Origin of the sequence: Mesorhizobium sp. M0898 (assembly GCF_040319695.1) — a bacterium.
GTDB lineage: Bacteria > Pseudomonadota > Alphaproteobacteria > Rhizobiales > Rhizobiaceae > Mesorhizobium.
This window is the reverse complement of sequence record NZ_JAMYOE010000025.1, coordinates 57417-98592: the sequence shown is the minus strand read 5'-3', so window position 1 is coordinate 98592 and position 41176 is coordinate 57417. Positions and strand designations below refer to the sequence as shown.

Below are 41176 nucleotides of genomic sequence, written 5' to 3'. Positions count from 1 at the left end.
CCGACACGATCTCTCGTGGTCGTTCGCCAACTCAGCTTGCCGCTCGACTCGCAGAAGCTGAACGGGCTGAGTTCAGCGCAACGGACCATAGTGATCGTCCGGCTCGCCAACGTATTGATGGCCGCCGCCGGCGTGGCAACGGAGGAGGAGAGCTGCGATGACGAGCGGTAATCTGATTCCGACTGCCGTCCTCAAGCGCAAGGCTGTCGTCTATGTGCGTCAGTCCACTCAGGCGCAGGTCCAGCTCAACCTTGAGAGCCAACGTCGGCAATATGAGCTTGTCGACGTCGCGCGGCGCTGGGGATTCCGCAAAGTAGAGGTGATCGACGAGGATCTGGGACGAACCGCAAGCGGGGCTGTGGAGCGTCCCGGTTTCGAGCGCCTGGTCGACGATCTGTGCACCGGCCATGTGGGCGCCGTGCTTTGCCTGGAGGCGTCCCGCCTGTCGCGCAACGGGCCGGACTGGCATAGGCTGCTCGAGTTGTGCGGCGAAGTTGATGCACGCGTGATCGATCTGGACGGAGTCTACGATCCGGGATTGCCGAACGACCGCCTGCTGCTCGGTATGAAGGGCAGCATCAGCGAGTTCGAGCTCGGCGTGCTGCGTGCCCGCATGTACGAGGCCGCCCGCGCCAAGGCACAGCGCGGGGAACTGCGCATCTCCGTGCCTTTCGGCTATGTCTGGCACCGCGATTACGGTCTCGGGTTCGATCCCGACATGCGCCTGCAGGAGACCATTCGCCTGATATTCACGCGCTTCCGCGAACTCGGCAGTGCGCGCCAGGTCCTGATCTCGATGATCGACGATGACGTGCATTTCCCCAGACCCTCCGATGGCAAGAAGATGGTCTCCTTCGACTGGGTTCCGATCCGCTACCGCAACGTGATCTCGATCCTGAAGAACCCATTCTACGCCGGCGCCTATGTCTATGGTAAGAGCGAGAAGCGCACTGAGATCGTCGATGGCCGCGTTCGCAAGAGCTATGGCCATTACAAGCCGGCTAGCGAGTGGGCGGTGGTGCTCAAGGACCATCACGAAGGCTACATCGGATGGAGCGAGTACGAACGGAACCAGGAACTGCTCGCGGCCAACGCTTATGGCAAAGCCGGCGGCGTCAAGTCGGGCCGCGGCGGTCGCGCGATGCTCCCGGGTCTCATCTCCTGTGATCGATGCGGGCGAAGACTGGTTGTCATGTATGCCGGACGCGGCCAAGGTTATCCGGTATATCGCTGCGAGCGCGGCAACCTCATGATGGCCCAGGCGCGATGCATATCGTTCAACGGCTTTCGCACCGACGCGGCGGTGACCCGCGAAGCGCTGGAGGCGGTTGCGCCGATGGCGATCGAAGCGGCGTTGGAGGCTGAACGCATGCAGCTGGAGAGCGAAGCCAAGCGGCGGCAGATGATCGAGATGGACCTGCAGCAGGCGCGCTATGAGGCATCGCTCGCCGAGCGCCGCTATGCCGCTTGCGACCCGGAGAACCGGCTTATTGCGGCCCAGCTCGAGAGGAGTTGGGAAGCCACGCTCAGGCGCGTGGAGACCTGCGAGGCCCGGCTGAGCGAAGTCCAGCGTGTGGAGCCCGTCGACGCGGTTCCGGACTTCACCGGCCTCGCCCAGAATCTCGAGGCCACCTGGAATGCGCCGGGTGTCGACATGCGCTGTCGTCAGCAACTGCTGCGCGCGCTCATCAAGGACATCGTGGCGGATGTCGATGACGATGCGCGCGACGTGATCTTGACCATCCACTGGCATGGAGGCCAGCACTCGCAGGTACGGGTTCGCAAGCCCAAATCCGGAGAGCATGGCCAGCGTACGCCTGAGGAGGCTCTGGCGATCATGCGATCCATGGCAACCCGGTGGTCGGATGCCGAAATCGCTGCCACACTCAACCGCATGGGCATGCAGACCGGTCAGGGAAAGACCTGGACCGCGCGTCGCGTCCAATCGCTGCGCACGGTGCACAAGATCAGCGGCTATCGCTCTTCCGACAAGAATGGCGAGTGGCTCACCATGTCGGATGCGGCCGCGAAGCTCGGCGTGTCGCACGTCAAAATCCGCCGGTTCATCAGGGATGGCCTCTTGCCCGCCGAGCAGGTCATGCGCGGCGCGCCCTACCAGATCCGCGCCAGCGACCTCGAAGACGAACGGATCAAGGCCGATTTGGCGCGCAATACTCCGCATCGCATCCACGACGACAACCAGGAATCGCTGTTTTCCGCCATTTGAAAAGGAGGTGCATAATGAATCGGTCTTCGCTCTCGGAAGAAAGTCCTGGCTGTTCTGCGGTTCCGATCGCGGCGGACAGCGCGCGGCCGTTCTCTACAGCCTGATCGTCAGCGCCAAGATGAACGATGTCGACCCGCAGGCCTGGCTCGCCGACGTCCTCGCCCGACTGCCCGCCTATCCGGCCCATCGGATCGATGATTTGCTGCCGTGGAATTGGAGATCCGCAAAATTGCGGACCCAACCAGCGGCGGCCTGATCATGCAGCGCAATAAGGTGCATCACGTCTACACCGTCGATCGTGTCGCCAGGGACCTCGGCGTCAGCGAAGCGCTCATCCAGGACCTGACCCTCGGTCTCGAGCCCGAGGACGGCGTCATCTGGGTCTACGGCGCCAACGATGACGACGGGATCTTGGCCTTCACCGATGAAGGGATCGAGGAGGTCAAACTCCTCCTCGAAGAATATCATCGCGTCTCCCCAAAGAAAGCTTGACCCCAGCACTCCGGTGCTCAGGTTCTCCTGGCCGCCGGATGCGCACGTCTGCGGTTTTCACCGGATGCGTACAATGAACCCGGCCACCTTCGCGTTGGGCGCAGTTAACAGCCGGTCCCCGGTTTGCCGGGCAGGCCCCCGAACGAACTTGGAGCGCATCGCTGGCACGGCACGGGAGGGCAATCGCAATCTGTCGAGCGTCAGCCATTGCGAAAGGTGTAGCCATACCCGTTGATGGCCGGCGCGCCGCCGAGATGCGCGTAAAGCACCCTCGATCCCTCTGGAAAGAAGCCTTTCTGGACGAGGTCGATCATCCCTTGCATGGATTTGCCCTCGTAGACGGGATCGGTAATTATACCCTCGAGCCGCGCACACAGGCGGATGGCCTGGTTCGTTGCCTCGGACGGAAGGCCGTAACCGGGAGCCGCGAACCCCTCGAGCAGCACCACGTCATCGTCCACGATTTCCATGCCAAGCTTGACGAGCTTCGCAGTATACCGGGCAATGTTTAGCACCTGCGCCTTGGTTTGGGCGGGGGTGGCGGAGGCATCGATACCGAGCACGTTGCGCTGTCGACCGTCCTTGGCGAACCCGACGAGCATGCCGGCATGCGTCGAGCCCGTGACAGTGCAAACGACGATGTAGTCGAAGCCAAACTCAAGCTGTTTCTCTTGGGCGCGCACCTCCTCCGCGAACCCGACGTACCCAAGCCCGCCATATTTGTGAACTGAGGCCCCGGCCGGTATCGCGTAGGGCCTGCCGCCCCTTGACTTGACTTCATCGAGCGCCTGTTCCCAACTGCGGCGGATGCCGATTTCGAAGCCCTTGTCGACAAGGCGCACTTCTGCTCCCATGATCCGGCTCAAGAGAATGTTGCCAAACCCGGTCATAGATGGCGTCCTCATGTAGTACCCAGCTCTCCTGAACCAGGAGACATTTCATGCCGATCTTGGCGGCGACCGCAGCGACCATGCGCGTATGGTTGGATTGCACACCCCCGATGGTGACGAGCGTATCAGCGTTTGACGCGATCGCGTCGGGGATGATGTATTCGAGCTTGCGGAGCTTGTTTCCGCCGAACGCGAGACCGGAGTTGCAGTCCTCGCGTTTGGCGTAGATTTCCACCTTGCCCCCCAGATGCTTGGAGAGGCGGTCGAGCTTTCTCGATGGGCGTGGGTCCAAATGTGAGCGGATAGCGTTCGAACTTTTCCAGCATTTTCTCTCCGGAAACACGCGATGGAGCTGAATTAGCCATTCACAATTCATTCGAGAGGCGTCTTTGATTTGACGTCATCTGCATTATCCGGCGCCAGAAGAGTCCCATTACCTATTTCCAGCGCCTCGTTCGTCATTGAGAGTTGTAACTGCACGCCGGCGTGCGAGAGATTACCCCAATGCGTACGGCATTCAAGAACTGCATCTCCTGGATTATCTAGAATGACCGGATTGCTGTCACCATGGACCTCTCAAGCGCAGTATTCCTTCTAATATCTGCTCAATGTTGATGGTTGGTCCAAAGTGGCGCTATCTTGGGCACTGACCTTGTCACGGCGCCTCAAGGCAGCAGCAGCGATATGGCCAGCATTTGATCGCGCTGGAGCAAATCTGCGGATTCATTCGTCACCTCATCAAGGTCTGGCGGCTCGCATCCAACTTCCTTGCAACTGCCGAAATGCTCAGCCCTTTGGCCAGCTCGGCTAACGTAGCCAGACCGCCAGATCAGAAAGAGCACGCTTGCGAAATACGCCAGCTGAAGGAGCAGCGAACAAGCCAACGTGGTGACGACTACTGTGCCGATGGAATGAGAAGCGAAGTAGACAGTCAGTGCGGTGCTGCACAGCACCAGCCCCAGGACGCGACAAAAGATTCTAAAGAGCAACGCCGTTCTCCTGGTCTTGTCTCCTCAGATCATGCTGCGACCTGGTCGGCCGCAACATGGGTCTGGCAGTTCTTCGGGCAGACGCGGCCGCAGGCTCCGCAGCCAATGCAGCGGCCGGCATGGTCGACGACCATGATCATGCGATTGAGCTCGCCGTCGAAATCGTCGTCTTCACCGTCGCAGGCGCCGAGGATTTCACCCGCGTCATCGACACCGTAAAGATGCATGACCTCGCGAGAGCAGACTTTGAAACAGCGGCCGCAGCCGATGCAGGTCGTGCCGTCTATAGCGGTGAGATATTCCGGCACCCATCCGGAGCCGTCGCGGGTGATAAATGTGCTCGTCATCGTAACTTCTTCATTGCAGCGAGCGCTCTCTTGGCACCATCCAACTCGGCAAAAACCGCCGACGTTTCTTGGGCTACTTCCTCTATCTCCGTCCATTTTCCCGGGAGATTCTCTGCAAGGTCGCGCAATTTCATCTTGGCAACTGCCGCGCGCAGCTGAAGCTTTCGGACTTTCTTCCCCATTTCATCTAGCTTTGACATAAATCCTTCCTCGAAATCGGTTTCTTCACGCCCGTGCCACGTCGGGATAGGCTTCGATGGCTGCAGTCGCATCGTCGGCCAGTTTCGTACCGGCCTCCGCGAGCTTCCTGAACGTGTCGAAGCCGAACCGGTGGATGTCTCGACAGAGCGACCAACCGCCCGGCCGTGAAAAGCAATCGTCCGAAGCCCCCATGGGTTTCATCTTCATCATTGGCGATGTCATCAGGCCGGAGCGCTCCTCGATCCTAAGCCCGACGGCCGTGTAGAAATATTGAGTCTCCACAGCACGTCCGGATCGGGATCGCCGATGATGGGGATCGCACGGCGCTGTTTTCTGGTGATGATGAAGTCGCCCAGCAGTTCGGCGTCCGATTTGCCTTCCCACGAGGCGTAGGAGTCTTGAGCACCGATCAGCCGCACGAGCCATCTGACAAACTGCGTGGCAAGGGGCGCCTCGTCCTCGTTGACAGCCGGGCTGACCGCGGCATCAGACATTTCGCCTTCTCCTCATTTCAGTCCTCTTCCTCGAAGCACGATGTCTGTTTTCTGGGACGCCTACTTCGGGCACACTTGCGCAGCCGACGCCCGGGTCGGCGCGGCTGATTCCACGCAATCGATGTCCCTCTGGCCGACCTTGAACACGTCCTCGACTGCGAAGTCTTCCACGCGAATTCGCGTCGAACATCACTTCCGCCGCAATGCGGCCGGAGGCCATGAAGATTCGAGCCTCGATCCTGCTGCAAACGATCGACCAAGTGCTGCATGGACCCTCCTTGCTGCGGTCACGCCAGGGAAATGGACGAATTGGCCAGTAAGCCATTTTGACCAATCACCCCTTTTTGTTTTTCTCCTCGGCCGACCGCGCTTTGGCACCTTCGGGAAATTGTTTTGCGGAGCCGCAAAGAGAGCGCCGCAACAAACCTTCCCACCCCTGTACTTGGCGAGGGCCTGCAGCAAATCCGGCAGATGCTGCTCTTTCAATTCGGCCGGGATAGGCTCCGGACCGTCCAGCGACGTCAGTGCCAGTTCGACCAACTCGATCGCGCGATCATTGTTGCCGTTCTCGTGATAGTACCGGGCGACCGCGGGATAGGACCGGAACTTAGGGCTGTCGCCTTGCGGGGGATTCAGGACCAGGATGTGTTCGGACAGCTCCTTGCCCATCGCGAAGCGCTCAGCAGGGGGAAGGCGCGAATGGTCATTGGCCGGATGGAAAAGTTGGTCTAGCGCCGAAACCATCCAGTCCTCGGAGTTTTTGTCGATCGCTTCGCGACCAATTGGCGCATCACGGGCAAGCCGGTCCACATGTCTTGAATTTTGTGAAGCAACAGATGCGCATGAGCCAAGCGGAAATTGATGTCGTCCGGCATCAAGGCGATGCCCTCTTCGATCGCCCAGAGCGCCGTCTTCCAATCTTCTAACTTCACCGCCCCCCAGAATCTGTCATCGATCGGCTTCTTCAACGCTTGTTCACGCGCCATGGACTCGCTTCTGGCGATCCGCTCCGTATCGGCGGCTTTCGCTTTATCGCTGGTGCGCCAGCTGCCGTTGAGCACTTTCGGCAAAATCTCATAGAGTTGGCTGGGATGACCGATAAAGGCGATGTGGCCGTCTCGGTCGACCACGAACGAAGTCGGAATCCCGGCGGAAAAGCTGGGTTTCATCCAAAGCTTGTTCATTTCACCTGTGTAGTCGAACGCGATCCGATAGTTCAGATGCGAGCACTTTTCGGTCAACCACGCGTCCAACTTGGTTCGAGCCTCAATGGCCGTTGGAGCGTCTTCATCAGCCGCGACGCCGACGACCTCAAGTCCGCCGTCCTTGTATTTTTCCTGGAGCCGCATCAGATCGAGCATCTCCGCCACACACAGTTCGCACCAAGTTGCCCAAAATTCGACGATATACACTTTGCCGGGTTGGAAGTTCGTCAGGGGCTCGCCACGCAGCCAGGTGTCCACTTTGATCGAAGGAGCCGGTGACTTCATCTGCAATACCATTTTGCTCTCCAAAGCTGTTGCCAAAGATTGCGTGACCTTATGCGCAAGCTTGTTCCCCCTTTGAGACGGGGAACGAGGGTTCAAGGAAGGGAGAGCATCGCTCGTCTTGCGCATCTGCGTGCAGTCAGCCTTCACTCAGTGTTGCTGAATCTCAATTCGCAAAGGCCGTGCCAATGCGCTCAGCGCGCAGTAAATGCTTGATTCCACTTTAAAAAACCTCCGGGTGCCCAAGATAGCCGGTTGTATTGGACGCGACATGTTTTCTGCCACTGTCAGGTCTTGGACACGCATCACGCGCTTCGCGTCGCCAGAGAAGCGTGGCCACGGACGACTCGACATATATTCGGGCTGAGGGACGAGCAGATGGACATCATGACTGCGTTGGCTACCGCCAGGCTCGTCATCATCGTCCGCCTCAAGCCTTGCTTGAGCTTCTTGCCGTTTTCGGTCGCTCAGGTGGTGGCGGAACGCCATTGCGATTGCAGGGGCCGCTCCGTCCGAGCATCGCCTCTGCCCTACCTCTTCCGCTTTGCGATTGAATTCCTGGCTGGTGACGCAGGAGTTTTTCACGACGAAGCCGGTCATGTCCGGCTGCGGGTCGCGAGTACCGTCATCGCCAGATTGACGATGATGATCGTGGCGAAGAGGGCTAGGATGAGTGCCGGCATGTGCCGGCCCGGTGAACTCTCCCGGATTCCTGCTTTTGTCGTTCTGTGTCCCTGTGCACAGGCCCTACAGGGACCGCCTGGTGCGAATGTGAGCGTTGTCGGGATTGACCGGCCAAAGACCACTCGGTCGCCACGCGGGTTGGGCCGAACCGACTGAAAACGCTGAAGATGCGGCCGTCCTCACCCCTAACCCGCCTGCCACGCAGACCATGGCAACGTGATTTATGCGATCGATTCCCACCGACCGCGGCAGGAGCCCAGCCGTTCCGACTCGAAGTTGGGGGCGTCGGCCACGGCACGGTCGTTGCGTTGTTAAGCTCCCGGCCAGTAATGAGGAGATCGTGGTAGCGCGCATACGATGCCGCTACGGGTCCGAACTCGCCCTGCCGCGCTGAACGACTCTCTTTGACCTGACGCCGACCTGCGCCGTGATCGTGGCTGCATTGAGGACTGCCCATACCTCTCCCCGGGCGTTGGTCTCAGCATCACGCACCAACTCGGGGGAGCAGAACCACCCCCGAGCGCGCGTTAGAGACCTCCGGGATGTCTCGGCGACGGCGCTTGCAGATCGGCTCGAGGAGCTTCGGGAACCTGCGCGTTTGCCGCGACCTTTCTGCGACTTGGCGTCAGGATCGATGACGCAGGGGAGTAGAGCTTCGAACGGCATTGATGCACCTTCGGAACCCGTCAGCGAGCCAAAAACAGCGGCAGTGGCGGCTTGCGAACTATCCATCTCGTCACGCCGCCGAAGAGCCGCTCGCGCAGCCGGCGGCTGCCGTAAGCGCCCATGACTATCATGTTGGCAGACGTGTCGATTGCGTGCTGCGCGAGCACCGTGGCCACCGGTTTGCCGGCACTTGGCAGCAGGTCAACCGACACCCGAGCACCGTGCCGAGTGAGATAGGCAGCGATGTCGGCTCCCGGCTCGGCGCCGCTTCCGGTGCAGGTCGCCTCAGGATCGACGAGGGCGACACGAACTTCCTCAGCAGTGGATAGCAGATCCAGCGCTTCCCGAACCGCACGGGACGCCTCGGCTCGCGAATCCCATCCGACCAGCACGCGCCGTGGCGACAGAGTCGCCTCAGCGCCCTTCGGCACGACAAGCACCGGCCTGCCCGTATCGAACAAGCTGCCGTTGATAACAAGCGGTCCGAGGTTAATGTCGTTGAGAAGTGCGGGTCCGACGATTGTCAGGTCGTTGCAGAGCGCCCGCTGTCGCACCGCGTCACCGACGCCAGCCTTGTCGCAGTGTTCGGTATCGACATCATAGCACCGCCACGTGGCTCTCAGCAGTTTGTGAATTTCCCTGGATGTTTTTTCCAGACTGGCCGTGTCCTGTGAAAATCTTTCGATCTGCCTAAACCGTTTGTCCAGTCTGGCGATGGCCTGTGCGCGTTGTCCAGGCCATTCGGGGATGGCATCGCCCAGCGGCGGAGGCGACATAACGAGCCGCGGAGGCGACATAATCAGTACGGACAAATATGCGCCGACCTCGGCGCACAAGCTCGCAGCTGTTCTGACGTCCTGGTCGGAGTGGTCAGCTCCCGCTACACTGAGCAGGCTTTTGAAGGCCATCTGACTGCTTCTTTCTAAGTATGTCGCGCCCGTAGCGCGTTTCGAAGCCGCAAGACCTGCCCGGACCACGACGACAGATGGGGCGTGGCACCACCCCTGCCCAATCTACTCGTCCGGCTTCTCGAGCGAGTAGCCGGCCGACCTGACGGTACGAATGACGCTGCCTGGCGAGGCCGCCTTCAGAGCCTTTCTAATCCGGCTGATATGGACGTCGACAGTGCGTGCACCGATATGGATATTGTCCGGCCAGGCCGCGCCTATCAGCTCGTCTCGGCTGAAGACCTTGCCGGGAGCCTCAAGCAACTGCCGCAGCAGGTTGAACTCGAGAGGTCCGAGATGGATGTCATGGCCATTACCGCGAACCCGGTGGGCATCGAGCTTCATCTCAAGGCTGCCGCAGCAGAGCCAGCTGCTGTTTTCGATGCCGTTTGAACCCGGTTTCGGCAGCGCCAGCTTCGTGCGTAGACAGTCAAGCAGCTTGGCTGGCGCGAAGGGCCGCACGAAGCTTTCATCAACGCCTGCCTTCAACAGATCGAGGTGCTGGTTCTCGGCGCCGGGCGCGATCAGGGCAATTACGGGCAGGCCGCCGGTCCGGGGCTCCCCCTTGAGCCGGGCGCAGATTGTGGAGCCTGTCGCGTTTGCCGCCCCGCAGTCCAGCACGACCGCCTGGAGCTCACGTTCGTCGGCCAATGCAAGTGCTTCCTTCACGCCGCCTGCCGGCTCACTCGTGAAGCCGTCCACCCCCAGAATGTGGCTGAGGAACAGATACAACTCCGTATCTTGCGAACAGATCAGGACCAGTGGCTTCATCAGCGCTACCCCAAGAACCAAATCGGCCTCGAACGCCTCGGTTGAGAGGGCTGGCCATCGCATGTCCTCAAAGCCTGACATGATCCCCTTGATCGAAAATCGGTTCCATCACGCCCGCGCCACCTCGGGATGAGCCTCAATGGCTGTGATCGCATCGCCGGCCAGTTGCGTGCCCGCCGCGGCGAGTTTCCAGAACGTCTCGAAGCCGAACCGGTGGACGTCGCGCAGGGTCTTGGACAGAACGACCAGTCGCCCGGCCGTGAAGAGCACGCGCCCGAAGCCCTCATGGCTCATCTCCATCATCGGCGATGCCATCAGGCCGGAGCGCTCCTCGATCGCAAGCCCGACGGCGGTGTAGAACTTATCGAGCCTCCACAGCACGTCCGGATCGGGATCGCCGATGATCGGAATTGCACGGCGCTGTTCCCTGGTGATGATGAAGTCTCCCAGTAGCTCGGCAACCGGTTTGCCTTCCCATGACCCGTGGGAATCATTAGCACGGATCAGCCGCACGAGGCATTTGACGAACGGGGTGGCAAGGGCCGCCTCGTCCTCGGTGACGGCAGGGCTAACAGCGGCTTCAAACATTTCGCCTTCTCCTCATTTCAGTCCTCGTCCTCGAAGGACAGTTTCTGTTCGGCGACACCTGCCTGCGCCAGCACCTTGCGCAGCCAAGGGGGAGGACACGTCCTGAGCATCATCTGCGTGCGCAACAGCACCTCTTGGATGGTTTGGGGGTGCGGCACTTTGATCGGATGAATTTTTGCCGAAACAAGTTTGGCTGCTGAAGGTCCGCCGATCGCCAGACAAAACAGGAGATGACAGCCCTTCAGCGCCTCGACCTTCGGGGTGATGCGGTCGCCGCCCTCAGTTCGATGCTTCCCGCTCTCGTCGGAAACGTCATCGAAGGCCACGGCTTCCACGAGATTCCACTCCTCGCGCGTCACGTCGTAGACAGCAAAGCGCCTGGCCGAACCGAAATGGGCATTGAGGTTCTTCATGTCGTGCGTGGCGATCGCCACGCGCAATGCGCCGGCTTGGCGTTCCGGCCTCGGTGCGTGAACCTCGTCAGTGACGAGCGAGAGGCGACGAACGGAGCTCATCTGGCATTTCTCGCTTGCGGAGTGGATCAAGCGCCTCAGGCGTCGGCGCGTGCCGGTTGGCTTCAAAAATGTTGGCAACCTCGAAGATCAGATCGCGGGTCCCCTGGTAGAGGATTGTGAGCTTGTGTTGGCTGCCGAGCCGGTCGAAGATCGGGAAGCCGACCCGCATGAGCGGAATGCCGAGGCGCTGCGCCGCCTGGCGGCCGTGGGAATGAGTGACGAGAAGATCAGCGCCGGCGCCAAGAGCTTCCAAATCGCGGAGATCGCCGATCTGAACCGACTGCGCCGGTACTTCCTCCAAAATTTTCGACATGTCGGTCGTGGTGACCGCCGCCGCGATTTCGGAGCCCATGCCGATGAAGAAGCTCGCGAATTGGTAGAGTTGGTCTGGTTCAGCAGCGATCGCAATTTTCTTGCCTCCAAAATGGAAATGTCCGTCGAGCAACGCGTCCTGCAACTGCGCCCGGCGACGGCGCACCCGAGCCGGCGCCGCCGCGCCCGAAACCGTGGACAGCAGCGAGACGAACCGATCGGCGTCCTCCAATCCAGTCAGCGACCGGAACAGCACGTAAGGCACGCCCGTCAACCTCTGCAGCAGCTCGGCCGGGCGGCGCATATGCTCACCGATGACGATGCATTGCTCCGCCGTGCCAAGCTCACGGATATCCTCGACACTGGTGCCGCCATAGGTGGTCGTGACCCAGCGGTCGGGCACCGTACCGTCGAGCGAGCCGGAGACGTCCGGCAGAATCACGGGCTTCAGTCCAAAGCTTTCAACCATCTCACGCAAATGCTGGATATCAGCCACAGTGAGGTTCCAGCCAGGCAGGATCACGATCTTCTTCGACTGCCGCGCCTGCTCGCCGGGCCGTGTAATCCTTTCGATCATCGCGGTGACAGCCTTGGCCCAGCCCTCTTCGATCGCGCCGTCGAAATCCGGTGTGTTGGCTAGCACCACCTTCGTACCCGCGAGTTCTTCCGTGCGCTTCAGCCTGATATTGGCGATATCTCCTGCGCAGTCTTCGCCCCGGGTTTCCACCAGCGCCGTCGTGCAGACCCCGATCAGCGTTGGCTTTGTGCGGGCCTTGAGGTTGAGGATCGCCTCTTCGAGATGGTCTGCCCCGCCGAGGATCGTCGCCACCTCGTCCATCGCCGTTGTCTGCAGGGGGATGGCTTCCTTGAAATGCCGCACGAAGAGCACGAGCGCGAAGCTGGTGCACCCCTGGCTGCCGTGGAACAACGGCATCGCGCCGTCGACGCCAAGAAAGGCCAAGGCGGCACCCAGCGGCTGCGATGACTTCAGCGGATTGACCGCCGCCGCTTTGGTCTGGGGAAGGATGCGGACCATCGCTTCCTCAACACTCGCCGAGATCGTCGGCCGTCGTGCCGGCGAATTCCTGGACAGCATGCAAGGTCGCGATCTCGCTTTTCGTGCGCGGCAGTTCCTCCCTCACCGCAGGCTGGCAATCCCATGGTGCCGGCTCCCGCACCTGGCGCCAGATCGGGTTATGAATGGCGAGGTCGATCTGGCGTACGAGTTCCACCATGCCGTCATAGCCGGCGTAAGGATGTTGGCGCTCCTGGTTGATATCGAGCCAGGGTGTCTTGGCCTTCAGTGCGATGAACTGCGTGCGCCCGCCCGACAGCATGATATCGGCCTTGTGTTCTGAGAGCATGGCGTAAAGCTCGCGCGGCGCCATCTGCTCGAACATGTGGTTGTCGTCCTTTAGGATCTGCTTGATGCGCTCCTTGTCTTCGACGGTCGACTTCTTGACAGAGGTGCCGACGATCTCGATGCCGATCTCCATCAGCGCATGGACGACCGACCAGGACTTCACACCGCCGGTGTTGAGCAGCACGCGCTTGCCTTCGAGCCTCGGCCGGTAGGCCGCGAGCTTCTTCCACGCAATCGCCTCCTCCTCTGCAATCAATGCCTCGGTGCGGCCGAGGATCTCCGGATCGGCACCCTTCTTCACGAGCAGCTGAGTGATCTGTCGGAGCGCTTCCGAGGTGTCGGTGATGCCGTAGAAGGAGCCCTCGAAAAACGGGATGTCCCAGCGCTGCTCCATCTTGCGGGCGAGATTGATGAGCGCGGTCGAGCACACCATCATAGCCGCCCGGGCGCGGTGCGCACAGGCAATGTCGAGGTAGCGCGCGTCGCCTGGAATGCAGGCGCGCACCCGGATGCCCAGCCGATCCAGGAGCGGCTTCACCAGCCAGAATTCACCCGAGAGGTTGAATTCGCCAAGGATGTTGATGTCGTAAGGGCCGGCATCGTCGGGCTCGACCGTGCCGATGACATGCTCGAGCAACGCCTCGCCGGCAAGCTTGTTGCCGAGATTCTTGGAGCCGACGAAGCCCGGCGAATTGACCGGCACCACCGGCAGGCCGAACTTTTCCGCCGCACGCCTGCAGACGGCCTCGATGTCGTCGCCGATCAGCGCCGTCACGCAGGTCGGATAGACGAAGATCGCCGGCGGCCCATACGCTTCCTTGATCTCGCGGATCGCTTTGAAAAGCTTCCGCTCGCCCTGCCCCATCACAACATCGAGTTCGGTGAGGTCGGTCGTGAAGCTCGTGCGCCACAGCGTTGGCCCGGACGAAGCCGCACCGCGGTTGTCCCAGGAATTGCCCTCGCAGGCGAGCGGCGCATGGATCAGGTGCGCGACGTCGGTGATCGGCTGCAGCACGATCTTGGCGCCATCGAAGGCACAGCCGCCGGCCGCCGCCCCGGGGGTCAATGGCTTCGAACAGCCCTCCTTGCGCGCCTTGGCATCCTTGCCGCGGTTCTGCTCGCAGGCGGGCTCGTTGAAGACATCCTGGATTTTGGCTCTGAGCGAGGACATTGCGTCGGTCTCCAAAGTCCCTCGGGAAGACGACCGGCCTCACCGAAGAGCCGGCCGCCACGCTTAGCGGGTGAGGTCATACGAACAGTCCGTCACGCCCGTCTCGCTTGTCTCGCGATCGAGCTTGTCGAAGATCTTGTCGAGGATCGTCGTCAGGACGCGCAACCCGCCTTGGTAGCCCATAAGCGCAAACCGATGGTGATGGTGGCGGTCGAAGATCGGAAACGTCAGCCGGATCAGCGGCGTCCCGGTGTCGCGCTCCAGATACTTGCCATAGGAGCTGCCGATCAGCAGGTCCACCGGCTCGGTGAAGAGCAGCGAGCGCATCGCCCAGAGGTCCTTGCCCGCCCAGACTTGAGCATCCTTGCCGAAGGGTGATGATGCAAGCAGTTCCTTCAAGTCCGCTTCCCATGCCGAGGTGCCGTTGGTGGCGAGGCAATGGGTCGGCTCGCCGCCCGTCTCCATGATGAAGCGGGCCATGCCGTAGACAAAGTCCGGATCCCCGTAGATGGCGTATTTCTTACCGTGCAGCCAGGATTGGCTGTCCGCCATGGCGTCAACAAGTCGGCCGCGCTCCAGGCGGATTGCCTCGGGGATTTGCTTGCCGGAAATCGCGGAGACCTCCATCAGGAAGTCGTCGGTCGCCTGGACTCCGAGCGGGTAATGAAACGAGGCAGTCGCCTGCCCTACCCCCTCGCAATACTCCAGTGTTTTTCGGGTGTTGTAATGCTGTAGCGAAAGTGTCGCCTCGGCGTTGAGTGCCTTCCTCACCTCTTCGATCTTCGTGCCGCCGTCGTACATGCGGTATTCGCCGTCCGAGGGCGTGTCGAACTGGTCAGAGGCGTCTTGGATGAAGGTATAGGACACGCCCAGCAGATCGAGCAGGCGCTTGAGTTCCCGGTTGTTGCCAACACAGAAGCCGTCGAAACCCGGAATGACGTTGATGGTTCCCTCGGCTTCGGTGCGCTCCTCGCCTTTCCAGAAATGCTCCAAAATGCCCTTGACCGTAACGTCATAGCCGTCGACATGGCTGCCGACGAAGGCCGGCGTGTGGGCAAAGGGCACGTCGAAGTCGCGCGGGACCGAGCCTTCGTCCTTGGCGTTCTCGATGAAGCTGTGCAGGTCGTCGCCAATGACCTCCGCCATACAAGTGGTCGAGACGGCGATCATCTTCGGGTCGTAAAGTTGGTATGTGTTGGCGAGCCCGTCGACCATGTTCTTCAGGCCGCCGAACACCGCCGCGTCCTCGGTCATCGAGGAGGAAACCGCCGAAGCAGGCTCCTTGAAATGGCGCGACAGGTGCGAGCGGTAATAGGCCACGCAGCCCTGGCTGCCGTGGACGAAGGACATGGTTCGCTCGAAGCCCGCGGCCGCGAACACCGCACCGAGCGGCTGGCAGGCCTTGGCGGGGTTCACGACAAGCGCTTCGCGAGCGAGGTTCTTTTCGCGGTATTCCCACGTCTTGGTGAATTCGCGTTGGTCGGTAACGACCTGGTCCGGGTGCGGACATTCGAAATTCAGCCTCTTCTCGGCGAGCATCTGCCTGTATTCCGGCTCGCGGAACAGGGGCGCGTGGTCGAGAACTTTTTCAGCCGACTGCGGCATGGGTGGTTACCTCTTCTCCATCTGGCCCGCCATACGGCGGCACAGGGACGTCGAAACGTTTCATGTCTCCCGCGGACAAAGGGCCACAGGCGTTTAACGGCCTCCCGGCTTACGGGAGGCCAGGTTTTCATTCGGCTGCGATCGCCGCCGACGGCTCGGCTTTTTTCTTCCAGGGGGCGTCGTAGAGGTTCCAGACCGGGTTGTTGATGGCCAGATCCATGTCGCGGGCGAAGATGGCGAAGCCGTCGTAGCCGTGATACGGGCCGGAATAATCCCAGGAATGCATTTGACGGAACGGTATGCCCATCTTCTGGACCGGGTACTTCTCTTTGATGCCGGAGCCCACGAGATCAGGACGGATCCCCTCGATGAACTTCTCCAGCTCGTAACCAGTCACGTCGTCATAGATCAGCGTGCCCTTCTTCACGTAGTGGCCGGTGCGCTGATAATCGTCGTTATGGCCAAATTCGTAGCCAGTGCCGACAATAACCATGCCCAGGTCCTCATATGCCGTGACAACGTGACGGGGGCGCAGCCCGCCGACATAGAGCATCACCGTCCTGCCTTCGAGGCGCGGCCGGTACTTGGCTATGACCGCATCGACCAGGGGCCGGTATTTGGCGATGACCGCTTCGGCCTTGGCCTCGATTTCCGGCCCGAAATGCTTGGCTATCTTGCGCAGAGAGGCTTCAGTCTGGGAGGGTCCGAAGAAATTGTACTCCATCCAGTCGATGCCATACTTTTCCTCCATGTGCCGGCAGATGTAGTTCATCGACCTGTAGCAATGGATGAGATTGAGCTTGGCCTTCGGCGCGCGCTCTATTTCGGCCAGCGTAGCGTCGCCCGACCAGTTGCCCACCACGCGCAGGCCCATCTCCTCGAGCAGGATGCGCGAAGCCCAGGCGTCGCCGCCGATATTGTAGTCGCCGATCACATTGACATCGTACGGGCCGGCCTCGAACTCGACGTCCTTCTTCTCGAACACCCAGTCGCGGATCGCGTCGTTGGCGATGTGGTGGCCGAGTGATTGCGAGACGCCGCGGAAGCCCTCGCAGCGCACCGGCACGATCGTCTTTTCGTGCTCCTTGGCCTTGTTGCGGGACACCGCTTCGGTGTCGTCGCCAATCAGGCCGATCGGGCATTCGGATTGCACAGTCATGCCCTTGTTCAGCGGAAACAGTTCCTCGATCTCGTCGATGATCCGTTCCAGCTTCTTGTCGCCCCCGAAAACAATGTCCTTCTCCTGGAAATCGGAGGTGAACTGCATCGTGACGAACGTGTCGATGCCGGTCGTGCCGACGTAGTAGTTGCGGCGTTGAGACCAGGAATATTGCCCGCAGCCGACCGGGCCGTGCGAGATATGGACCATATCTTTGACTGGACCCCACACCACGCCTTTCGAGCCGGCATAGGCGCAGCCGCGAATCGTCATCACGCCGGGGATGGACTTGATGTTCGATTTGACCTCGCATTCGGAAAGGACCTGGCTTTCCTCGCCAGCCTCGTCGCCGCTCTTTGCGACGCTGAGGTGCTTTTTGCGGCGCTTCGCCGACTTGTCAGGATATTGCGACAGCACCTCCTCGATAAGCTTCGCATGGAGGGCACCGTCATTCTCGTATTCCAGGCTCATGGGACCCCTTTCAAGGTTCAGGGTGACGCCCCACCAACGAGGCGCCGTTCTTTGAAAGGCGCGCCAGGTCAGGCCGCGCCCCCAGTCAGTAGCGGTGGTTACTGTGCGGCCGCCTTCGCCGCTTCCTTGACCTGAAGCTCGGCAAGCATCTGCTCATCCGTCTTCATGATGCCGAAGTCGAGCAGCATGTCCTCGAGCTCCTCCATGGTGATCGGGGTGGGGATGGTGCCCTGGCCCGAATTGGCATGGATCTTCTCGGCCAGCGCCCGGTATTCCCCGGCCTGCTTGGAGTCCGGCGCATACTGGATGACAGACATCTTCCTGAGCTCGGCGTGCTGGACGATGTTGTCGCGCGGCACGAAGTGGATAAGCTTGGAATTGAGCCTGGAAGCCAGCGCTTCGGCGAGGTCGAGCTCGCGATCGGTTTGGCGCTCGTTGCAGATCAGGCCGCCGAGCCGCACGCCGCCCGAATGGGCGTATTTCAGGATGCCCTTGGCGATGTTGTTGGCGGCATAGAGCGCCATCATCTCGCCGGACATGACGATATAGATTTCCTGGGCCTTGTTCTCGCGGATCGGCATCGCGAAACCGCCGCACACCACGTCCCCGAGCACGTCGTAGGAGACATAGTCGACATCGTCGTAGGCACCGTTCTCCTCGAGGAAGTTGATCGAGGTGATCACGCCGCGGCCGGCGCAGCCGACACCCGGCTCAGGGCCGCCCGACTCCACGCATTTGATGCCTTTGTAGCCGACCTTGAGCACGTCCGCGAGTTCCAGGTCTTCCACCGAACCTTCCTCTGCCGCGAGGTGCAGGACCGTATCCTGCGCCTTCGCGTTCAGGATCAGGCGGGTGGAGTCGGCTTTGGGGTCGCAGCCGACGATGAGGATTCTCTGCCCGAGGTCGACAAGGGCGGCGAGCGTATTTTGGGAGGTGGTGGACTTGCCGATGCCGCCCTTGCCGTAAAAGGCGATCTGACGCAAACCTGACATGTAGCTTTCCTTCCTTCGTTCCATTCATCGCGGCTGCCGCGACATGAATGCCGGTCGGGCAGCTGTCGCCGCCTCGAACCCAAGGATCTCAAGACTCGTGCCAATTTGGCTGATCGAACCGAAGAATAATTTCATGGTTGCTTTTCAGGGATTTAGCTTGAGGCCAAAGAAAGGATCGTCGGAACAAGCCGTGTAGCGGACCCGACAATGGCGACACAAAGCGTCGGATCGCGATCCTCAGTCACCGCATTCGTTCGAACCGCATCGTTGTGTTGAGGTGGGCGAACAGCATCTCGACCCTCTAGCGTCAATTGCGGGATGCTGCGAACGCTTCTGTTCCGGCGAGCTGACGTGCTTGGTCTCGCGTGTTCTCATCGACACTGCGCGGAATCTTGCGCGCCACGCTGGCATACCATCGATCCACGGCCGTCCATCCGGGGCCACGGGCGGATAATTCCGCCATATCACCAACCCAAGGGGACTCGGCTCACTTATCGGCGCAGGAGTTCAGTATCGGCGTCATCGCCTTCACATGTTCGTCGATCCGCTCGAGCACTTTCGCTGCGACAACGTCGCGCTCAGGCAGATGCCACCAGTGCTCGTTGACGAGTTCGACGGTCTCGACCACTGCCTTCAGGACTGCCGGCTCCGGAAGCCTTGCACGGTTCGCAAATGCTTTCCATCGCGGTGCTGCTAGCGCCTTGAACGAGCGCTCCCCTCCAAGCGAAAGCGCCATGGCGTCGGCGGGAATATATGGCACGGTCGACAGAACGTCGTAAATTGGTGCAAGCGCCGGCTTGTCGCCGTTTCCGGGATAGATCAACGACCAGTTCTTCAGGTGCATGTCGCCATTGCCGGTGATGACGGTCAGTGCCAGGCGGCGGACGAATTCGAGAGCCGCCGTAGGCGAGACGGCCGCGCCAAGGGCCGAGGCTATGTCGTGATAAGCGGCGCCCTCATATTTGCGCGAGGGATAGACGCCGAAGACCTGAGCGAAATCCTCGATGTGAATCCTCTCGCCCTCAGCGCCGCGATCGAAGCGTTTGACGAGAAGGACCTTGCCCTCTGACAGCGTGTTGAATTCCTCGGGAATATCCTCGAAATCGGACTTCTCGACAAGTTCGCGTTCAGGCACCTCCATGCCGATCGCTGCGGCCAGCGCGAGGTTGGAGAATTCATTTTCGGAAACGCCTGGAAATGCCGTCGAAGGGAACTTGGCGATGTATCGGCCTTGCTCGTCGTCCATCGGCAAGGTCAGGCCGCCGCCTTTTCCAGTGTTCTTCATGACCGACAGCTTCAACTGCACGCCGGCAAGTGAGAACCGTGCCTTGGGCTTATCCTTTGAAGCATCCTGCGAAACCGCTATCGCGCCGTCACTGGGCAACGCCCGTACGGCTCCCGGTAGATCGGCGCCCAGCGCCGCTAAAAGATCGAAATCATTGCCTGGCCGCACATTACCTTCGTGGTGCTTTTCCATCGCCTCGCGCAATTTCTCCTCCGGCAGGAGGTTCGCGAAGAAAGCGGGCAAGGCGCCCGCCAGAGGCTTCGGATCTTTCCGCAATCCTCCCGTCGCTGCCCGGAACGACAGGCTGAAAACCGGAAAGCCGCCCGTCGCGCGGTAGGCCTCATCGAAGTTGAACGCATTGAAATCGCCCGGCGTCCTGACGAGTGTGCCGACCTTCAGGGTGTCCAGGAGCACGTCCAGCGACGGGATCGTCTTAGGTGCGCGAAAGACTGGAGCCATGATCGTCATCGTCAGGTTGAGAAACAAAGGCCGGTCGATCGTCATCATCATGCGGACGCAATAGAGCCTGGACAGCCGGCACCATGACTTGCGGAACCAGCATCATTTCCAGACCGAGCGCGCGAGCGATATTCATGAGCGTCGTCGCACGCGCCGCTGCGGCTCCCTTTTCGATGTCGCGATAGCGGGGACGGGATATACCCGCCAAATCAGCGACCTGCTCCTGCGTCATGGCAGCGGCCAGCCTCGCCTGCCTGAACAGCCCGCCGATTTCGCGCAGAATTTCCGATTCAGAGTCCGTCATGATACGCAAACGACTCATTCCAATTCTAAATGATACGCAAAGGTATCATATCCAGCGAGCAAGTCAAAGCTTTTATGATCTGTTCGCGTATCATATATCGAGATAATGATATGCAAAGAGATCAATCATTCTTCGAGGATCTCCCAGGCTTAGCGCCGCACAGCGAACGGCGTTCTTTCGAGAACAGCTGCTATGGCCACCGCCCACCGGCGTTTCTACCGAATAGGCCCGGTGCGTACGTCGCTGGGAAAGCCAGTGAAAGAACATGCAGCGAACGGCTATTTTGATCTCGGCGCCGAATGCGCTCGACGATGGCCCTGTGAACGCGAAAGAGACGAGCGATTTCAGCTGCCGGACGGCCTTCATTTAACATGTCGATGGTTTCGGAGCGCTGATCGGGCGTTAGTTTCGGACGGCGTCCACCCTTTCGCCCGCGTTCGCGGGCTGCCTCACCTTCGGTGGCGCCTGCTCTAATCGGTATAGCTTCGCCTTCCCGACCTTGGGCGGGTGTCGATAGGTCCAGGGTAAGCGGGTAGCTGATGCCGTTCAGCGATGGTAGTTCCAAGGCATGAGCGCCTCGATAGCGCTGTTTGGCCAGCGGTTTCCGGAAAACCTCCCAAGGCACCACCGCGTTCAGCTTCTCCAGTGGATCGCCGGCCGCGCTCAGCCGGACATAACGCTCGTCAATGTCCCAGAATCTAGCCTGGCCTCGCATCCAACGCTCCGTGCAAATCACCAGGCGAAGTGAATCAAAATGCGGTCTCGATTGCCAGGTTTTTCGAGGTGTCCACCTGCTGGCGATGGACCCGTAACGTCTCGACTGCGGCCGCCCGCGCGCGAACAAGATCCCGTATGGACTCGTGCTCTTCATCGGGAACCCACACCGCGGTCAGCTCGCCAGCGCGATGGTCAGGGCCAGCGTGTCGATCTGGATGACATCGCCGGGCTTCTCGAAGCAAACGTCCTTCGGCTTGCGGATGGCGTGTGGCCTGGTCTTTGGGGGCGATTTGCGGCCGGCCTTGCGGATGAGTTCGGGCACCGGCGTCACCCGGCCACGCTCGACCGGCTTCTTCAGGATGCGGCCGACAGTGGCGTTGGAGACGGCAAAGCCGGCCTTACGCAACACAGGACCGAGCTTGTCCTTGGCCCAGAAAGGAAAATCCAGCCTGAGCCGCTCGACCTCGGCGCGAAGGGTCGGGCTCCAGCCGTTGGCGCGAACCCGGTGCGGACGCCGGCTCTTCGGCTCGGGTGCGCTTTCCCAGCGATAGAGGGTCGAACGCGGCACTCCGACGGCCCGCGCTGCCTGCCCGGCATCCAGTCCGTCCCGCATCGCGCGCCGCCATCGCGCCACCGCGTCGCGTCTTCTCCCTGCTTCGATAGTTGGGGTCTTCGCGCCGAGAAGCCGCGACGCCCGGCCGGCGTTGCGTATAATATGACCGGGCAGGCCAAAAACCTGCATGGGGTTCTCCTATGATTCGAGCTTCGCAACCCAAGTTACGGAGAACCCCTCCTCAACTGCAAGAATCTCATATCTGTCTGAGCGCAGTCAGACATCAGGGTGTTGCTGCGCGACATGGCCCGCTTCTGATCAGCAACCGCAAACGGTGCCGTCGGCCAGGACGAACGCGCCGCTGATGACGTTGTCGACCGGCTTCACGGTTTGTTCCCTTTCATCTTATCTTGGGGCCGGCCCCGACTAATCTAAGCCAAATTCACGGAGAAAGTCTGCCTCCGTTCCCTTGTAGATGTTTGAGTCGACCGGTCGATCAAAGCCCTCGCGAAGGTAAGCTCTATCGGTGAATTGCCAGAGATGCCAATCCGCATTCGCTGGTACCTTTGGTAGCTCGACAGCAGCGGACGAACGAGAATAATCTGCAATCCAAAGGTGATAATGTTCGAAGGCACTGATCTTTGCTTCTGGCCCAATAGCTTCCCGCCACCATGCACGTGCAGTGTAGACCATCGGTGTCTTCCCGGTCTCACTTTCTACTTTTTGCAGCCATATCAGTGCGTTCTGTATAATTTGATCGGGGTCCGCAGAATACCTATCACTCTGCCATCGGTCAGCTCCACCACGCACACCAATGTCCCACTCAAGGTCGAGCACCGGGGGTAGATCGTCGGCGCGAAGCGGACCGTGTTTGGCGAGCAATCTAAGGTAGTTGTCAGCTTGCTTTCCTGGGTCTCCGTCTGCTGAAAGGAAATGATAGGCACCGCGTAAGACCTTATTCTGTCCTGAGAGAGTCTCCAAGGAGCGCCAATTTGATGCGAAGAGGGGGTCTTTGAACCGGATGCCCTGTGACGCTTTGACGTACACACAGCGGATGCGTTGGTCGCGAAACAAATCAAATCTAATATCTCTGCCCTGATGATGACTGACATCAACACAAAAGATTGATTTCTCACGAGGCAGTCCCGTGCTTCTATCGATGTCTGCATCCTCAGGATAAGTAAAAGGACCCCGAAGATCGAACTCTCCCACCTGTTGGGTAGTTAGCGGTCCATTCTCTTTTACGTCAGCAGCGATCACCAATTCAAATAGATCGGATCGAGAAGGCTCGTCTATGAGATCCGCTAGTTCGCTGTCGATATCACCCGCACGGACGTACGGTGGCGCCACAAATGACAGTCCCAAGATCGAGACTGCGACTGCAAATGCGAGCAGAAGGCTTTTAGACATGACCATCATCACTCCTTCAAGACAACTCAGCCGCTCATAGATGCGGCTGCAGCCCAATAGAAAATTCGATGACAATAAACTCTCAAGGAGATTTACTCAGGAACGTCGCATGTAACCTCTTCAATAGAATATCCTCCACATCTTGCGCCACCATATTTTTGCAGTGTTTGAACGTTAAAAGTATCGCACACTTCCGCAGCCCATCGCGATACATCTGTATAGCACCCGAAATAGACGTCATGCTCCAGGCACGCCCTCTCATACTCTCCTGTGCATACATGATATGTCACAGTTTTTTTAGGAACGGGAGGTGCTGCCTGCAAGTTGAACATATCAACTAAATTCCGTGCCAGTCGCAATGGAACAAAGAAGGTGAGGCCGGGAGCGAGTTGTTCTGTCCCCGGTATGATCGATCCACCCTTGACCACCCCGCGAACCCGGCCCTGCTGGTCGAGCACTGGGCCGCCGCTCATGCCGAAGATGAAATTGGCGTTCGCCCGGAAGATCAGAACTTCCTTCAGCGTTACCTGCCCAGCAATCGGTTGAAGGTCCTGTTCGATCGGGAAGCCCCATCCTGTGATCGCATCCTGGACAGCGAGATCATTGGTGTCGTACGGAAGGAAGTCCCACTCGTCCTTCACACCGGTCGGAAACTGTAGGAGCGCAATGTCCGCCTCCCCTAATCCATAGCCGACCAAATCGAGCGGGTAACGCTCAACCCCGTCCTTCGACCGCAACCGACCATAAACTCTAAGTCCCGACCCCTGCTTGAGCGCCTCTTCCACAACATGGCGAGCTGTCAGCATGAAGCCCTTGCGATCGATGACCGCGCCGCTCCCCGTGCTGATCACCTTTGCGCTGCCGTCAGGGCGCCGCTGCTCAACTTCGATCCGCACCAACGCGTCATTGTCGACTGCTAGGGCTGCAGACAGGCCCAACAGGAGCAGAAATCCGAGAAGGATAACGCGAGTCATGGCTCGCCTTTCCAACGATAAACCTCGATGTGGGCCTGCTTAGTTATTCTCTCAACATGTTAGATAAAAGTCTTGGGTCACATTCCACCAATTGGTGCCTAACTGGCATTACTTAGGACCGGTGCAGATGACATTGTCAATCGAATACCCACACTTGTTGCCGCCGTAAGTTTGTAGACGCTGTGCAACAAAAGACTCACACCTATCTTCCGCCCATTTCGATATATTTGTGTAGCAGTAAAAATAGATGTCATGAGCCGGACACGCCTTCTCATGCTCCCCTGAGCATACCCGATATGTCACAGTTATTTGAGGAACGAGAGGTTCTGCCTGCGAGGCGAACACGTCAATTAAACTCCGTGCCAGTCGGAGTGGAACGATGAAGGTGAGGCCGGGAGCGAGTAGTTCTGTCCCCGGTATGACCCCACCATTCTGATTTCGTTCTCCGCTGCCTGGGATGATCGATCCACCCTTGATAACCCCGCGCACTCGGCCTTGCTGGTCGAGCACTGGGCCGCCGCTCATCCCGAAGATGAAGTTGGCGTTGACCCTAACGATCAGAGCGTCCTGGAGCGTTACTTGGCCACCAATCGGTTGCAGGTCCTGATCGATTGGGAAGCCCCATCCCGTGATCCTCTCTTGGACGGCGAGATCATTGGTATCGAGGGGAAGAAAGCCCCACTCGTCCTTCACGCCGGTCGGAAACTGTAGGAGCGCAATGTCCGCCTCCCCTAATCCGTAACCGACCAAATCGAGCGGGTAACGCTCAACCCCGTCCTTGGACCGCAACCGACCATAAACTTTAAGTCCCGACCCCTGCTTGAGCGCCTCTTCCACAACATGGCGAGCCGTCATCACAAAGCCCTTGCGGTCGATGACGGCGCCGCTGCCCGCGCTGATAACGATCGCGCTGCCATCCGGCCTAATGTCCTCAACCTCTATGCGTACCATGGCGTTGGGGTTGAATGTTTGGCCGAGAGTTGCGAATGCGCTAGTAAGCAAGAGCATCCCCGCAACAATAACCATGCGAACGATGAAGCAAGCCCTTAACATGGTTCCCTCCTTCCAGCCGGCGGCATGAAGATACCCAGCCATCCGCATCGTTCGCCGTATCTGTCAGCGCACTTCAACAAAGCCATTTGCTACGCGCGCTTGAGAACTCGCACCGCTCGCACTCACTCGCGCTTGCGCACGCACGATCAGCTCGTATCGCTTTCCGCTCTGCAACTGGAGTGTCTTAGAGCCCTCGGCAGGAAGGCTGCTCAAGCTCCTTACCAAGCTTCCATCTTCGTCGACAAAGCCGTCCAGCCGGAGCGACGCCCCTTCCATGTCGCGCCACCGTATCTCAGTAGGCTTGCTGCCGGCGATGAATGAGATCGCCCCCTCCAACTCCGCTTCCGCGCGACCGTTGGTGTCACGGCCGCTCTTGCCAACTGGTACGCCAAGAAAGCAGCTCTGAACCGGCGAGACGGCATAGTGCCCGCCCGCTGCCTCCGTCTGGTATACGAAGCTTAAACCACTTTTGTCCGTATCTCTGACCTCAGATTTCGAGAGAGCAGTGGATATGGTCCGCTCGAAATCATCGTCGCAGTCACTGCGTTCATCTCCTCGCGCAGAGACGGATATAGGCTTGTTGACCTCGTCCGTATTTGACGGCGACGAGTTGAACAACGATCCCGACTCTCCAAAGACTTGGACGCGCGCACGGCCAGTCTTTCCTAGTATGCGTATTTCCTGTGGCGATCGTGAGGGGGGCTGCGAGCTGTCGAGATCTTTCGCAGTGTCTATGTCGCCACTGGTAGCAGGTTCAGTACCAGACTGCTGCGCGATAATTACCGAAAGCGCAGGCGTTGCGAGTCGCAATGGAACAAAGAAGGTGAGGCCGGGAGCGAGTTGTTCTGTCCCCGGTATGATCGATCCACCCTTGACCACCCCGCGAACCCGGCCCTGCTGGTCGAGCACTGGGCCGCCGCTCATGCCGAAGATGAAATTGGCGTTCGCCCGGAAGATCAGAACTTCCTTCAGCGTTACCTGCCCAGCAATCGGTTGAAGGTCCTGTTCGATCGGGAAGCCCCATCCTGTGATCGCATCCTGGACAGCGAGATCATTGGTGTCGTACGGAAGGAAGTCCCACTCGTCCTTCACACCGGTCGGAAACTGTAGGAGCGCAATGTCCGCCTCCCCTAATCCATAGCCGACCAAATCGAGCGGGTAACGCTCAACCCCGTCCTTCGACCGCAACCGACCATAAACTCTAAGTCCCGACCCCTGCTTGAGCGCCTCTTCCACAACATGGCGAGCTGTCAGCATGAAGCCCTTGCGGTCGATGACCGCGCCGCTCCCCGTGCTGATCACCTTTGCGCTGCCGTCAGGGCGCCGCTGCTCTATTTCGATCCGCACCAACGCGTCGCGGTCGGCGGCTTGAGCAAGAGCAGCAGACAGCCACAACAACAGAAGAAACCCTGCCAGCATTACGCGAGGCATATGGCTTGACTCCTCAATAGGCGGAACGGGCGCAAGCAAGATCCCCCGGCACCAGGACCGAGTTCGTTCCGCTCGAGAAGGTGCCCTTGGTCCAGCGGGCCGGTATAGGATACAGCATGATCGACGAGGGATCGAAATTCGGGGCTCCGCGACACATATAGTTGACCCCGAGCCCGTCAAGAATGTTGCGCTTAGTCATCGCACGTGACCAGCCACGCGCGGCCATGTCGGCATGGACCACTTCCTCCGCCCATGTAATCCCACTTGAGGGGTGCTGATGCTCGTGCCGAAGACCAAGCGCATGCCCGAACTCATGGAGGATAACACGTCGTGCACGTGTCTCCGACGCTCCGGCGTCGACGTCCTCGAGCGACATGGTCGGTTCCCATGGCTTCGCGTTTCGGGCCTGGCGTCCAATGAGTGACCAGTTCCCGTTTTCGTCGAACGTGATGCGGATCTGACCCTCCGATCCTTCCGCAAAGATGAACTCAACAGGCGCGCCATTGGCAGCAGTCCATTGAGGAACATATTTCCTGACGAGGGCCCTCTGTGCTTCCGAGCCATCGAGAAAAGCGACCGCGAGGCGGATGCGCTCTGCACTCGAGCCCGAAAGGCCATCTCCCGGCGTCCACGCGTCACTCCCAAGCAGCAACTGGAAATCCTTTTGAGTGACCACGGTTTCCGATGAGATTCGCTCTTTTCTCAGAGTAAGTTCGCGATCGCTGTTATACAAGAAAAGCGTAGTGCCACCTTGGCCGAAGTTGACGCCGTCTGACGGAACAATCCGGTCGAACTCCGAGAACTGGGGGGTAGAGCAAATATATTCTTCAGCACCATTATTGTCAGAGTTGGAGCTCGGAGCATCCTGCGCAGCCACCATGTGGATGGTCGACAGCAAAAAAGCGGCGATAACGATGGTCTGAATGCTCGGCCTATGTAACATTGAGGGTACTCCGGTCATCAACAACGAAGTGCACAGACACTGCTTGGCAGTAGCCAGTTGCCCAAAGAGACAAAAGTCACAGAACACCTTTTGCGCTCTTATATTCGAGGCGTGCCGTTGGCGCGGGCAGAGCCTCTGCCGATGCAGTGCGCTCGATTAGGAGAGGAAGGGCATCTGCGGGTGATCCGAACCATCTGATTCAGCGCTCTAACGGAATATCGAACTCCTGGCCGCCGGCTACTGGTTTGCCTTTCTTGAAATGAACGGCAGCAATTTCGATCTTCATATTTTGAATATCAGACCGAGTCGCACTGGCGGACGCCGATACTTTCACGGGTACGATAGCGACGTCCAGCCCGCCGCCGCCAGTGTCCTTGACTATAAAGTCACTCTCGTAGGTATACTTTGAAATCGATGCGGTCGGCGCGCCCCCCACGGCGGCGTTTATGCCGCCGACCACCTTCGAAAGCCACAGGGAAAACCCCGCATCACGGCTTGCTGGCCCAGCAACAAGACATATCGCGCTGGTGCGGGAATTGAGGTTAACAATGAAATCTAGCTTGCTGTTTCTCGTCAGCGTACTCTCGTGGCCAAAGCCGAGCTTCGGCGTAACGATACCCGTGGAAACAGGGATGCCCGCCGTGATCTCTCCGGTCGCGGTGCGGCCTTGAACTATATTCACCGACAGCATAACGACAGCTTTGCTCCCAAACAGTCCCGATCTGTTCAATTTGTCCTGTTCGACGGCACTCGCAAGTCCACACTTCAACGAATTGACGACTAGATCAATTGGGACGACGGGCACCGATTCCAGCACTTCCTCGAAGTCTTTTCCAGCACAACTGCTAACTAATAATAGCAAAATTACGATTCTGGGCCGAAATGAGCTCGACGGCCGCCTCGTCATAGCTTATGTACCCCTCTGCCATGTTGTTCTTTACGCTATTCCTCGAAATGAAATGTTGTAAAGATTGCCCTTGAGCGTCTGGCGGTCAGGCACAGCCACGTAGTCAAGAAGTCCCTTAACTGATCTGAAAGCGAACTCCGGCCTTCTTTTTAGCCAGGTTTCGCCAAGGAATGCAGGGCCGTATTATTGTTCCGGCCCTGCCAAGGATGATCGCCAACTTGCATACATCTCATCTTGGGAAGCAAGTCAGTCTTCACAAAGACAACGTCGAGCTGAGCGTCCACTCGGGTGTCTGTCGAATCCTTACAGGGAACAACCATGTACATGGACAACATATCAAAATTGGCGTCGTTCGGCGTCCTTGATATTAGTAGAGTCGAAGGTGGTGTCGTCATGCGTTTAGATGGTGTATTGGCCAGACCCCACGCCGACGTTAGTTGCGCGACAAATTGTGGAGCCCACAGGCGATTGAATCCGTGGCTGGGTATCCTGCTCAGTTTGGGATGGCGTCGACCACTGCTATAGCTGTCGATGGGTCTCCACCGAGCACAACGACAACGGTCTCAGTATTGCCTTGCCCTCCGGGGTCTTCAATTCCTTGGTGGTATTGTCGAGAAAGCTGATCTTTTCGCACTTTTTGCTCACGCGCTCTCTAGCAACAAGAACGTCTTCATTAGCGTCTCGGACGAGAGTCCAGGCTTCTTTGCCGTATTGGATAAGGTCCTACTTCTGTGGCGGAATCGGTCCAACTCGTCTGTCGCGCCTGCTCGTTATCCATTGATTTAGAAGGCTAAGTCCAAGCTTGTTTGTCGTCCAACAGCGACGCCGGCATCAACCGGCGGGCAGATGCGCGGAGGGCAACAAGCGCGCCTGACGCAACGCCGCCAGATCAGCCGAGCCGGTGCAGAAGCAGGCGACGGCCAACTGGCGGATGACGATCTCGAAATGCGCGACAACCGCCTCGGTGGATACCGTAGCCGCGCGCAGCACGCCGGCCGCCTGCCCGGCGATGTCCGCGCCCAGGCGGATGGCCTTGGCCACGTCGACGCCGTCGCGGATCCCGCCCGACGCGATCAGCTTCACCGTTGGCAGCCCCCGACGTACCGCCTGCACGCTGGCCGCGGTCGGAATCCCCCAATCGGCGAACGCCATCGCCACTGCACGGTCGGCGGCATCGCGGGCGCGCTCGCCCTCCACCGCGGCCCAACTGGTGCCGCCGGCACCGGCGACATCGATCACCGCCACGCCCGCCTCGACGAGCGCACAGGCCACCGAGGCGGACAGGCCCGACCCCACTTCCTTGGCCACGACCGGCACGCCCACGCTGCGCGCGGCGCGAGCGATCTGCGCCAGGACGCCGCGCCAGTCGCGGTCGCCCTCCGGCTGTACCGCTTCCTGCAGCGGATTGAGATGGACGATGAGTCCATCGGCCTCCAGCGCATCCACCGCCCGGCGCGCCAGGTCCAGGCCGTCGGCCTCGCGCAGTTGCGCGGCGCCGATATTGGCCAGCAAGGGAATGTCTGGGGCCAGGCCGCGCAACGCGCGCGTCAGCCCCTGGGAGTTGCGGGATTGCAGGCTCACGCGCTGCGAACCGAGGCACATGGCGATCCCCAGGGCTTGCGCTGCCTCGCTCAGATGCCGGTTGATGGCCTCGGCGCGTGGCATGCCGCCGGTCATGGAGCTGATCAGCAGCGGCGCGCGCATGGTCTTGCCCAGCAGCGAGGCGCGCAGGTCGATCTGCGTCAGGTCCAACTCGGGCAATGCGCAGTGTTCGAAACGGATGTACTCCCAGCCGGCGGCGGCCTTGGCCGGCGCCGTTCGCCGATCCAGCACGATGTCCAGGTGGTCGTCCTTGCGCCGGCTCAGGTTGGTGTCGCTCATGCTCGCTCCATCCGTCGCATCGGGCGACGGCATTGCGTCGGATCGGACCGACGGCAGCGCGCGCACGCCGCCGCCTCCCGTGCGTTCAGGCCGGCGCACGCTGGCCTCCCCCCGCAGCGTCGCTGCGGTAGCGGCTGGTCGAGGTCTGGTAGTACTGCGCGCGGATGGCTGCCATGGCCTCGATCAACGGTCCCCACGGCGCGGGAAAGCGTTCTTCCGCCATCACCCGGTGCAGCATGCGCGTATGGCCGGCCAGCTCGTCGCTGAGGAACTCCACCACAGGCATAGCCGGATAGCGCTGCAGCAGGAGGATCGCCGCGTTGTCGGCCTCGCCGGCCGACCTATCCTTTTCGCGTCCATGCAGATCGTTCTGCAGGCGCCCTATCGCGGAGATGAGCCGCAGGACCTGGCGAAACGCCGGACCCGCGCGCAAGTTCGCCATGTCCAGTCCCCACAGCAACGACAGGCAACAGAACACGTTCGTGTAGGCGATCGAATCGATGCCGTTGTGCAGGTACTCGGCGTAGGACCAGCGTTCCGCCCCTGCCGCCTGCGCGTGTCCGGCGCGCAGCGCCGCGCAGTAGCACCGGGTATCGTCGAGAAGCTGAGCATAGTCGCGACGATCGTAGGCGAGCGCGGCCAGCGAAGCGCGCAGCACAGCGCAGCCCTCGAATCCGGGGAGCGCGCACGGCACGCCCTGCCCCAGCGCCTGTTCCACCGCGGCGAGCTGCTCCGGCGCGATCAGGCCAAGGTCGTTGCAATCGTCGAGCCAGAACAGCAGCGCCAATTCGCGATAGAACGCCACGATCAGCGTTTCGTCCTGCGGATCGCGGCCGGTGCGGGCGCTGGTGTTGCGCAGGCTCGGGTGGATGCGCTGCAGGATGTACTGGCCGCCCCTGACCGCTTCCACGGCATGCTCGTCGGCGAACCCGGTCAGGGAACGCCCCCACTCCAGCACCTGCTGCAGCGCGCGTTCGGTCTGGATCATGGCGCCGCTCCTGCTCCCTCGGCCAGGACGCGCCGCCCCCAACGAAGCGCCAGCCACAACCCGGCGAGTTCGGCCACGCGCACCACCCGGGTGGGGCAATACAGTTCCTTGCCGATCCACAGCGGCGTCTGCGGCAATGCATGCGCCGCATGGCGGGCGAGCATCCACTCCAGCGCACGCGCCACCGCCTGCGCGATGCGCCGGCGCCCTGTCGGCTCTTCGTTCCTGTCCATCACGTGCAACGCGAACAGCGCATAGGCGGTTTCCTCGAATGTGGACGCGCGACCGGCGCCCCAGCCGCCGTCGTCGCGCTGCGCCTGCAGCAGCGCCGCCAGCGCGCGCTCGTCGCGCCACTGGGGCTTGCCTTGCGCCAGCGCAGCGACCGCATGGGCGGTGGGATACAGCCACGAAACGTGCCATTTTTCGTTGTCCCATAGACCGTCCGGGTTGCGATTGGCCTCGACGTAGGCGCTGGTGCCGGCCGCGGGCTTTCCCAACATCCGCAACGCATGCAGGGCATGGATGTTGGTCGACACCGAGGCATTGCGCTCGCCGGGGAAGGTGACGAACAGCTCGCCGATTTCGAAATGGCGCAATGCATCGACCGCCGGGTCGCGGCCTGCAAGGCGAAGGACGCACAACGCAACGGCGGTGTCGTCCGCATCGGCCGCGAAGTGCAAGGCCGGGCCCAGACCGCGCACGCCGAGGCGGGCGTCGAGCTGCGCGACGATCACTTGCACCGCCTCGGCGAGCGCGGGATGCGCGAACAGACCCGCCAGATGCAGGGTGTACAGCGACCAGCATGGCTCGAACACATTGATCGGCCAGACATTGGGAACGACACCTTCAATGCCGGTGCGCGTCGCCCGCGATGCCGCCTGCAGATACCCGTCGGTGCGCCCGACCTGCGGCGTTCTTCCCTGTGTCACGGCGCGCGCACGCCACGCGGCGGTGGCCGCCGGACTGATGCCGATGCTGCCGTCGTCGTCCGGGCATGCGGTGGCCGGCGACGTCCCCCAGGCTTCCCAGGAGTGCAGCAACGGATGGCCTCTCGGCAACCTCGCCACAGCCCCCAGCTTGACCAGGTGTGCTTGCCGCAACGGCAACAGCGCCGGGTGGCGCGGAAACGCTAAGCCGCCCAGCAAGGATGCGGCCTCGTCGCACAACTGCGGCAGGATCAGCTCCGCGCCGATGGGCGCGTCTTCTGGCACCGCATGCGCGTAGGGATCGGGCTGGCGCTCGATGAACCGGGTTGCAGCCTCGACTGCGTCGGCAGCGCCGGGAAGAGGATCGGCACGCTGCAATGCAAGCAACGCCGCCCACGTGGGCGCATGGCGGAACAGCGGGAAGTCCGCACTTCCCCATCCGCCATCGGCCTGTTGCTGCGCGATGAGCCACCCGTATGCGTCCTGCCGACCGGTGCCGTTGCCGTGGAAATGCAGAGCTCGCGCCGTGTCGTAGACGGACGGACCGACGCTGCCGCCGTCGCTCATCTCGCTCAGCAGGTGGCGCAATTCGGAAAGGATCTGTTCGGACAGCGCGTTCACGCGGGATGTTCCTTCTGCAGAGGATTAACGAGAACCAGGATCCGGCAGACGCCGCGCACGTCCCCGCCGACTCGGACACAGTGCAGCATGCACCGCCCGCCGGCCGACCGCACGGCCACAGGGGCGAGTCCATGCGGACGGGCGCGCTCATGCGTATGGCGCGGACAGATACACGTTGGCCCGCTGCAGCATCTGCGCCAACCGTTCCGCACGCGGCCCCAGCGGGACGATGGCCTCCCCGGCGTCGCGCAACAAATCCAGCGCGAACTGGCGCGCTGCCTGCAGCCCCATGATCGACGCGCAGGTCGGCTTCTGCGCCGCCGCGTCCTTGCCGGGGGTCTTGCCCAGCGTCGCGGTATCCGCTGTCGCGTCGAGAATGTCGTCGACCACCTGCAACGCCAGGCCGAAACAGGCGGTGTAGCGATCGAGCGCACAGTACAGCGCAGCGTGCGCGGCATCCTCCGCGATGGAGCATAGCGCGCCCATGCGAACGGACGCGCGCACTAACGCTCCGCTCTTCATCCGGTGCATCGCCAGGATCCTGTCCAGCTCGGCGTGCTTTCCGACCAGCGACAGATCCATGGCCTGCCCGCCTGCGGCACCCTCGGCGGACACGGCCTGCGCCAGTTCGCGCACGAGCGCGATACGGTTGTCGCCCGGCGCATCCAGGCTCGCCAGGGTCAGGAAGGCGTGCGCCTGCAGCGCATCGCCGACCAGGATCGCAGTGGCTTCGCCGAACTTGACGTGCACGGTCGGAAGGCCGCGGCGAAGCACGTCGTCGTCCATCGCGGGCAGGTCGTCGTGGACCAGGGTACAGGCGTGCATCATCTCGATGGCGGCGCCGACGTCGTCGAGCATGTGCGCCGGCGTGTCGGCCAGTCCGCCGGCAGCCAGACAGAGCAACGCGCGGGTGCGCTTCCCGCCATGCAAGGTGGCGTAGCGCATCGCCGCCATCAGCTCGGTCTCACCGTCGTCTTCGGCGCAGAGAAGACGCGCCAGCGCCTGTTCGACCCGCTTTGCGCCGTCCTGCATCCAGATCTCCGGCAGCAGCCTGCCGGATGCGCCGCGCGCCTGCGCGCCCAATCCGCCGAGCGCGGAAACGCCAGTTCGGTCGTCGTGTAGCGTGGAACCGGTCTGCATGTTGTTCATGTCCTTGTACCTGACACGAGATGGCCACGGCGAGCGCCAAGCCGCCGCGGTGTTGCCGGCGTCGCACCGAGCGCGCGCGCAGAGTGCAGCAATGCCGCGCGTCGCCGGCGCCGCTGCCTCGCCACACGGGGCATGCGATGCCAGCTCATGAGAAGCCGATGCGGATTGCCATGGACGGATGTGCGGTCGGGTAATAGCGCCGGCCTTTTTCGACGCCGCTCAGCAACTGCGGCCGCACCCCGGCCTTGTGCATGATCAGCGCCAAGGCGATGCAGAACTGCACCATTTCCAGCCATACCAGGTGGTAGCCGATGCAGACGTGTGGGCCGGTACCGAACTGCAGCATGTCCACCGGCCGGATCGGCTCCGTGCGTTGCAGCCACCGCGCCAGGCGGAACTGATCAGGCGCCTCGTACATCAGCGCCGAGGTCGAGAAATGCAGCAGCGGGATGCACAGATGGGTGCCCGCGGGAATGCGCCGTTGGCCGAGTTGCAATTCCTGCAGGGCGCGACGCGGCAGGAGCGTGGTCGCCGGATGCAGGCGCAGCGTCTCCCGGAACAGCGCCTCGGCGACCGGACACTGTGCCAGGTCCGCGTGCCGGGTCGGCACCGCGCCCACGCGTTGCGCCTCCTCGACCAGGGCGTCCCACAGCACAGGCTGCCGCGCCAGCTCGATCACCATCCAGGCCATCGTCGAGGCAGTGGTGTCGTGACCGGCAAGCAGCAGCAAGCGGATATTGGCGACCAGAACGTCATCGGAAAGCGCATCGTCGCTGCGGTCGAAGGCGCTCACCATGTCGTTGATCAACCCGGTGCGCGCGGCATGCGCGCGCGCGTCGCGGACGAACTGGCGCAACTGCGCGTCGATCCAGTCGCGGGCGGCGCGGCCTCGCCGCAAGGGCAGTCCGGGCAGGTCGACCGGGGGCGCGACGATCAACTGCAGCAGTTGCCGGTATTTGCGATGCCATCCCGGCAGGTCCTGCGCGGGGATTCCCATGAGGCTGAAGATGAGCTTGAGCATCAGGTCGCCGGTTTCGCGCAGGATGGTTACCTCGCCGCGGGCGCGCCACGCCTGCACCCGCGCCCAGATGACGGGCGCGAACAGGTCGCCGATGCCGGCCTGGGTCAGCCCCTTGGGCAGGAACGCCGCCTTGATCGCATCGCGCGCTTGCCGGTGCGCGCGGCCGTCCTGGGCAACCAACGTTCCGCCAAGCAATTCGGGCGCGATCTCTTCGATCAGCGCCGAGGACACGTCCTTGTGCCGGAGCAGTGCGAACGCATCCGGATGCACGCAGGTCATCAGGTGTCCGGCAGGGCCGAAATCCAGCCAGAAGTGGCTGCCCAGCGTCCGTTCTGCGCGCTGCAGCAGGCGCGGCAGGTCGCAGACAATGGCGGGAAGATGCCCGACCAGGGGGAAAGCGCCAGGCATGACCGGGATGTCGCATCGCAGCCGGTGCCGACGGTTGAGGGGGTTGAGTAGTATGTCCATCAGCAGCGCGCCGCCGCCGCCGATTCGGTGTCGCCGGCAGGGCGCGCGGCGCAGCTGTTGCCACCGTCGGCGTATGTCGGCACATGCGCCAGCATGCCGCCATCGATGCACACGACCTGGCCGGTGATGAACGCAGCATCGTCGGAGAGCAGGAACGCCACGACCGCGGCCACGTCCTCGGGACGGCCGACGCGCGGCAGGAGCTGGTGCCGGCGCAGATGCCGTTGCATGCACTCGTCCAGCTTGCCAAGGAGACGCTCGGTCATGATAAGACCCGGCGCAACCGCGTTGCAGCGGATCTGCGAGTGACCGTACTGGGTGGCGAGCGAGGCCGACAGCATGTTCATCGCCGCCTTCGAGGCGGCGTAGGACGTTTGCGCGGTATCACCGCTGAGCCCCTGGCACGACGACATGTTGACGATCGCGCCACCGCCACGGGCGATCATCCGTGGGATGGCCTGCCGGCAGCAGAGCAGCGTGCCGCGCAGATTGGTCGCCATGGTCTGGTCCCAGACCGCCAGGTCCAGGTCGAGGATCGCGCGGTCGCGCGGGGTCAGATGCATGGCGCTCGCATTGTTCACCAGCAGGTCGACCCCCCCGAAGTGCCGCTCCGCCCTCTCGAACAGCGCTGCCACCGCCTGCTCATCGGCGATATCCATGGCTATGGGCAGCGCGTGGCCTGCTTCGGCCGCGATCTGCGCGGTGCAGGCGATGGCCGCCGAGCCATCAATGTCGGCCACCACCACTCTGCCGCCCCCGCGCGCGATGGCGAGAGCGCATGCCTTGCCAATGCCGGCGCCGGCGCCGGTCACCACGGCCACTTTGCCTTCAAACCGTCCCATCGTGTCTCCTGAACTGCATTGGTCTTTCGCAGCATGCCGCTTGGCCTGCGCCGGAGAAGGCGCAGGGTCGGCGCTGGCGCACTCGTCATGGCCAGCGTCGCTTTCGATGACTCGAATGGCGGCGACCGGGCACTGGTTGGCCGCAAGCCGCACGGCGGCGTGCAGCGCCTGCGGGACCGTCGCCACGCACACTTCGGCCACGCCGTCCGGTTCGCGCTGGCGAAAGGTGCCCGGCAGCGTCAGCACGCACTGCCCGGTAGTTCCGCACAGATCCTGATCGACCAGGACGCGCATCTCAGCCCTCCTGCCCATGCAGCCGCACCGGCAGCGCGCGGAACGTCCTAAGGAACGCGGAGGGCTCCCGGGTCGGCTGCTCGGCCAATGCCAGCGTGGGGAAGCGCGCCTGGATCCGCGGCAGGCTCTCGGCCAACTGCACCCGGGCCAGTTGCGCACCGAGGCAGAAGTGGATGCCGTGGCCGAAGCTCAGCATGATCTTCCCGTCGATCGACATGCCAGGACTGGTGCCGTAGAACCGCACGGGATCGAAGCGGTCGGGATCGGCGAAGGCGTCCGGGTCGCGATTGCCGGCCGCGATCAGCACGCGCACGTCCGCGTTCTTCGGGATCACCACGCCGCCCAGTTCGATGTCGCGCTGGGCGATACGCGGAATGGAGCTGAACATGGCGGGCGCGTCGTAGCGCAGGACTTCTTCGACGAATGCCTTCACCCCCACGGCATCTCCCTGCAGCCAGTGCCGCTGTTCGGGATACGCCAGCATCGCCAGGACCGCATGGTCGATGGCCGCAGCAGTGGTGGCGAAGCCGCCCAGCAGCATGCCCCACAGCATGCTGATCAACTCCGCATCCGACAGCATGTCGGCATCGTCGTCGTGTGCGCCGACCAGCATTGACACGATGTCGTGGCGGGAATCGGTGCGCTTGCGCTGTATGAGGTCGCCGAAGTAGGCCTGCACCCTGGCGCTGGCCGCGTCCGCCGCGGCGAGCTGGGGATCGCTGGCGTGCGGGCTCAGGCCTTCCAGAATGGCGCTGATGCCGGCGACGAGCCCCAACATGTCGTCCTGGGGCATGCCGAACAGTTCGCCGAAAACCAGCATGGGCAAGGCCAGCGCGAATTCCCGATGCAGGTCCACCGCCTCCCCGCGCTCCAGCGCGGGCGCCATGCCGTCCAGGCGCGCTGCGACGATGCGAGCGATGGTCGGCCTCAGGTTGTCGATCTGGCCCATGGTGAAATCGCGCGAGATCAGCCGGCGCAGACGCGTATGCGTCGGTGGTTCCTTCATCGCTAGCGTGGACGCCAGCAGATTGAGTGACAGGCTGGTCGCCGCACGCGGGAAATAGCGCGCCAGTTCGCCCGGCGCCGGTCCCCGAAAAGCATCGCCCGTGGCCTTGAGCGCCCAGTAGATGTCGGCGTGGCGGCTCAACAGAAAGAGGCCCGACGCCGCGCGATGCACCGGATCGTGCTCGCGCAACCACCGCATGAATGGATACGGGTCGTGGATGCAGGCTGGCGACGCCAGTTCGGCGAAGGCGTCCCGGCATGTTGCCGTGGTTTCTTGCACGTCCATCTTGGTTACCTGTTGGCTGGCTGATCTGACCGGCGCGCGCCAGGCGCGCCGGCAATTGCGGAGAAGATCGCGATTCCCGGCGGCGTCCGCGCATCACCAGAGCACCGGGAACTCCTCGAACCCGCCAGTGATGATCTCCTTGCGCAACTTCAGTTCTTCGGGCGCCACGGCCAGGCGCAGCGCGGGAAAGCGCTGGAAGATCGAACCGAACACCACCTTGAGTTCCAGCCTGGCCAGCGCCGCGCCGATGCAGTAGTGCGGCCCATGGGAGAACGCCAGGTGCGGGTTTTCGTCGCGTCCGATGTCGAAGATTTCCGGGTCGTCGAAATGGCGCGCATCGAACGACGTCGCCGGCAGGCCGACCAGCACCTTGCTCTCCGCGGGAATATGCACGCCCGCGATGGTCACGTCGGTGCTCGGATAGCGCATGATGCCGTCCCAACCCGCGCCCGGCGGGTACATGCGCAGGATTTCCTCCACCGCCTTATCCACCAGAGATGGATCGCCGACCAGGCGTTCGCGCTGTTGCGGATGGCGGAACATGGCCAGCAGGCCGAATTCGATCTGCGCGACGGTGCTCTCGTGCCCCGCCACCAGCATTCCCGCCGCCAAGCCGATCGCCTCTTCCTCGGTCGCCTTGCCCTGGTCGACCGCCGCGAGCAGATCCGTCAGCAGGTTGTCGCCCGGATCCTGGCGCTTGTCCCGCATCTTGCCGCGAATGTAGGCGCGCAGTTCTTCCCAGGCCAGGCGCGACGCGCTGCGCGGGCCGCTTTCATGCTGGTGCGTCATCACCTCGTCGGACAGCCCGGCGAAAAAGGCGTGATCCTCGTAGAGCACGCCCATCAGCGCGCTGATGACCATGGCCGGAAGCGGAAAGGAGAGGTGGCGCCGCAGGTCGGCGGGCTGGGGCTGGGCCGCCAGTGTCTCGAACGACTGCGCGGCGATCGCCTCGACCTGCTGCTCGAGCAGCTTCACCCTGCGGTTGCTGAAGGCCGGCGCCACGATCGTGCGTAACCGGGCATGCTCGCCCCCCTCGTGCGAGACCAGCCACCCCGGCGATCCGAGAATCACCGAATCCGGGGTGAATGCCGCCGGCGGCATTCCCGAGGGCCGGAACGCCGCGTCGGACAACACCGCCTTGGCCTCGTCATAGCCTGTGACCCACCAGCCTTCGTGCCCGGACGGGAAGCGCACGTGGTGGATCGGACCGTTGGCGCGTAGCGCCAACATCTCGGGCGAGGGCTCAATGTGATCGACGCGCCACATCGGCAGCGTCGGCAAAGGTTGTTCGGACATGGTGGCACTTCACTCTATAGCGATGGAAGGGCGGAAGGTGACCGGCGGGCGCTGCGGCAGCGAAGACCTAAGACGGCTGTAGACGACGTCGTCCGAAGGCAGACCGATTATCAAGATCGGCTAACGCGTACCTGTCTAGGCACATCGCGCGGCGAGATGCAGAACGTTATCCTGCACCTTCGAGGTCAGGATAAAGTCGGTGTGGTGGGCCTTTGACTCGCCGCCGGCCAAGATTTCCTGCGCAAGGGTCGACAAGGGCGGCGAGCTGTTTGGTAGGGGGCGGTTTCGCCGAGGACCCCCTGTCCATAGACGCTATCCGACGCGGATTTGACATTTTGCTTTTCTTTCTTCGTTCCATCGATCGCGGTGCCATCCACGAAATGAAGGTCGGTCGGCGGCTCCCGGCCCGCAACGAAGGAGCTTCAAAACTCGTGCCAATTTGGCCGGCCCAGCAGAAGAAAAAAATTGTGATTGCTTTTCACTGGGTTAGCCTGAGGCCAGACAAGAGCTCGGCGAAATAGGCCGGCGTCGCGGACCAACAAAGGCGACAGAACAGTGTCGGATAGTACGCGCTGGGCGACCTTTCGGTCGGGCTTGCGACATTCTGGTCCAGTTTCGAACATAAGAGGGTGGCAAATAGACACGATTGGGGAATTCGATCCTGACGGAGTCAGGCGCTTGCCGAAGCGCGCGCTCATGGTTGCTGCGACAGGCGCATGTTCGCGAAAGCCGAGCCTGCGCACGCAAGAACACGTTTGCGGCAGACGCTACGAAATCGCTGCAGTGCCCGCCGGTCTGAGGTAGGGCATCGGCTCGGCTTTCGGTTCGTCTTTGTCCAGCCGGTGCGGAAGCGCCGCATATCCGCACCATACAGCACCCTTGTCGTGCGTGCTGACGAGGCGCTTATAGGCCCGGTCTTGAAGACACGGTCCTCCCAAGAAAGGATCGCTCCAAAAGCATCTCTATTTGAAATGGCACGCCGCTTGCTGCTCCTGGTCAGAGCCCATCAAAACACGATGAAAGCGACTTGCGCCATGCCCGACACGCGAAGCTCTAGACCGTGGCCTGAGGAGACGGTGCCTGTTCCCGCTGAACATCGGTACATCATCTCCTCCGGGGGTCCCTCCTCGGCAGCCGCTTTGCGCACGGCTGGTCCGATGCCGGCACGCCAACACGTGGCGCTCGCGCAATTGCCGTTTGCCGGTTCTGATCAACATGTGAGTGCCCAAGAGTCCCATCAAAGAGCCACCGAAGCCAAGGTCGGCGGGTCACTGGCAAACTTCGACAATACGCCGAACCAGGTCAGTAACGCGGGTCGCTTGCGTGAAGTCACATTTGAGGCCTCCATACGCGTCCGATATTGGCTACTTCGGGCCCGCTATCACTTTGTCCCGGGCACAAGCGCGAGCGATGGATGCCGCTTCCGGCGCCATAGCCGTGGAAAGATTGCCCCAGCGGCTCGACAGCCTCCACTTGCTCAGATCGATGGCGTTCGGGTGACGAAGACCAGCAGCCAAGACGTTCCCCTACGTCGGGATGGAAAAAGGAGGGTGCGAGCCGCAAGGGCCTCATTTCATGCCCGGCATACGAGCCTTTGCTCGGTATTGCGCCAGCCTCTGCCAGAATCCGGCGCGCCAGTTTTTTCCTGAGGAGCAAGTTGATGACCGTTCAAAAGAAGGTTCCCTTCGTCACCTTTCTCACGCGTATTCGCGATGAGTCAGTCCAGGGCCCAAATCCATATCGCTGGGAAGAAAAGACATCTGACGACTACTTTGCCGGCAAGCGCGTCATCCTGTTCTCGCTGCCTGGCGCCTTCACTCCGACCTGCTCGACCTACCAACTGCCCAATTTCGAAGAGCTCTATGATGAGTTTGAGAAGGAGGGAATTGACGCGATTTACTGCGTCTCCGTCAACGATGCCTTCGTCATGAATGCGTGGGGGAAGTCCTTGGGCCTGCAGAAGGTCGAGCTCATTCCCGATGGCTCAGGCGA

At 61.5% G+C, this 41176-nt stretch carries 33 protein-coding genes and 6 pseudogenes (1 of these 39 running past the window's edge); 4 read left to right on the top strand and 35 right to left on the bottom strand.

All coding sequences use genetic code 11. From position 1 onward, the window contains the following. Window positions 1-157 precede the first annotated feature (157 nt). The 3 genes and pseudogenes from NKH90_RS23060 to NKH90_RS23050 all read left to right on the top strand — a co-directional run bounded on the left by NKH90_RS23060 (window position 158) and on the right by NKH90_RS23050 (window position 2719). On the top strand, window positions 158-2227 hold the full coding sequence (locus tag NKH90_RS23060; protein ID WP_352821080.1) for a recombinase family protein: 2070 nt from the start codon (window positions 158-160) through the stop codon (window positions 2225-2227). Window positions 2228-2255: 28 nt separating this feature from the next. Further along, window positions 2256-2483 (top strand): annotated as a pseudogene (locus NKH90_RS23055) (transposase domain-containing protein); the annotation flags it as partial. Window positions 2484-2485: 2 nt separating this feature from the next. Beyond that, the gene (locus tag NKH90_RS23050) at window positions 2486-2719 is read left to right on the top strand and encodes a hypothetical protein (protein WP_023731894.1); all 234 of its coding nucleotides are present in this window, start codon (window positions 2486-2488) and stop codon (window positions 2717-2719) included. Window positions 2720-2919: 200 nt separating this feature from the next. Here the strand turns inward: NKH90_RS23050 and NKH90_RS23045 are convergent. The 35 genes and pseudogenes from NKH90_RS23045 to NKH90_RS22875 all read right to left on the bottom strand — a co-directional run bounded on the left by NKH90_RS23045 (window position 2920) and on the right by NKH90_RS22875 (window position 39184). Next, a pseudogene (locus NKH90_RS23045) lies at window positions 2920-3935 on the bottom strand (1-aminocyclopropane-1-carboxylate deaminase). A 339-nt stretch (window positions 3936-4274) separates the two neighbouring features. Further along, window positions 4275-4598, bottom strand: a complete 324-nt coding sequence (locus tag NKH90_RS23040) for an exopolysaccharide production repressor protein (protein ID WP_352821077.1) — start codon at window positions 4596-4598, stop codon at window positions 4275-4277. Window positions 4599-4627: 29 nt separating this feature from the next. Then, on the bottom strand, window positions 4628-4945 hold the full coding sequence (gene fdxB / locus NKH90_RS23035; protein ID WP_023679742.1) for a ferredoxin III, nif-specific: 318 nt from the start codon (window positions 4943-4945) through the stop codon (window positions 4628-4630). Continuing rightward, window positions 4942-5145: a CCE_0567 family metalloprotein gene (locus tag NKH90_RS23030; protein ID WP_352566076.1), complete on the bottom strand. Its 204-nt coding sequence runs from the start codon at window positions 5143-5145 to the stop codon at window positions 4942-4944. The genes fdxB and NKH90_RS23030 overlap by 4 nt, the downstream gene beginning before the upstream one ends. Before the next feature lie 25 nt (window positions 5146-5170). After that, window positions 5171-5640: pseudogene (locus NKH90_RS23025) on the bottom strand (DUF269 domain-containing protein). A 372-nt stretch (window positions 5641-6012) separates the two neighbouring features. After that, window positions 6013-7142: pseudogene (locus NKH90_RS23020) on the bottom strand (TlpA disulfide reductase family protein); the annotation flags it as partial. A 135-nt stretch (window positions 7143-7277) separates the two neighbouring features. After that, on the bottom strand, window positions 7278-7727 hold the full coding sequence (locus tag NKH90_RS23015) for a hypothetical protein (RefSeq protein WP_352821075.1): 450 nt from the start codon (window positions 7725-7727) through the stop codon (window positions 7278-7280). Window positions 7728-8497: 770 nt separating this feature from the next. Then, window positions 8498-9385 (bottom strand): universal stress protein, encoded by an 888-nt coding sequence (locus tag NKH90_RS23010; RefSeq protein ID WP_352821074.1) that lies wholly within the window; start codon window positions 9383-9385, stop codon window positions 8498-8500. 105 nt (window positions 9386-9490) lie between these two features. Next, the gene (locus NKH90_RS23005; RefSeq protein ID WP_352821071.1) at window positions 9491-10276 is read right to left on the bottom strand and encodes a response regulator transcription factor; all 786 of its coding nucleotides are present in this window, start codon (window positions 10274-10276) and stop codon (window positions 9491-9493) included. 27 nt (window positions 10277-10303) lie between these two features. Then, window positions 10304-10783 carry a NifX-associated nitrogen fixation protein gene (locus NKH90_RS23000; protein ID WP_352821069.1) on the bottom strand — a complete coding sequence of 160 codons (480 nt, stop codon included), beginning with the start codon at window positions 10781-10783 and terminating at the stop codon, window positions 10304-10306. 17 nt (window positions 10784-10800) lie between these two features. Further along, window positions 10801-11298, bottom strand: coding sequence for a nitrogen fixation protein NifX (nifX, locus tag NKH90_RS22995; RefSeq protein WP_352821067.1), 498 nt, complete (start codon window positions 11296-11298; stop codon window positions 10801-10803). Continuing rightward, window positions 11264-12646, bottom strand: a complete 1383-nt coding sequence (gene nifN, locus NKH90_RS22990) for a nitrogenase iron-molybdenum cofactor biosynthesis protein NifN (protein ID WP_352821065.1) — start codon at window positions 12644-12646, stop codon at window positions 11264-11266. The genes nifX and nifN overlap by 35 nt, the downstream gene beginning before the upstream one ends. A gap of 7 nt (window positions 12647-12653) precedes the next feature. Beyond that, the gene (nifE, locus tag NKH90_RS22985) at window positions 12654-14144 is read right to left on the bottom strand and encodes a nitrogenase iron-molybdenum cofactor biosynthesis protein NifE (protein WP_352821063.1); all 1491 of its coding nucleotides are present in this window, start codon (window positions 14142-14144) and stop codon (window positions 12654-12656) included. A gap of 63 nt (window positions 14145-14207) precedes the next feature. After that, window positions 14208-15749 carry a nitrogenase molybdenum-iron protein subunit beta gene (gene nifK, locus NKH90_RS22980; RefSeq protein WP_352821060.1) on the bottom strand — a complete coding sequence of 514 codons (1542 nt, stop codon included), beginning with the start codon at window positions 15747-15749 and terminating at the stop codon, window positions 14208-14210. Between the two features lie 127 nt (window positions 15750-15876). Beyond that, window positions 15877-17379 carry a nitrogenase molybdenum-iron protein alpha chain gene (gene nifD, locus NKH90_RS22975; protein ID WP_352821058.1) on the bottom strand — a complete coding sequence of 501 codons (1503 nt, stop codon included), beginning with the start codon at window positions 17377-17379 and terminating at the stop codon, window positions 15877-15879. Between the two features lie 98 nt (window positions 17380-17477). Then, the gene (gene nifH, locus NKH90_RS22970) at window positions 17478-18371 is read right to left on the bottom strand and encodes a nitrogenase iron protein (RefSeq protein WP_023801970.1); all 894 of its coding nucleotides are present in this window, start codon (window positions 18369-18371) and stop codon (window positions 17478-17480) included. Between the two features lie 487 nt (window positions 18372-18858). Then, complete coding sequence (locus NKH90_RS22965; protein ID WP_352821056.1) at window positions 18859-20115, bottom strand: type II toxin-antitoxin system HipA family toxin; 1257 nt, start codon at window positions 20113-20115, stop codon at window positions 18859-18861. Next, window positions 20090-20419 (bottom strand): helix-turn-helix domain-containing protein, encoded by a 330-nt coding sequence (locus NKH90_RS22960; protein ID WP_352821099.1) that lies wholly within the window; start codon window positions 20417-20419, stop codon window positions 20090-20092. The genes NKH90_RS22965 and NKH90_RS22960 overlap by 26 nt, the downstream gene beginning before the upstream one ends. A gap of 788 nt (window positions 20420-21207) precedes the next feature. Continuing rightward, window positions 21208-21324, bottom strand: a pseudogene (locus tag NKH90_RS22955) (IS110 family transposase); the annotation flags it as partial. Beyond that, the gene (locus NKH90_RS22950; RefSeq protein WP_352821054.1) at window positions 21309-21878 is read right to left on the bottom strand and encodes a hypothetical protein; all 570 of its coding nucleotides are present in this window, start codon (window positions 21876-21878) and stop codon (window positions 21309-21311) included. The gene NKH90_RS22950 and the pseudogene NKH90_RS22955, both read right to left, overlap by 16 nt. Window positions 21879-22115: 237 nt before the next feature. Further along, complete coding sequence (locus tag NKH90_RS22945) at window positions 22116-23099, bottom strand: GH25 family lysozyme (RefSeq protein ID WP_352821052.1); 984 nt, start codon at window positions 23097-23099, stop codon at window positions 22116-22118. A gap of 92 nt (window positions 23100-23191) precedes the next feature. Then, entirely contained in the window at window positions 23192-24073 is an 882-nt protein-coding gene (locus NKH90_RS22940) for a S1 family peptidase (RefSeq protein ID WP_352821050.1), read from the bottom strand. Window positions 24074-24181: 108 nt separating this feature from the next. Then, window positions 24182-25168, bottom strand: coding sequence for a S1 family peptidase (locus NKH90_RS22935; RefSeq protein ID WP_352821047.1), 987 nt, complete (start codon window positions 25166-25168; stop codon window positions 24182-24184). Between the two features lie 21 nt (window positions 25169-25189). Beyond that, the gene (locus NKH90_RS22930; RefSeq protein WP_352821045.1) at window positions 25190-26557 is read right to left on the bottom strand and encodes a S1 family peptidase; all 1368 of its coding nucleotides are present in this window, start codon (window positions 26555-26557) and stop codon (window positions 25190-25192) included. Between the two features lie 13 nt (window positions 26558-26570). Further along, on the bottom strand, window positions 26571-27500 hold the full coding sequence (locus tag NKH90_RS22925) for a matrixin family metalloprotease (protein ID WP_352821042.1): 930 nt from the start codon (window positions 27498-27500) through the stop codon (window positions 26571-26573). Between the two features lie 199 nt (window positions 27501-27699). After that, window positions 27700-28191, bottom strand: a complete 492-nt coding sequence (locus NKH90_RS22920; protein ID WP_352821039.1) for a hypothetical protein — start codon at window positions 28189-28191, stop codon at window positions 27700-27702. A gap of 1047 nt (window positions 28192-29238) precedes the next feature. Beyond that, window positions 29239-30288 carry a type 2 isopentenyl-diphosphate Delta-isomerase gene (gene fni, locus NKH90_RS22915; protein WP_352821037.1) on the bottom strand — a complete coding sequence of 350 codons (1050 nt, stop codon included), beginning with the start codon at window positions 30286-30288 and terminating at the stop codon, window positions 29239-29241. Window positions 30289-30373: 85 nt separating this feature from the next. Then, the gene (locus tag NKH90_RS22910; RefSeq protein ID WP_352821035.1) at window positions 30374-31276 is read right to left on the bottom strand and encodes a terpene synthase family protein; all 903 of its coding nucleotides are present in this window, start codon (window positions 31274-31276) and stop codon (window positions 30374-30376) included. After that, window positions 31273-32823: a hypothetical protein gene (locus tag NKH90_RS22905; protein WP_352821032.1), complete on the bottom strand. Its 1551-nt coding sequence runs from the start codon at window positions 32821-32823 to the stop codon at window positions 31273-31275. The genes NKH90_RS22910 and NKH90_RS22905 overlap by 4 nt, the downstream gene beginning before the upstream one ends. A gap of 147 nt (window positions 32824-32970) precedes the next feature. Further along, entirely contained in the window at window positions 32971-33963 is a 993-nt protein-coding gene (locus tag NKH90_RS22900; RefSeq protein WP_352821096.1) for a polyprenyl synthetase family protein, read from the bottom strand. Window positions 33964-34117: 154 nt separating this feature from the next. Next, window positions 34118-35461, bottom strand: coding sequence for a cytochrome P450 (locus tag NKH90_RS22895; RefSeq protein ID WP_352821029.1), 1344 nt, complete (start codon window positions 35459-35461; stop codon window positions 34118-34120). Next, window positions 35461-36303 (bottom strand): SDR family oxidoreductase, encoded by an 843-nt coding sequence (locus tag NKH90_RS22890; RefSeq protein WP_352821093.1) that lies wholly within the window; start codon window positions 36301-36303, stop codon window positions 35461-35463. Before NKH90_RS22890 ends, NKH90_RS22895 begins: the two co-directional genes overlap by 1 nt. Window positions 36304-36471: 168 nt before the next feature. Further along, window positions 36472-36597 (bottom strand): annotated as a pseudogene (locus NKH90_RS22885) (ferredoxin); the annotation flags it as partial. A gap of 1 nt (window position 36598) precedes the next feature. Continuing rightward, window positions 36599-37888, bottom strand: coding sequence for a cytochrome P450 (locus NKH90_RS22880; protein WP_352821026.1), 1290 nt, complete (start codon window positions 37886-37888; stop codon window positions 36599-36601). A gap of 93 nt (window positions 37889-37981) precedes the next feature. Continuing rightward, window positions 37982-39184 carry a cytochrome P450 gene (locus NKH90_RS22875; protein WP_352494991.1) on the bottom strand — a complete coding sequence of 401 codons (1203 nt, stop codon included), beginning with the start codon at window positions 39182-39184 and terminating at the stop codon, window positions 37982-37984. A 1660-nt stretch (window positions 39185-40844) separates the two neighbouring features. On the opposite strand from NKH90_RS22875, the gene NKH90_RS22870 reads away from it, so the two are divergent. After that, window positions 40845-41176, top strand: the 5' portion of a protein-coding gene (locus NKH90_RS22870; protein ID WP_352639849.1) for a peroxiredoxin. The gene runs 202 nt beyond the window's last position; the window shows 332 of its 534 coding nt (coding positions 1-332); the start codon lies at window positions 40845-40847; its stop codon lies beyond the right edge, outside the window.

Excerpts from the sequence above, each read along its gene's own strand:
- NKH90_RS23060 (WP_352821080.1), top strand. The coding sequence starts at position 158 with ATGACGAGCGGTAATCTGATTCCGACTGCCGTCCTCAAGCGCAAGGCT.
- NKH90_RS23050 (WP_023731894.1), top strand. The coding sequence starts at position 2,486 with ATGCAGCGCAATAAGGTGCATCACGTCTACACCGTCGATCGTGTCGCC.
- fdxB (WP_023679742.1), bottom strand. The coding sequence starts at position 4,945 with ATGACGAGCACATTTATCACCCGCGACGGCTCCGGATGGGTGCCGGAA.
- NKH90_RS23030 (WP_352566076.1), bottom strand. The coding sequence starts at position 5,145 with ATGTCAAAGCTAGATGAAATGGGGAAGAAAGTCCGAAAGCTTCAGCTG.
- NKH90_RS23015 (WP_352821075.1), bottom strand. The coding sequence starts at position 7,727 with ATGACCGGCTTCGTCGTGAAAAACTCCTGCGTCACCAGCCAGGAATTC.
- NKH90_RS23010 (WP_352821074.1), bottom strand. The coding sequence starts at position 9,385 with ATGGCCTTCAAAAGCCTGCTCAGTGTAGCGGGAGCTGACCACTCCGAC.
- NKH90_RS23005 (WP_352821071.1), bottom strand. The coding sequence starts at position 10,276 with ATGTCAGGCTTTGAGGACATGCGATGGCCAGCCCTCTCAACCGAGGCG.
- NKH90_RS23000 (WP_352821069.1), bottom strand. The coding sequence starts at position 10,783 with ATGTTTGAAGCCGCTGTTAGCCCTGCCGTCACCGAGGACGAGGCGGCC.
- nifX (WP_352821067.1), bottom strand. The coding sequence starts at position 11,298 with ATGAGCTCCGTTCGTCGCCTCTCGCTCGTCACTGACGAGGTTCACGCA.
- nifN (WP_352821065.1), bottom strand. The coding sequence starts at position 12,646 with ATGGTCCGCATCCTTCCCCAGACCAAAGCGGCGGCGGTCAATCCGCTG.
- nifE (WP_352821063.1), bottom strand. The coding sequence starts at position 14,144 with ATGTCCTCGCTCAGAGCCAAAATCCAGGATGTCTTCAACGAGCCCGCC.
- nifK (WP_352821060.1), bottom strand. The coding sequence starts at position 15,749 with ATGCCGCAGTCGGCTGAAAAAGTTCTCGACCACGCGCCCCTGTTCCGC.
- nifD (WP_352821058.1), bottom strand. The coding sequence starts at position 17,379 with ATGAGCCTGGAATACGAGAATGACGGTGCCCTCCATGCGAAGCTTATC.
- nifH (WP_023801970.1), bottom strand. The coding sequence starts at position 18,371 with ATGTCAGGTTTGCGTCAGATCGCCTTTTACGGCAAGGGCGGCATCGGC.
- NKH90_RS22965 (WP_352821056.1), bottom strand. The coding sequence starts at position 20,115 with ATGGCTCCAGTCTTTCGCGCACCTAAGACGATCCCGTCGCTGGACGTG.
- NKH90_RS22960 (WP_352821099.1), bottom strand. The coding sequence starts at position 20,419 with ATGACGGACTCTGAATCGGAAATTCTGCGCGAAATCGGCGGGCTGTTC.
- NKH90_RS22950 (WP_352821054.1), bottom strand. The coding sequence starts at position 21,878 with ATGCAGGTTTTTGGCCTGCCCGGTCATATTATACGCAACGCCGGCCGG.
- NKH90_RS22945 (WP_352821052.1), bottom strand. The coding sequence starts at position 23,099 with ATGTCTAAAAGCCTTCTGCTCGCATTTGCAGTCGCAGTCTCGATCTTG.
- NKH90_RS22940 (WP_352821050.1), bottom strand. The coding sequence starts at position 24,073 with ATGACTCGCGTTATCCTTCTCGGATTTCTGCTCCTGTTGGGCCTGTCT.
- NKH90_RS22935 (WP_352821047.1), bottom strand. The coding sequence starts at position 25,168 with ATGGCTGGGTATCTTCATGCCGCCGGCTGGAAGGAGGGAACCATGTTA.
- NKH90_RS22930 (WP_352821045.1), bottom strand. The coding sequence starts at position 26,557 with ATGCCTCGCGTAATGCTGGCAGGGTTTCTTCTGTTGTTGTGGCTGTCT.
- NKH90_RS22925 (WP_352821042.1), bottom strand. The coding sequence starts at position 27,500 with ATGTTACATAGGCCGAGCATTCAGACCATCGTTATCGCCGCTTTTTTG.
- NKH90_RS22920 (WP_352821039.1), bottom strand. The coding sequence starts at position 28,191 with ATGCTGTCGGTGAATATAGTTCAAGGCCGCACCGCGACCGGAGAGATC.
- fni (WP_352821037.1), bottom strand. The coding sequence starts at position 30,288 with ATGAGCGACACCAACCTGAGCCGGCGCAAGGACGACCACCTGGACATC.
- NKH90_RS22910 (WP_352821035.1), bottom strand. The coding sequence starts at position 31,276 with ATGATCCAGACCGAACGCGCGCTGCAGCAGGTGCTGGAGTGGGGGCGT.
- NKH90_RS22900 (WP_352821096.1), bottom strand. The coding sequence starts at position 33,963 with ATGCAGACCGGTTCCACGCTACACGACGACCGAACTGGCGTTTCCGCG.
- NKH90_RS22895 (WP_352821029.1), bottom strand. The coding sequence starts at position 35,461 with ATGGACATACTACTCAACCCCCTCAACCGTCGGCACCGGCTGCGATGC.
- NKH90_RS22890 (WP_352821093.1), bottom strand. The coding sequence starts at position 36,303 with ATGGGACGGTTTGAAGGCAAAGTGGCCGTGGTGACCGGCGCCGGCGCC.
- NKH90_RS22880 (WP_352821026.1), bottom strand. The coding sequence starts at position 37,888 with ATGGACGTGCAAGAAACCACGGCAACATGCCGGGACGCCTTCGCCGAA.
- NKH90_RS22875 (WP_352494991.1), bottom strand. The coding sequence starts at position 39,184 with ATGTCCGAACAACCTTTGCCGACGCTGCCGATGTGGCGCGTCGATCAC.